Consider the following 55670-nt stretch of genomic DNA (forward strand, 5'->3'; position numbering starts at 1 on the left):
CCAAGGACATCAACATGCGCCTGAAGGCGCGCGCCTGCGGCATCGATTCGGAGGACTATCACACCGACCAGCTGGTCGACGACGTGTCTCTGCTGTCCCAGGGCTACCACAGCATGGACGGCTCTTTCTGGGACCGCGTGAGCACCGTGGAGACCCGCCAGGACCATGGTCGCACCTGGCACCGCGTGCAGCTCACCGACAACCTGCCGGCGGTGCACGTCAACGAGTTCATCGTCGACGAACAGGGCTTCGTCGGCTGGATCAAGGGCATCGAGGGCAGCGAGCTGGTGATCCTCGACCTGCACCAGGAGCCCTTGATGCACCAGGAGGCCTGGGGCCTGCGCCCGCGGGACATCTACCAGGCCCTGGCGTTGTACGCCCTGCTGGACCCGGACATCCACCTAGTCAACCTGTCCGGCGCGGCCGGTTCGGGCAAGACCATCCTGGCCCTGGCCGCGGCCATCGAGCAGACCATGGTCAGCAAGCGCTACCGGCGCATCATCGCCACCCGCAGCGTGCAGGGGCTCGACCAGGAGATCGGCTTCCTGCCCGGCACCGAGGCGGAGAAGATGGAGCCCTGGCTCGGCGCCATCACCGACAACCTGGAAGCGCTGCATATGGAGGATGAAAACACCCACGGCAGCGTCGACTACATCCTGCAGAAGGTGCCGCTGCAGTTCAAATCGCTCAACTACATCCGCGGTCGCAGCTTCCAGCAGAGCCTGATCCTCATCGACGAGTGCCAGAACCTCACCCCGCACCAGATGAAGACCATCATCACCCGCGCCGGCAGCGGCTCCAAGGTGGTCTGCCTGGGTAACCTAGCGCAGATCGACACCCCCTACCTGTCGGCGCCCAGCTCGGGCCTGACCTACCTCACCGAACGCTTCAAGGACTTCGAGCACGGCGTGCACATCACCCTGCAAGGGGTGCCGCGCTCGATCCTCGCCGAGTTCGCCGAAAGCCATATGTGACGCCCGTTCCCACCCATCCGCCGCGCCGGGGCTTTCCCGGCGCGGCGGCGCTCGCTCCAGACCCTGCATTCCTTTCCCGACCCTTGGCATTCGCAGGTGCCGAAAGCTGACTCGCGGGTTTACAATCGCCGGATACCCGTCTGGAGCAAGCCTGTGTTGACCCATCTCGATTCCCAAGGTCGCGCCAATATGGTCGATGTCAGCGATAAATCCCTGACCGTCCGTGAAGCCGTGGCTGAAGCCCGGGTGCGCATGCGCCCGCAGACCCTGCAGATGATCGTCGACGGCGATCACCCCAAGGGCGACGTGTTCGCCGTGGCGCGCATCGCCGGCATCCAGGCGGCGAAGAAGACCGCCGACCTGATCCCCCTGTGCCATCCGCTGATGCTCACCAGCGTCAAGGTCGAACTGGCTGCCGAGGGCGGCGACGCGGTGCGCATAACCGCGCGCTGCAAGCTGACCGGGCAGACCGGCGTGGAGATGGAGGCGCTGACCGCCGCCAGCGTCGCCGCGCTGACCATCTACGACATGTGCAAGGCGGTGGACCGCGGCATGCTCATCGAGAGCGTGCGCCTGCTGGAGAAGCTCGGCGGCAAGAGCGGCCACTACAAGGCCGAGGACGAACAATGATCCGCGTGCAGTATTTCGCCCGCTACCGCGAAACCCTGGGCCTGGACGGCGAGCAGCTGCGCGACAGCCAGGACTTCGCCACCCTCGACGACCTGCGCAGGCACCTGCTGGCCCGCGGCGGGGTGTGGCAGGTGCTCGCCGAGCGGAACCTGATGTGCGCCCGCAACCAGGAGCTGTGCAGCCTCGACGAACCCCTGGAGGAGGGCGACGAGGTGGCCTTCTTCCCCACCGTGACCGGAGGCTGAGCATGGCCATTCGAGTGCAGGTCGAGGCGTTCGATCCGGGTGTCGAAACCAATGCGCTGCATGCGGCCAACGTCGGCGTCGGCGCGGTGGTCAGCTTCGTCGGCTACGTGCGCGACTTCAACGAGGGCCGCGAGGTCGGCGGCATGTTCCTCGAGCACTTCCCCGGCATGACCGAGAAGGCCCTGGGCAAGATCGCCGAGGAGGCCGGGCAGCGCTGGCCGCTGCTGAATATCCAGATCATCCACCGTATCGGTCGCCTGGAGCCGGGCGAGCCGATCGTCTTCGTCGGCACCAGCAGCGCCCACCGCCAGGCGGCGTTCGATGCCTGCGCCTTCGTCATGGACTACCTGAAGACCCGCGCGCCGTTCTGGAAGAAGGAGGACACCAGCGAAGGCCCGCGCTGGGTCGAGGGCCGCGTCAGCGACCAGGATGCCGCCGAGCGCTGGCGCAACGCCTAGCGCTCAGGCGCGCAGCCGTGACGGCGACAGCCGTTCGGCGCTGACGCCGAAGCCGGTCAGCTGCGCCGGCAAGTGCTCGTCGCGCACCAGGGCGGCGCAGGCCTGGCCCATCGCCGCCGAAGTCTGGATACCATAGCCGCCCTGGGCGGCGACCCAGAAGAACCCCTGTCCCTCGGACTCGTAGCCGCCGACCAGATCGCCGTCGGCGACGAAGGAGCGCAACCCGGCCCAGCTGTGTTGCGGGCGGTGGATGTGCAGCTGGGTGGCCTGTTCGATGTGGTAGATCCCAGTGGCGATGTCCAGCTCCTCTGGCTGCACGTCATGGGGCTCGACCGGGTCGGCATTGGCCGGCGAGCCGAGCAGCATGCCGGCATCGGGCTTGAGGTAGAAGCTGTCATCGAGGGCCAGCAGCATCGGCCAGCTGTGCACATCCAGCTGCGGCGGCGGGGCGAAGGTGAAGGCCGAGCGGCGCTTGGGCACCAGCCCCAGAGGCCTGACCCCGGCCAGCTCGGCGATCCGGTCGCACCAGGCGCCAGCGGCATTCACCAGGACCCGGGCGTGGTAGTGCTGCTCGCCGCACTGCACGTGCCAGGTTTCGCCGCGCCGCTCGATGGCGGTCACCTCGCGGTTGCAACTGATCTGCCCGCCATGCTGGCGGATGCCGCGCAGGTAGCCCTGATGCAGGGCGTGGGTATCGATGTCGGCGGCAGTGGGGTCGTAGAAGGCGCCAAAGACTCGCTCCCGGCGCAATGCCGGCAGCAGGGCACAGGCCTGTTCGGGCGTCAGCCGCCGGGTCTCGGCCACGCAGGCCCGGGCGGCCTGGTACTGGCGCTCGAGCTCCTCCGGATCGCCGTTGAAATCCACCGTCAGCTCGCCGCGCGGGCTGAGCAGCGGCTGCTCGGCGAAGCCGGGCGGCGGGGCGTCGTAGAAGGCCCGGCTGGCGGCGGTCAGCGCGCGCACATGGGGCGGGCCGTAGGCCACGGTATAGAGCGCGGCCGAGCGCCCGGTGGCGTGATAGCCGGGCTGCGCCTCGCGCTCGAGCACCTGCACCCGGCCGTGGGGCGCCAGCCAGTAGCCGGTGGAGGCGCCGGCGATGCCGGCACCGATGATCAGGTAGTCCGCTTCATGCATGGCGATGGCTCCTTGCGTGGGGTCCGGCGCTGTCTAGTGATTGCGCAACGCCGGCAGAAAGGCCAGCAGGCCTTTGGGCAGGTGGGTGCGCAGGCCGCTGCTCAGCCGCTGGCGATGGCGCTGGTAGAGCAGGCCGAGGCCGATCACCGCCAGGCCGATCAGGCTGAGCACGATGGGAAACAGCAGCGAATCGGCGAACACCTCGTAGGCCAGATGGCCCAGATAGCCGGCCACGCCGAGCGCGCCGAACACCATGAACTGCACCCGACGCAGCAGCACGGCCAGGGCCATCAGCACCAGGTTGATCAGGCAGTAGAGGGCCTTGCCCAGTTCGCTGTCGCTGTCCATCAGGCTCAGGCCGCCCCAGAACGCGGCGAGTCCGGCGAGGTAGCCCCAGAAGGCATAGTCCTGGCGCGTGCGGCCATCCAGGCCGAGGCTGGCCAGCAGCAGCCCCAGGCCGAACCAGAGTGACACCCAGCGGCGCTGCTCCCAGTCGAACGGGCTGCCATAGAAGAGCTCGGTGAGGTCCATGGACATGAACCAGAGCGCCACGGCCATCGGCATGACGATGAAGGGAAACGGCAGCAGGCGCAGCATCAGCGCGCCGACCAGCAGCGTCGCGGCCTCCATGGCCAGCCAACCGCCCTGTACGTAGCGGTAGTAATGCTGGTAATCGTGCTGCTCGTCCTCCAGTGGCCACAGGCCGCTCAGGCGTTGCACGGCGAACACCGCCAGCGGTGTGAGGCTGACCGCCACGGCACCGAGCAGGCCGCCGGGAATCTGCTGACCGTGGCGCCACAGGCCGAGCCCGCACGCGCTGAACAGTCCCATGTAGCCGAGGGCGAGCAACAGCAGTGCGCCATCGCCCACCTGCATCCAGGCCTCGGTCAGCAGCCAGCCGAGGGCGCCGATGATCAGCACGGCGCCGCAGTAGTAGCTGACGTGGGCGAGCTGGAAACTGGCGTGCGGCGGCGCGCTGTGCTCGAGGAACTGCAGCAGGGCCCGGGCCTGGCCGGGCTGCAGGATGCCGGCGGCGGTCGCCCGGTCGAGGTCGGCGGCAGTGAGCTTGACGGACATGCTGTGGGTCCTCCCTTTCCCTGATGGACGCCGGTTGCGCCGCTGCGGGGCACAAAAAAGGCGAAGCATCCGCTTCGCCTTGTCACGCGCCGTCAGTGCTTGCGCGGCACCGGCTTGAGCAACTCGTCCGGCGGCATCTCGCAGTTGATCTTGCGCCCGAGCAGCTCTTCGATCGGCGGCAGGGCGAAGGCGTCGTCCTCGCCGGCGAAGCTGATCGAGGTGCCGCTGCTGCCGGCGCGGCCGGTGCGGCCAATGCGGTGCACGTAGTCGTCCGGGTCTTCCGGCAGGGTGAAGTTGATCACGTGGCTGATGCCTTCGACGTGGATGCCGCGGCCAGCCACGTCGGTGGCCACCATCACCTTGATCTTGCCTTCGCGGAAGCCTTCCAGGGCGCGGATGCGCTTGTGCTGCGGCACGTCGCCGGACATCTGCACGGCGCTGATGCCGTCGCGGGTCAGGCGTTCCTCGATGCGCCGCACCTCGTCCTTGCGGTTGGCGAAGACCATCACCCGGCTCCAGTCGTTCTGGGTGATCAGGTTGTACAGCAGCTTGTACTTGTCGGCGCCGGCGACGGCGTAGACATGCTGCTCGACCGTGTCGCTGGCGACGTTTTCCGGCTCGATCTCGACGATGGCCGGATCAATCGTCCATTGCTTGGCCAGGTTCATCACGTCTTCGGTGAAGGTGGCGGAGAACAGCAGGGTCTGGCGTTCGCCCTTCATCGGGGTCTGGCGGATGATCTGCCGTACCTGGGGGATGAAGCCCATGTCGAGCATGCGGTCGGCCTCGTCGAGCACCATCACCTCGACCATGTCCAGGTGCACCTCGCCGCGCTGGTTGAAGTCCAGCAGGCGACCCGGGGTGGCGACCAGGATGTCGCAGAAGCGCGATTCCAGTTGTTTGAGCTGCTTGTCGAAGTCCATGCCGCCGACGAACTGCATGACGTTGAGCCCGGTGTACTTGTTCAGTTCGGTGGCGTCCTTGGCGATCTGCACCACCAGTTCGCGGGTCGGCGCGATGATCAGTGCCCGCGGCTCGCCCATGTAGCGCTCTTTCGGCGGCGGGGTCTGCAGCAGCTGGGTGATGATCGAGATGAGGAACGCCGCGGTCTTGCCGGTGCCGGTCTGGGCGCGGCCGATGGCGTCCTGGCCCTTGAGGGTATAGCCCAGCACGCCGGCCTGGATCGGCGTGCAATAGGGGAAGCCGAGGTCGTGGATGGCGTGCATCAGCTCCGGGGCGAGCTTGAAGTCATGGAAGCGGGTCTTGCCTTCGGCCGGCTCGACCTTGAAGTCTTCCAGCTTCCAGGTGTCGACGGGCTTGGCCGCGCGCGCGCGTCGGGGCTTGGCGGCGTTGTCCTTGCCATCGCGCGCCGGCTTGGCCGGCTTGCTCGCAGGTTCTGCGCCGGCCGTGTTGGCGGGCGCCGCGTCGTCGCTGCGCTTGGGCTTGGCGGGGCGGCTGGTCGTTTCGGGCGAGGCGTCATTGCCGCGCGGCGTTGCGGGTGTGGCGGGCGTGCTGGGCTGCTCGCCTTCGGCTTTGCCGAACATCTTCTTGAGTGCTTTGAGCACGGTCATCTCATCAATTGGTTAAGGAGTGAACGGCGGCCAGTGTAAAGCAAGAACCCGGCGCGGCGAAGTACCGTGCTCGGGGGCTTGTCAATGCCTGGCGCGCGATATGCCTGAATCCTCTCGCCAGTCGGCTCGATCAGTCCGCCGGCAGGCTGGCGAGCAGCAGCCGTTGCACGTTGCCGCCCATGATCGCGGCGACCTCACTCTGGTTGAAGCCGGCCGCCAGCAGCCCTTCGGTCAGCTGGGCCAGGCCTGTGACGTCGAAGGGCGTATGCACGGTGCCATTGAAGTCCGAGCCGAGGGCGACATGCTCGACGCCGATCAGCTCGGCACTGTAGCGGATGGCCCGGACTATGGCCTCGATCGAGGTGGCGCACACGGCCGTGTCCCAGTAGCCGATGCCGACCACCCCGCCGCTGGCGGCAATGGCCTTGAGGTGGCGGTCGCTGAGGTTGCGCGTGCCGGGGCAGGTGCCTTCCACTCCGGTATGGGAGACCAGCAGTGGTCGTGTGCTCATGGCCAGCACGTCGTCGATCAGGGCGCGGGAGGCGTGGGCCAGGTCGATCAGCATGGCCTTCTCCTCCAGGCGCGTGATCACCTGGCGCCCAAGGGGGGTCAGGCCGCCCTTGTCCAGGCCATGGGCCGAACCGCCGACTTCGTTATCGAAGAAGTGGGTCAGGCCGGCAATGCGGAAGCCGGCATCGTAGAGCCGGTCGAGGTTCTCCAGGCGCTCCTCGAGCGGATGCAGGCCCTCGGTGGCGAGCAGGGCGCCGACCCGTTGCGGATCCTGGCGCCAGGCCTCGACGAAGCGCGCCAGGTCGCCGCGGGTGCGGATCAGCACCAGGCGCCCGGCGCTGTTCGCGGCAGCCGCCTCGAGTTTGCCGGCCTGGTACAGGGCGCGCTGCAGCAGGCTGTTCCAGGTAGCGCGCGGCCAGCGCTGGGCCATGGCCAGCAGGGTGATGTTGTCGCTGTCGGCGCCATTGCGTTCGTAGTTGAGTCCGCGTGGGGTCTTGGTCACGGTGGAGAACACCTGCAGCGCCACCCGCCCTTCGAGCTGGCGCGGCAGGTCGGAATGGCCGTAGCTGTGGCGCTGCAGCGGGTCGCGTTGCCAGAGCAGTGCGTCATCGTGCAGGTCGGCGACAAACAGCCGGTCATGCAAGTGCCGGGCAGCATCACCGGTCGGGTAGGGCGGTGGGCTGGCGACGCTGTTCAGCGTGCGGTCGAGGATGTGCGGCAGGGAGAAGAACACCAGGGTCGAAATGAGCAGCAGGAGCAGGGCGATCAGCAGTTTGCGCATGTTCGGGCCATCCAGGCTTGTCGTTTTGCCGGTCACTCTACAAGAGCGGGTGTGACGATAGCAGCGCGTTGGCCGCTAATCGGCGGCGATGTGCGGCACGTTCGGTTCGCCCAGGTGAGGTGCGGCACTGGCCGGGTGTCGGCGGTGCGTCAGTCCTCTATCCACACAGGCAGTTGCGGCCCTGCTGCTTGGCCCGGTACAGCGCGCTGTCGGCCCGGGCGACCAGACTCGGCAGGCTGTCCTGGTGGCGCATCTGCGCCAGGCCGATGGACAGGGTTACCCCCGGCAGCACGCCGATCGGCGCATAGAAGGAGGGGATGTGCTGCAGGGCCAGACGCAACCGCTCGCCGATGCCCCGCGCTTCCTGCTCGCCGATCTCCGGCAGCAGGATGACGAACTCCTCGCCGCCATAGCGGATCAGGCTGTCCTTGGGGCGCAGCTGGCCGCGCAGGGTCTGGGCGACCAGGCTCAGCGCATAGTCGCCGGCCAGGTGGCCGTGCTGGTCGTTGTAGGCTTTGAAGTGATCGACATCCAGCATCAGCATGCTCAGGGGCTGCCGGTTGAACGCGCAGCGGGTGCTTTCCCGGTCGAACACATGCTCCAGCCAGCGGCGGTTGTATGCGCCGGTGAGGCTGTCGACATTGGCGTTTTGCTCACTGTCCAGCAGGCTGCGGTTGCCTGTGCGCACGCGCTCGCAGAGCAGGCTCAACAGGTTGTGCATCAGGTCCGGCGATTGCTCGAACAAGCCGATCAGTGCGCTGCGGTGCAGGCGCAGCACGCGGCTCGGCTCGCTGGCCACCACATAGGCCGAGGGCGGCTGGTTGTCGATGAGGCTGATTTCTCCGGCGCAGTCGCCCACCTTCAGCGTGCCCACCGGCTGGTTGTCCGGCGAGCCCAGGTAGACCCTGAGCCGGCCCTTGACCAGCAGGTAGAGGTGTTCGTTGCGGTTGAACGGCGAGAGCAGTATCTCGCCGGCTTCCAGCTCGCGGGCGTGAAACGCCTCGAGTACTTGGTTCACGCTGCCGGCGGCGACGTTATTGAACAGTCGCTGCTGGCGAGCGTGCTGCAGGTCGGCCTGCCACTGCGCCTCGTTCATCGCAGGCGCGAGTGACGCGGGCCATGGGGGATGGTGGGCATCGCGAACACTCCCTGTCGTATGGCGATTTCCAATCCCGACAGTATGCCGGCCGGGCGGGGCTGGCAATCCTCAGGCCGCGACTCAACGAGCGGAGGCCGAGATTCTGACTACCCCGTCACGTTTCGGCGCTCGGCGCGCCCGTTGGGGCGTCATGGCGCGGTGCTGGACCCCGGGGTGCGGCGGCTGAGGCGTTCTTCCAGCCAGGCGGCTATGTCGCGTATCTGTTCCGGCAGGACCTCGTGGGCCATCGGGTACTCGCGCCACTTCGCGTCAACGCCCTGGGCCGTCAGATAGTCATGGGCGGCGCGGCCCAGTGTGGGCTGCACCACGTCATCGAAGGTGCCGTGCAGGCACAGCACCGGCACCTGCGTTTTGTCCTCTGTCAATTGGATGTCGTCGTTGAACGTCGGGGCGTAGGTGGACAGCGCCAGTACCCCGCCCAGCGGCCCCTGCCAGCGCAGGAACGCTGCATGCAGGACCACCGCGCCCCCCTGGGAGAACCCGGCCAGGAAGATCCGCGTCGGGTCTATGCCGCTGTCGCGCTGCGCTTCGATCAGGGCGATCACCTGCTGCGCCGAGGCTTCCAGTTGTTCCTGGTTGATTGCCCGGGCCGGACTCATGGCGAGGATGTCGTACCAGCTGGGCATGGCCCAGCCGCCGTTGATGGTCACCGCCTGGGTAGGCGCCTGGGGCAGCACGAAACGGGTGCTGGGCAGGCGCTCCTGCAACGCTTCGGCCACCGGCAGGAAGTCATAGCGGTCCGCGCCCAGGCCGTGCAACCAAATGACGCACGCGTCGGCGCTGGGTGTGGGGTGAAGAATCAGGGGTTCGCTCATGTGTGGCTCCAGTCTGGTGCGGCCGCGCTCATATTGGGCGGCTGGCTTTTCGGCCAGTGACTAATATCGGAAGAAGATGTCGCAAGGTTACAAGTTTTGCGCTTGACCTGTCCGTATGGTGGTAATGGCAAGGTGCTGGTACGGGCTTTGCTACAGCCAAGTGGACTGATGACGTTGCCCGGTGCGGTAACACATTGTGCCAGGCCGGGCGCGGAACAGATGGGAAGCCAATTTGATGGGGTTTCCAAAGGTTCGCCTAGCATTGCATGTGTGGCGATGAGCAAATGGCTATCCGTCTCTGACCCATTCGACCAATGGGTGAGCGAGAGTTTTATGGCCGAAGGAAGATTCGCCAACTAGACTCTCGCACAGGTCTAACCCGCCAGTTGGAGGCGTTGCTGCAGACGCGTTCGACGTGCCCCAAAAGGGTATGGTGGTAAGGCCGAGACTCCTACACAAAAAAAGCAACTGGAGGTTTTAATGAAGATGGTGAAATCCACCCTGGCGGTACTGACTACCGCAGCCGTACTCGGGGTTAGCAGCTTCGCCCAGGCGGGCGCTACTCTGGATGCAGTGCAGAAGAAAGGTTTCGTGCAGTGCGGTATCAGCGATGGTCTGCCGGGCTTCTCCTATGCGGATGAGAAGGGCAACTACCTGGGCCTCGACGTTGACGTGTGCCGTGCCGTGGCAGCCGCCATTTTCGGTGACGCGACCAAGGTCAAGTACAGCCCGCTGACCGCCAAGGAGCGCTTCACCGCGCTGCAGTCCGGCGAAGTCGACATCCTCTCGCGTAACACCACCTGGACCAGCTCGCGTGACGCAGGCCTGGGCCTGAACTTCGCCGGCGTCAACTACTACGACGGTCAGGGCTTCCTGGTGAACAAGAAGCTTGGCGTTTCCAGCGCCAAGGAACTCGATGGCGCCACCGTCTGCATCCAGGCCGGTACCACCACCGAGCTGAACCTCTCCGACTACTTCCGTGCCAATGGCATGAAGTACACCCCGATCACCTACGATACCTCCGACGAGAGCGCCAAGTCGGTTGAGGCCGGTCGTTGCGACGTGCTGACCTCCGACCAGTCGCAGCTGTACGCGCAGCGTATCAAGCTGGCCAACCCGGAGCAGTACGTGGTGCTGCCGGAAGTGATCTCCAAGGAGCCGCTGGGCCCGGTGGTCCGCCAGGGTGATGACGAGTGGTTCAACGTCGTACGCTGGTCGCTGTTCGCCATGGTCAATGCCGAGGAACTGGGTGTGACTTCGTCCAACGTCGTGGAAATGGCCTCATCCACCAAGAACCCGGATATCGCTCGCCTGCTGGGCGCCGAGGGTGAGTTCGGCAAGGACCTGAAGCTGCCGAAAGACTGGGCAGTACAGATCGTCAAGCAAGTGGGTAACTACGGTGAAAGCTTCGAGCGCAATGTCGGTGCCGGCAGCGAGCTGAAGATCGAGCGTGGCCTCAACGCCCTGTGGAACAAAGGTGGTCTGCAGTACGCACCGCCGGTGCGCTGACCGTCTTTGCTGGCGTCCCATTCTGGGCCGCCAGCATCGTTCTGATTACGTGAACCCCTGGCCCGCGGACGCGGGCAAGGGTGTTCCATGAGGGCTCCTATGCAAAACACCGCAGATACCCCGCACCCCAAAGGCTCGGTCTGGACCGATCCCAAGGTCCGCGCATGGATATTCCAGATTCTTGCCGTTATCGCCGTCGTGGCGATCGGTTGGTACTTGTTCGACAACACCCAGTCCAACCTGGAGAAACGCGGGATCACCTCCGGCTTCTCCTTCCTTAGCAACAGCGCCGGTTTCGGTATCGCTCAGCACCTGATCGAGTACACCGAAAGCGATACCTACGGACGAGTCTTCGTTATCGGCCTGCTCAACACCCTGCTGGTGTCGGTCATCGGCATCGTGCTGGCGACCATCCTGGGTTTTATCCTCGGCGTCGCGAGGCTGTCTCACAACTGGCTGATCAGCCGGCTGGCCACCATCTACATCGAGACGTTTCGTAATATCCCGCCACTGCTGCAGATTTTCTTCTGGTACTTCGCGGTCATGCTGTCCCTGCCGGGACCGCGGGGCAGTCTCGAGATCGGCCAGACCTTCTTCCTCAACAGTCGCGGTCTGTACATGCCGGCCCCGGGCGCGTCGGAGGCCTTTGGCACCTTCATCGGCGCGGTGTTGATCGCCATCGTCAGCACCGTGCTGATCGGTCGCTGGGCCAAGGCACGTCGGGAAGCGACGGGCAAGATCTTCCATGTATCCATCGCCGCGCTGGCGCTGATCATCGGGTTGCCGGGGCTGGCGATCATGGTGGCGGGTAATCCGCTGGTATGGAGCACGCCCGAACTGACCGGTTTCAACTTCACCGGCGGCTGGGTGATGATCCCCGAGCTGATCGCTCTGACCCTGGCACTGACCATCTACACCGCCGCGTTTATCGCCGAGAACGTGCGTTCCGGGATCATGGCGGTCAGCCATGGCCAGACCGAGGCGGCCCACTCCCTGGGCCTGAGCCGTGGCCTTACGCTGCGCTTCGTGGTGATTCCCCAGGCGCTGCGGGTGATCATTCCGCCGCTGACCAGCCAGTACCTGAACCTGGCGAAGAACTCCTCCCTGGCGGCCGGTATCGGTTACCCGGACATGGTCTCGCTGTTCGCCGGTACCGTGCTCAATCAGACCGGCCAGGCGATCGAGGTCATTGCCATCACCATGAGCGTGTACCTGGCGATCAGCATCAGCATTTCCATGCTGATGAACTGGTACAACAAGCGCATTGCGCTGATCGAGCGGTAAGGAGCAGCCCATGCAGACTCATACATTCAAACCCGACATGCAGCCTCCGGTGCTGAGCGTCGGTGTGCTCGGTTGGTTGCGCGCCAACCTGTTTTCCAACTGGTTCAACACCCTGCTGACCTTTCTCGCCATCTATCTGGTCTGGCTGATTGTTCCACCGATCATTCAGTGGGCCTTGATCGACGCCAACTGGGTCGGGACCACCCGCGCGGATTGCACCAAGGAAGGCGCGTGCTGGGTCTTCGTGCAGCAGCGTTTCGGCCAGTTCATGTACGGCTTCTACCCGACCGAGCTGCGCTGGCGTGTCGACCTGACGCTGTGGATGGCGGTGATCGGGGCAGCCCCGCTGTTCATCCCGCAGATGCCGCGCAAGGCCATATACGGCCTGAGCTTTCTGGTGGTGTATCCGCTGCTGGCCTTCTGGCTGCTGCATGGCGGCTTCTTAGGCCTGAGCGAGGTGGAAACCAGCCAGTGGGGCGGCCTGATGCTGACCCTGGTGATCGCCGCGGTCGGTATTGTCGGTGCCTTGCCGCTGGGCATCGTGCTGGCCCTCGGCCGGCGCTCGGACATGCCGGCGATCCGGGTGATCTGCGTGACCTTCATCGAGTTCTGGCGCGGCGTACCGCTGATCACCGTGCTGTTCATGTCCTCGGTGATGCTGCCGCTGTTCCTGCCGGAGGGCCTCTCCTTCGACAAGCTGATGCGTGCGTTGATCGGGGTGATCCTGTTCCAGTCGGCCTATATCGCCGAGGTGGTGCGCGGCGGTCTGCAGGCCATTCCCAAGGGCCAGTACGAAGCGGCCGCCGCCATGGGCCTGGGCTACTGGCGGATGATGGGCCTGGTGATCCTGCCGCAGGCGCTGAAGCTGGTGATCCCGGGTATCGTCAACACCTTTATCGCGCTGTTCAAGGACACCAGCCTGGTGATCATCATCGGCCTGTTCGACCTGCTCAACAGCATCAAGCAGGCGACCACCGACCCGGCCTGGCTGGGCATGGCCACCGAAGGCTATGTGTTCGCCGCCCTGGTTTTCTGGATTTTCTGTTTTGGTATGTCCCGCTACTCCATGCATCTGGAGCGCAAGCTGGACACCGGCCATAAGCGTTAGGAGTTTTGTCATGAGTGAAGCTATCAAGCAGTCGATCAGCGCCGCGCCGGGAATCATCCAGATGGACGGCGTGCATAAGTGGTACGGCCAGTTCCATGTGCTCAAGGACATCAACCTGAACGTGCAACAGGGAGAGCGCATCGTATTGTGCGGCCCTTCCGGCTCGGGCAAGTCCACCGCCATTCGTTGCCTCAATCGCCTGGAGGAACACCAGCAGGGGCGCATCGTCATCGACGGTACCGAACTGACCCACGACCTCAAGCACATCGAGGCGGTACGCCGCGAGGTTGGCATGGTGTTCCAGCACTTCAACCTGTTCCCGCACCTCACCGTGCTGCAGAACTGCACCCTGGCGCCGATGTGGGTGCGCAAGCTGCCCAAGCGCGAAGCCGAGGAAGTGGCGATGCATTACCTCGAGCGGGTGCGCATTCCTGAGCAGGCCAACAAGTACCCGGGACAGCTGTCCGGCGGCCAGCAGCAGCGTGTGGCCATTGCCCGTGCGCTGTGCATGAAACCGAAGATCATGCTGTTCGACGAGCCGACCTCGGCTCTCGATCCGGAGATGGTCAAGGAAGTACTGGACACCATGGTCGGCCTGGCCGAGGACGGCATGACCATGCTCTGCGTGACCCACGAGATGGGCTTTGCCCGTACCGTGGCCAATCGGGTGTTGTTCCTCGACAAGGGCGAGATCGTCGAGGAGGCCGACCCGGACACCTTCTTCACCAACCCGAAGAACGAGCGCACCCAGCTGTTCCTCAGCCAGATCCTGCACTGACCAATCGGTAACGTGCCGCATAAAAAAGGGAGCCAGGAGGCTCCCTTTTTTATGCGGCCGTATCTGAGCTTGCGGACCGCAAACGCGGTTCAGGCCGTCTGGCGCAGGCGCTGGCGAAAGGCGCCCGGAGACTCTCCGCACAGCTGCTTGAAGCGTTTGGCGAAGGTCGCGCGGTCGCCGTAGCCGACCTGCTCGGCAATCTGCTCCAGTGATCGCGCCGGATCGCTCAAGGTGCGCTGGGCGGCCTCAATGCGCAGTCAGGTTGTTGTCGATCGCGCTACCGGTCGCCGGCACTATCAGCAGCTCGGCGCTGGCTGCCAGCTCCAGGCCGCCGTCGACCCGGATGCAGGCGAACTCCAGTTCGACCGGTCGGGCATCGGCGCTGAAGCGCTGCAGATTGAACAATGGCCGTCCGGCCAGGCGGTTGCCCAGGGCGAAGGCATCGTGGGCCGTGCTCAGGCTGGAGCACGAGGTTTGCGGGCAGACATGCAGCGCGATCTGGAGCATGGGCTGGGCCGTCGACAGGGGTTTGGCGATTATTGACAAAAGATTGTCGATTGCGCCAATCGCGTCGCGGCGTAGCTGCCCCCATACTCATGGGCCCCATATCTTTGGAGCCGGACCTATGCGTAATCCCAATGCCGAACTGATCAGCCGGTTCTACCGGGCCTTCCAGCAACTGGATGCCGAGACGATGGCCGCCTGCTACGCCGAGGACGTGCGCTTCGGCGATCCGGTATTTCAGGACCTGCGCGGCGAAGAGGCGGCGGACATGTGGCGCATGCTGACGGCGCGGGCGCAGGACTTTTCCCTCACGTTCGACGCCGTGCAGGCCGATGATCACCAGGGCAGCGCGCGCTGGACGGCCCGATACCTGTTCAGTCAGACCGGCAACCACGTGGTCAACCATATCGAGGCGCATTTTCGCTTTGCCGACGGCAAGATCATCGAGCATCGCGATCAGTTCGACCTGTGGAGTTGGGCGCGCCAGGCGCTGGGTCGCAAGGGGCTTCTGCTGGGCTGGGCGCCGCCGGTGCAACGTGCCATTCGGCGCCAGGCAGCCAGGGGCCTGGAGCAGTTCCGGGCGGCGCGTCAGGCGCAGGGCTAACGCCGCGGCGGCGACGGCGATGGCGCAGTGTTAGTCTTGTGCTCTGCCCTTATCGTCGACAGGCAGTGGCATGTCTGCCGAATTGCGCGATGAGTCCATCCCCCGGTCAGGAAGCCGTCCGTGAGTGAATTGTTGCAGTCGATAAGCAAAGCCAAGGCCTGGAGCGTGCACGCGGTGACCGCCAGCGGGGTGATCCTGGCGCTGCTGGCGTTGCTCGCGGTGCTCGATGGGCGGCCCCAGGTGTGCCTGCTGTGGCTGGGTCTCGCGCTGCTGGTCGATGGCCTCGACGGCACGTTGGCCCGCCACTTTCACGTCAAGTCCGTGCTGCCGCATTTCGATGGGGTGACCCTGGACCTGGTGATCGACTACCTGACCTATGTGTTCATCCCGGCGATCTTCGTCTACCGCTTCATCCCCCTGCCCGAATACACCCCGTTGCCCGCGGTCGGGCTGATCCTGCTGTCCTCGCTGTTCTGTTTCTGCAACGTCAACATGAAGAGCCAGGACAACTACTTCGTCGGCTTTCCGGCCGCCTGGAACGTGGTGGTGGTGTACCTGTACCTGCTGGACTTCACGCCCTGGCTGAGCTTCGCCACCATCCTGCTGCTGTCCGGCCTGACCCTGTCGCGGATGAAGTTCCTGCACCCCTTCCGGGTCAGGCAGTTCATGGCGGTCAATATCGCGGTGACCCTGGTGTGGATGCTCGCCTGCGGCGTGCTGATTCTGCTGTACCCGGCCAACCCGACCTGGCTGCTGGTGATCTGGCTGCTGGCATCGACCTACTTCGTCGGCATCTGTCTGTGGCGCACGGCCCGGGAATGGTTCGCCAGCGATGCCTGAAACCCCCGACAAGGCCTGGTTCGTCTATCTGGTACGTGCCGGCAATGGTGCCCTGTACTGCGGCATCAGCGACGATCCGCGGCGACGCTTCGCCCAGCACCAGCGCGGCAGGGGCGCGCGCTTCTTTCATTCCAGTCCGGCGGTGGCGCTGGTCTACACCGAGGCCTGCGCCGGCAAGGGTGACGCGCTGCGCCGCGAGCGGGCGATCAAGCGCCTGGGCAAGGCCGCCAAGGAAAACCTGGTGGCCAGCGGCGGCCTTATCGGCCTTACTGATGACGGGCTATCAGGGTAGCCGGGTAGGCCGACGCGGCGCAGCCGAGTAAGCTTTGACTTTATCCCATACGTTGCGGAGCCATTCATGCACGAGCTGATCCTGCACCATTACCCGACCTCGCCGTTTGCCGAGAAGACCCGCCTGATGCTGGGCTTCAAGCAGCTGTCCTGGCGTTCGGTGATGATCCCGCCGCTCATGCCCAAGCCGGATCTGACCGCGCTGACCGGCGGCTATCGCAAGACCCCGGTGCTGCAAGTAGGGGCCGACATCTACTGCGACACGGCCGCGATCGCCCGCCGCCTGGAGGCGGAGAAAGCCACCCCGGCGCTGTTCCCCGAGGGCCAGGAGTTCAATGTCGCCAGCTTCGCCCAGTGGGCCGACTCGCTGGTGTTCCAGCATGCGGTGAGCCTGGTGTTTCAGCCCGAGTCCGTGGCGGTGCGTTTCGCCTCCCTGCCGCCGGAGTTCCTCAAGGCCTTCGTCGCCGACCGCAGCGCCCTGTTCAGCGGCGGCCAGGCCACCCGTCTGCCCCTCGAGCAGGCCAGGCACCAGTGGCCGACCCTGATGGCGCGCCTGCAACAGCAGTTGAGCCGGGAGCAGGGCGATTTCCTGTTCGGCGAGCCGTCCCTGGCCGACTTCGCCATGGCCCATCCGCTGTGGTTCCTGCGCGGCACCCCGGTGACCGCACCGCTGGTCGATGACTACCCGCTGGTCGCCGCCTGGCTGGCGCGGGTGCTGGGCTTCGGCCACGGTTCGCTCAGCGAGATGAGCGCCGAAGAGGCCATCGCCGTGGCGCGCGAGGCCACCCCTGCGGCCTTGCCGGATGAGCCTTTCGACGATGCCAATGGCTTCCAGCCTAGTCAGCGGGTGGCGATCGCCGCCACCGACTACGGCGTCGACCCGGTCGAGGGCGAGTTGCTGTTCTCCGGTACCGAGGAGCTGATCCTGCGCCGCGAGGATTCGCGCGCCGGCTGCGTGCATGTGCACTTCCCGCGCTTCGGCTTTCGCATCGAGGCGCGCTAGGTAGAGGCAGGTGCGTTGACGGCTGCGGTGAGCCCTGTGCTCGAGGTGTGCCAGTCGGGCGGCCGCTAGGGGCTGCGGCAGAGGGGGCATTGCCCGGGCACCTGGGCCTGGCGCAGGTCGGGCAGTTGCGCGGCGAGCGTCTGGAAGTGCTCCAGGCGCTCGTAGCAGAGCACCAGCTCGGCGCCGGTGCGGTTATACCAGGCGTCCGGTGCGCCGCAGTTGCTCAGGCGCAGCACCAGTTCGCGGGGTAGCCGGTAGGTCTCGCTGGCCCGGCGGGCGATGGCTTCCACCTCGCCGGAGCGGCGCAGCTGTTCGAGCAGGTAACGGCCATTGCCCAGGCGCAGGCTCGGTGGCTCGTAGATCACCCGAATAGTGTGGCGGATCTCCTCGTCGGGACGACGGCCATGTTGCCGCTCGACCCAGGCCAGGGCCGTGCGTACCTGGGCGTATTCCTGGTCGCAATACAGGGCGCGTTCTACCGGCAGGCCGGTGACCTTGGGGATCCACTCCAGGCGGTCCGGATCGCTGCCATAGATCAGGCAAGCGAGGTTGTAGAAGCGCTGGGCGTCCAGGCCGTGGGCGGCCCAGGCGAAGACCTCCTCGGACTCCGGCTTCGCGCGCTGCCATTCCAGGCGCCAGTAGTCGGCGACATCCAGCAGCCTGGCGTAGAAGTCGGCGTCGCGGTGGCGCCCCGAGGAGAGGAACAGGCTGATGAAACCGAGCTGGTCGGCGGCGTCCTCTTCGCGACCGAGCACCGGCAGGCCCAGCTCGGCGATCAGCAGGTGACCCATCTCGTGCAGCAGGGTGAATTCGACATTGACCGCGACGAAGCGCGCGGTGTCGCTGCGCAGCGCCGCCGGCGGCGGCTCCTCGCTGCTCATCACCGTGGCCGGGGCTGCCCAGGCCAGCAGGCCCAGCAGGCCCCGCAGCAGCCATTGGCGGCCTTGTGTGCACATGCTTGCCCGGTGGCCGGGGGATTTCATCTGCGGTTCCTGGCGACTGAGGCTGGACCCCGATCCTCTGACTCTAGTTCAGCATCGCGCGCCGTGGATCAGTCCTTGCGTCGCTTCAGCTGATCGGTCAGCTGGGTCGGCAGGTTGCGGATGATCAGGGTGTCCTGGGCCTCGTCGTACTCGATCTTCGAACCCAGCAGGTGGGACTCGAAGCTGATCGACAGGCCTTCGGCGCGACCGGTGAAGCGGCGGAACTGGTTGAGGGTGCGCTTGTCCGGCGGAATCTCCGGCGACAGGCCGTAGTCCTTGTTGCGGATGTGTTCGTAGAACGCCTGCGGGCGCTCCTCGTCGATCAGTCCGGAAAGCTCCTGCAGGGTCATCGGCTCGCCCTGCTTGGCCTGGCTGCTGGCGTAGTCGACCAGGGTCTTGGTCTTCTCCCGGGCCGACTCTTCCGGCAGGTCTTCGCTCTCCACGAAGTCGCTGAACGCCTTGAGCAGGGTGCGGGTCTCGCCTGGGCCATCGACGCCCTCCTGGCAGCCGATGAAGTCGCGGAAGTATTCCGAGACCTTCTTGCCGTTCTTGCCCTTGATAAAGGAGATGTACTGCTTGGAATTGGCGTTGTTGCGCCATTCCGAGAGGTTGATCCGCGCCGCCAGGTGCAGCTGACCGAGGTCCAGGTGCTTGGCCGGGGTGACATCCAGGGCCTCGGTCACCGCCACCCCTTCGCTGTGGTGCAGCAGGGCGATGGCCAGGTACTCGGTCATGCCCTGCTGGTAATGGGCGAACAGCACGTGGCCGCCGACCGAGAGGTTGGATTCTTCCATCAGCTTCTGCAGATGCTCGACCGCCTGGCGGCTGAAGGCGGTGAAGTCCTGGCCGTCCTCGAGATAGGCCTTCAGCCAGCCGCTGAAGGGGTAGGCGCCGGACTCCTCGTGGAAAAAGCCCCAGGCCTTGCCCTGCTTGGCGTTATAGCTCTCGTTGAGGTCGGCGAGCATGTTCTCGATAGCCTGGGAGCTGCCCAGTTCGCTGTCGCGGGCGTGCAGCACGGCGGGGCTGCCATCGGGCTTCTTGTCGATCAGGTGAACGATGCAGTGGCGGATCGGCATGGGTGACTCTCTCGGCATTCTTCAGCGGTAAGCGCGGTCGTGGCGGCGTGCGGGCGCTGTTCCACGACCTTGGGGCGCGCAGTTTACCCGACGGACTCGCCCTGGGTCGCCCGTCGTCGCTGCAAGGCCTGCAAGCGTTCGATGACGTAGCGCAGGTGCATGTGCAACTGGTACAGCTCGTTGGAGTAGGACAGCGGCACCTCGACCTTGGACAGGCTGTCCTCGAGGCGCTCCAGGCGCTGGATCTCGCTGCCCAGGCGCTCCGGCAGGGTGCCGGCGTCCAGCTGCCGGTCGATCTCGCGCAGGTATTTGTACCAGCGGTAGATGCGTGCGCGGATGCGCCAGCGGTAGAGCGGGCCGACCGCCTTGAACAGGGGGATCAGCACCATCAGCAGGGGATCAGCAGGATGATGTAGCGGTCGGCCAGGGAGGCGATGCGAAACGGCAGGTAGCGCTGCAGAAGCGGCAGGCCGTTGTTGTAGTAGTGCGCGGCATCGCCGGCCAGGGCAAAGGTGCGTGGTTCGGCGCTGGGGAGGCTGCCGGCCGGGTCCAGCAGGCTGCCGTCCTTCATCACCTGGCGCGCCGCCTCGAGGAACAGCGGCGCCAGCCCCGGGTGGAAGTCCTGATTGACCACCAGGGTGGCGACCGGCGAGAGAATGTCGGTGTCCCGGGTCGGCGCGTTCAGGCGCAGGTTGAGCAGGCCTTCATGGACCGTGACGCGTTTGAGGAAGGGCAGGTGCGCCTGGTAGGCCGCGGCGCGGCCGAAGTGCGCCAGCGTCAGCGTGGGCGTGGCGGCCAGGCGCTGTATCCGGGCATTCTCCGCCGGGCTGACGAAGAAGGCGGCGTCCAGCTCGCCGGCGATCAAGGCATCGGCGGCCGGGTTGCCGCCCAGGGCCTGCCAGCTGCCCGGATACTGCTCGGCGGTGATGCCGTTGGCCGCGAGCAGCGCCTCGCTGGCGGCGCGGGTGCCGCTGCCGGCACCGCCCAGGGCCACCCGCAGGGGCCGCAGGTCGGCGAGCGAGCGGAAGTCGAGGTCCGCTCGGAGGAACAGCCACAAGGGTTCCTGATACACCGCGCCCAGGCTCTCCAGGCGCTCCCGCTCGGCGCTGCCGAGCGGGCGCTCCAGGCCACTCTGCACCAGGGCGATCTGCACCTGTGGCTCATCCGCCAGCAGCCGTTGCAGGTTGTCCCGCGAGCCGGCGCTGGGCTGCAGGGTCAGCTCGAAGCCCTGCTTGGCCAGTTCACCCTTGAGTTTCTCGGCGAAGGCCCGGTAGCCGCCGCCCTCCGAGCCGGTGGCCATGCTGGCGCTCATCGGCGGCGGCGGCGCGACGAAGTAGAACAGGGCGCCCACCAGGCCGGCCACCACCGGCACTATCCACAGATTGGCCAGCAGGATGATCTTCAGGTCTTTGAGCACACGGCGCATGGGGCATCCTTTCGGCGGGTTCGCCCCAAGCATAGAACCAGCTGCTGTCCGCGGTCATCCCGCAGCCCGTCAGGCTGTAGCTAGAGGGTGGTGCGCGTGGCGCCCGGCAATTTGCGCGGCCGCAGGTTGCGAGCGCCGTCGAGCAGCGCCAGCAGGCCCAGCAGTCCCAGGGCATACCAGGCGTCCACGCCGAGCATCGCCAGCACCAGGGTGCAGAGCAGGGTGCTGAGCCCCGCCAGCCAGCGCCACAGGCCTTTGAGCAGATACCAGCCGGCGGCCATGCTCAGCAGGTAGATCAGCACGAAGTTGCCGTTGGCGTAGCGGATCAGCTGATCGACCGACAGCGACAGGCTCCAGGCCAGGGTCGCGCACAGGGCGCAGCTCAACACCACCAGCAGCTGGGCGCGGCCGGGCACGCCATGGCGATTGCGCCGGGCCATGGCGGCGGGCAGCTTGCCTTCGTCGGCCAGGCTCCAGATCAGCCGGGCGAAACCCTGGATATACACGTTCATCGAGGCGAAGCAGGCCAGGTAGCCGACCAGCGCGCTGAGCCAGCGGGCCTTCTCGCCCAGCAGCAGGTCGAGCATGCGTGGCAGCGAGGCGGCGTCCGAGTGCACGTCGCCATAGGCCTGGAAGCTCAGCACGGCGACCGAACAGGCCCAGTACACCAGACCGGCCAGCAGCACGCCGAGCAGCAGGGCGAGGGGGAAGTCACGCTCGGGGCGCTTGAACTCCTCGCCCAGGTGGGTGAAGGCCTCGATGCCGACGAAGCACCAGAACATCACCCCCAGCGCCGCCGGCAGCAGCTGCCAGGAGCCCTCGATGGGCGGCAGCAGCTCCTGGCGCGCCAGTGGCAGTTCGCCGACCCACCAGATCAGCGCGATGGTGGCGATGATCGCCACGGCGATGGCGCCCTGCACGGCCCCGGAGGCCTTGGCCGGGCGCTGCCCGAGCAGCAGGATGGCGCCCAGGGTGGCGAGCTGAATGGCCAGGATCTGGCCGTGGCCGAGGTCGAACAGCGCCAGCCAGAATCCGCTGGCGATGCTCAGCGCCGCCGGCAGGCCGACCGGCAGCACTGCCAGGAACAGCCAGGCACTGATGCGTTCCAGGCGTGGGCCGAAGGCGCGGCCGATCAGGTGCGGCGCGCCACCGGCATGGGGAAAGTGGCGACCCAGTTGGGCGAAGGTGAAGGCCACCGGCAGCACCAGGGCGATGAGGATCAGCCAGGCCCACAGCGAGGCCTCCCCTGCGGCCGTGGCGGCCAGGGCCGGGACGACGAAAATTCCGGTGCCCAGCAGCGAAGTGCTCAGCAGGCCGATCCCTTGCAGCAGGCCCAGTTCTTGGTTGAGGCGGCTCATGATGTATGCTCGTGCGTCCTTTTTGGCCCTGCCATGTTACGCCGCCCAGCGACCTTCGATGGCTGGCGAAGCGCCGGCTTTGACCGGCAAAATGGCGGTATTGCCCGTCAATCTGTTCTTTGCGTGAGACCCCCGAGTGGACAAGTTCGATCAGCAGATACTCGCCCTGTTGCGCGCCGACGCCCGTCTGGCCGTGAGCCAGATCGCCCGCGACATCAACCTGTCGCGCTCCGCGGTCGCCGAGCGCATTCGCCACCTGGAGCAGGCCGGGGTGATCAAGGGCTACCACGCCAGGGTCGCCGAGCCCGCCGGCGCGGCGGTCAAGGCCTACCTGGAGCTGTTCTACCAGGGCGGGCGCTGCGAGAACTACGTGCAGCGCATGCGCAGCTTCAGCGAAGTGCGCCGCTGTAGCGGCATCAGCGGCGAGACCGACATGCTGGTGTACATCGAGGCGCCGTCCATGGAGCGGCTCAGCGAGATCCGCGGACAGATCGAAAACTACCCCGGCATGCACAAGGTCAAGACCCATATGGTGGTCACGGATTGGCCGATGTGAGTGGCTCCATGCGCATCCTCCACACCTCCGACTGGCACCTCGGCCAGCACTTCATGGGCAAGACCCGCCAGGCCGAGCATCGGGCCTTCTGCGCCTGGCTGATCGAGCGGGTTCGCGAGCACGGCGTCGATGCGCTGCTGATCGCCGGCGATGTGTTCGACACCGGCGCGCCGCCCAGTTATGCCCGCGAGCAGTACAACCGCTTGATCGTCGAGCTGCGCGACAGCGGCTGCGCGCTGGTGGTGCTCGGCGGCAACCATGATTCGGTGGCCATGCTCGGCGAGAGCAAGACCCTGCTGGAGCAGCTGGGAACCCGGGTGATTCCCGGGGTGAGCGGGGACCTAGCCGAGCAGTTGCTGGTGCTCACGCGCCGCGATGGCCAGCCCGGTGCCATTCTCTGCGGCATCCCCTTCATTCGCCCGCGCGATGTGCTGCAGAGCCAGGCCGGGCAGAGCGCCGCGGACAAGCAGCAGTCCCTGCAGCAAGCGATCCAGGCGCATTACCGCGACCTGTATGCCCTGGCCGAGGCCAGGCGCGCCGAGTTGGGCGGCGACTTGCCGATCATCGCCACGGGGCACCTGACCACGGTGGGCGCCAGCGCCAGCGAGTCGGTGCGCGAGATCTACGTCGGCAGCCTGGAGGCCTTTCCCACCAGCGCCTTCCCGCCGGCCGCCTATATCGCCCTGGGGCACATCCACCGGCCGCAGAAGGTCGGCGGCCTGGAGCACATCCGCTATTGCGGCTCGCCTATCGCGCTGAGCTTCGACGAGGCGCGGCAGCAGAAGGAGGTGCTGCTGGTCGAGCTGGATGGCGGCGGCCTGCGCGAGGTCAGGGCGCTGCCGGTGCCGCGTTTCCAGCCAATGCTGTCGCTGGGCGGGACGCTGGCCGAGCTGGCGCCGGCGATCGCCGAGGCGGCGGCCCAGGGCAGCGCCGAGCGGCCGGTGTGGCTGGAGGTGCGGGTCAGTGGCGACGACTACCTGAGCGACCTGCAGCAGCGCATCGCGGCCCTGTGCGAGGGGCTGCCGGTGGAGGTGCTGCGCATTCGTCGTGAACGCGGCAATGCCGTAGCGAGCCTGTACAGCCAGGCCCGCGAGACCCTGGATGAACTGAGCGTGGACGAAGTGTTCGCCCAGCGCCTGGCCGGCGAAAGCCTGGACGAGGCCGAGCAGGCGCGCTTGCAGGCGCTGTATCGCCAGGTGGTCGGCGAATTGCGCGAGGACCAGGCATGAAGATCCTCAGCCTGCGTCTGAAGAACCTCAACTCGCTCAAGGGCGAGTGGAAGGTCGACTTCGCCGCCGAGCCGTTCGCCGGCAATGGCCTGTTCGCCATTACCGGGCCGACCGGCGCCGGCAAGACCACCCTGCTCGATGCCATCTGCCTGGCCCTGTATCACCGCACGCCGCGCATGAGCACGCTGTCGGCCAGCGGCAACGAGCTGATGACCCGGCATACCGCCGACTGCCTGGCCGAGGTCGAGTTCGAGGTCAAGGGTACCGCCTACCGCGCGTTCTGGAGCCAGCGCCGGGCACGCGACAAGCTCGACGGCGCGTTGCAGGCGCCCAAGGTGGAGCTGGCGACGGCGGACGGGCAGATCCTCAGCGACAAGATCAGCGAGAAGCTGCGCGAGACCGAGCGCCTCACCGGCCTGGATTTCGAGCGTTTCACCAAATCCATGCTGCTGGCCCAGGGGGGCTTCGCCGCGTTCCTCGAGGCGGGTGCCAACCAGCGCGCGGAACTGCTGGAGGAGCTGACCGGCACCGACATCTATGGCCAGATCTCCCAGCGCGTGTTCGAGCAGACCCGCGAGGCGAAGGCCGCCCTCGAACAATTGCGCGCCAGGGCCGAGGGCGTCGAGCTGCTGAGCGAGGAGCAGCGTGGCGAACTGCAGGCGGAGGCCGAGCGCCTTGGTGCCGAGGAAGGCGCCTTGAGCCGGCAGCAGGCCGAGTTGCAGCGCCAGCGGCAATGGCACGAGGACCTGGCCAAGGCGCAGAGCCAGGAGCAGGCCGCGGCCCTCGCCGAACAGCAGGCCCAGGCCGAATGGCAGGCGGTCCAGGCGCAGCTGGCGCGCCTGGCGGCGAGCGAACCGGCGGCCGAGTTGCAGCCGACGCATCGTGAATGGCAGCGCGCCCGGCGACAGCTGCAGGACAGTCAGGCCGAGCTGCGCCAGATCGAGAATGAACAGCGGGACATGGCCGAGGCCCTGTGCCGCTCGGCCTGGCAGGGCGAGCAGTTGAGCCGGCAGGCGCTGCAGGCGCAGCAGCAGCGCCTGGACACGCTGGGCGAGCGCTGCGCCGAGCTGTCGCAGCGCCTGGCGGTGCAGCCGCAGCGCAGCCGCCTGGGCGAGTTCCTCGGCCTCTGGGGCAGTCAGTTCGAAGCCTTGGACAAGGGGCGAGTAGAACGGCTCGAGCTGGAGTCCCGCCAGCAGCGCGTGCAGGTTCAGCTCGGCGAGGTGGCCGAGCGCCTGCAGCAACAGCAGGCGGCGCTGGACCAGGCGCAGGCGGCGCGCGCCGCGGCGCAGCAGCTGCAGGCCAGCCAGCAGGCGCAGTTGCACGAGCTGCTGGACGGCCAGGATGACGCCGCGCTGCGTGCGCAATGGCAGCAACTGCTCGAGCAGCAGCGCCAGCTGGAGCGCCTGGCGCAGTTGGCCGGCCAGCGCCGGCAGCTGGCCACGCAGCTCGCCCAGCTGCAGCCGCAACTGACCGAGCAGCAGGCCGAGCGGGCCAGGCTGAGCGCCGCGCGCGACGAATTGCGCCGGCGCTTCGGCGAACTGCGCCAGCGGCTCGCGGAGCAGAACAAGCTGCTCGAACAGGAGCGGCGCATCCAGCAACTCGAGCAGTACCGCGCCGCCCTGCAGCCTGGCGAGGCCTGCCCGCTGTGTGGCTCCTGCGAGCACCCGGCGATTGCCGAGTACCAGGCGCTGAACCTGTCGGCCACCCAGCAGGCGCTGCAGGAGACGCAGCAGGCGCTCGACGCGGTGCATGGCCAGGGCGATCGACTGAACCAGCAACTGGCCCGGGTCGAGGCGCAGATCGAGCAGCTTCAGCAGGGCCTCGAGCGTTGCCGGCAGGAGGCGCAGCAGACCGATGAGGCCTGGGCGCAGGCATGCCGACAGGCGGGCCTGGCGCTGGACGATGAGCCGGCGCTGGTGCTCGAGCAGCAGCGTGCGGACGAGCGCCAGGCCGCCCTGCAGCAGCGCCTCGGCCAGCTCGACCGGCTCAAGTCGGCGCTGCAGCAGGCCAGCGAGGCGCTGCTGCAGCGCGACGGCGAGCTGAATGCCAGCCGCAATCAGCTGGCCATGCTGGAAAAGGACCGGCTTAACCTGGAGCAGGCGTTGCGCGACGCCGGCCAGCGCCTGGAGCAGCTGGCCGTGGCCCAGGCCGCGGAGCGCCAGCGTCTGGCTGACAGCCTGGCCGAGCTGGACTATCGGCTGCCGGAGGATGGCGCCGCCTGGTTGGCCGAGCGCGGCCGCGAGTGGCAGGCCTGGCAGCAGGACCGCCAGCAGCTGCAGGAGCTGACGCAGCAGCAAGGCGAACTGCGGCACCTGCTCAGCCGTGACGACGAGCAGGCCCGGCTCTGGCAGCAGCGCTGGCGCGACCAGCAGCGGGACGACCTCGCCGCGCTGCCGGCGGTGGCCGAGCCGCACGCCGCCTTGCAGCAGCTGGAGCGCGATTGGGCGCAGGCGCAGCAGCGCCATCTGCACTTGCAAGGCGGCGCGCAGTCGCTGCAGCGGCGCATCGAGAGCGAACGCCAGGGCCTCGAGGCGGCCTCCGGCGCCTGGCAAGCCGCGCTGGCGCTCAGCCCCTTCGCCGATGAGGCGGCCTTTCTCGCGGCCGTGCTGGACGATCGGCAGCGCCGCGAGCTGCGCGAACTGCAGGCGCGCCTGCAGCGCGCCCTGAACGAGGCCCAGGCCCTGGCCCAGGCGGCCAGGCAGCAGGTGGCCGAGCTACAGGCCGGTGGCCAGGCCGAGTCGGACCGTGAACAGCTGGAGGCGCGCCTGCTGGAGGTCGGCGGGCAGCTGAAGGGCCTGAGTCAGCGCCAGGGCGAAATCCGCGCGCAGCTGCAGGGCGACGCCGCGCGTCGGCTGAACCAGCAGGCGCTGTTCGCGGCGATCGACGCCCGCCAGGCCGACTACGACCTGTGGCAGCAGCTCAACAGCCTGATCGGCTCGGCCGATGGCGCCAAGTACCGCAAGTTCGCCCAGGGCCTGACCCTCGATCACCTGGTCTACCTGGCCAATCGTCAGCTCGAGCGCCTGCACGGCCGCTACCAGCTGGCGCGCAAGGCCGGTGGCGAGCTGGAGCTCGAGGTGATCGACACCTGGCAGGCCGACGTGGCCCGCGACACCCGGACCCTGTCCGGCGGCGAAAGCTTCCTGGTCAGCCTGGCCCTGGCGCTGGCGCTGTCCGATCTGGTCAGCCACAAAACCAGCATCGACTCGCTGTTCCTCGACGAAGGCTTCGGCACTCTCGACGGCGAGACCCTGGAGGTAGCCCTGGATGCCCTCGACAGCCTCAATGCCAGCGGCAAGATGATCGGCGTGATCAGCCATGTCGAGGCGCTCAAGGAACGTATCCCGGTGCAGCTGAAGGTGCACAAGGGCATCGGCCTGGGCTACAGCGGCCTGGACAAGCGCTTCGCCCTGTAGCGGCCGGCGGCGCTAGGTGGGCTGCGAGGCGTGGCCTTGGCTTGGCGTCCAGTCGGGGCAGGGCTGATGCAGCTCATGCGCGGCCTCGAAAGCCGTCCAGTCGAAGCCCCGGGCGAACGGCTCGACCTGCTCCGGCGGCAACGGCCGGGCGATCAGGTAGCCCTGCATCCAGTTGCTGCCGACCGCGCTCAGCCTGGCGAACTGCTCGGCGGTTTCGATGCCCTCGGCGATGACCTTGAGCCCGAGGCGCTGGGCCAGCGCCGCGAGCGTTTCGCAGATGGCCAGGCCCTGCTCGGTGTGGGTGTCGGTGACGAAGCTGCGGTCGATCTTCAGCACGTCCAGCGGCAGCTGGCGCAGGTAGCTGAACGACGAGTAGCCGGTGCCGAAATCGTCCAGGGCCACCTTGACGCCGAGCGCGCGCAGCTCGTGCAGCAGGCAGATATTGGCTTGCGGATTCTGCATCAGCATCGATTCGGTCAGCTCCAGGCTCAGGGCCTCGGCCTGGATGCCGGTGCTCTGGATGGTGTCCCGCAGACGTTCGGCGAAGCCTGGTTGGTTCAGTTGCCTGATCGAGACGTTGACGCACATCTGCTTGATCGGCGACGCCTGGTCCTGCCAGGTCTTGAGCTGGCGGCAGGCGGTTTCCAGGGTCCACTGGCCGACGTCGAGAATCAGCGCCGACTGCTCGAGCATGGTGATGAAGTCCGCTGGGTAGATCAGCCCGAGGGTCGGGTGTTGCCAGCGGATCAGCGCCTCGACGCAATCGATCTGGCCGCTGGCCAGGTTCAGTTCCGGTTGGTAGTGCAGGGTGAATTGCCCCTGGGCCAGGGCCGAGTGCAGGTCGCTGAGCAGCTGCAGGCGCTGCCGCGATTTCTCGTCGAGGTCCTGCTGGAACACCACGGTCTGCCCACGGCCCTGGCGTTTGGCCAGGTACATGGCGGTATCGGCGCTGCGCAACAGTACCGTACCGTCGTTGCCATGCTCCGGATACAGGGCGATGCCGATGCTCGCGTGCACGTAGATCTGCTCGCGGCCCAGGCTGATGGGCTCGCTCAGGCTCTGCTGCAGGCGTTCGGCGATGCCCAGGATCTGCTCCAGGCTGGACTGGTCCGGCAACAGCACGAGGAACTCGTCACCACCGAGGCGGCCGACCATCGAGGCGTGCTCATCCTGTGTGTCCTCGTCCATGGGCAGCTGAAACACCTCGTCCGAGGCCCGCAGGCTCTGCACGAAGCGCTGCGCGACCTCGATCAGCAGGCGATCGCCCACTTCGTGGCCGAGGGTGTCGTTGACCTCCTTGAAATCGTCCAGGTCGATCATCAGCACGGCATAGCGCTCGCGTCTGGGCGGCCTGCGGCTCAGCGCGCTGGACAGCAGCTCGGCGACCAGGCGCCGGTTGGGCAGGCCGGTCAGGGCGTCGTAGTTGGCCATCCGGGTCAGGGTCCGGGTGGAGCGCCGCTGCACCGCGAAGACCCGCGCCACGGCCAGCCCCAGGCCGGCCAGGAGCAGGCTGAGCAGTCCCAGGCGCAGCCACATCTCACGCTGGATGGGGGCGATCGCCGCGGCCAGGTCGGCCGCCGACTTGAAGCGCTGCAGCTGCCAGGCCGAGGTGTAGGGCAACTCGACCGGCTGTTCGAGGTGGATGGCCGGCTGCTCCAGGCCCGCGAGGAAACGCGGCAGCAGGTGACTGCGTCTGTCCATGATGCGGTCGCCGGTCTCGCGATTCTCCAGCACGTATTCGCCCGGCGCAGCGTCGAGGTCGATCCGCTGCTGGGCCAGGATCTCGAGGTCCAGTTCGGTGATCGGCAGCCGCGGCCAGCCGAGCAGCGTGGCTTCCAGCACGTTGGCGCGCAGCACGGCGGTCACCAGTCCCTTGAACCGCTTGCTGGTCAGGTCATAGATCGGGGTGGACAGCAGCAGGCCGTGGCTGTCGCGCTCGTCGCCGTTGGCCAGCGAGGTGTACTGGGAGTTGTCGCAGGTGCGCAGCAACTCCGAGGTGACGGCGGCGATCCCCTGCGGGGCTTCGGCCGGCAGCATCGGCGCGAAGCGGCGCAAATGATCGAGCTGGCGCACGTATTCGTCGTATTCGGCCGCCTCGTACTCTTCGGGTTCGTCGGCGTCGTGGGTGGGCTCGGCCTGCTTGGCCCGGCTGATGCGCTCGAGCAGCACCTGGTCGAACATCAGGAAGGGCACCTGGCCGCGCGTAGGGTCGAAGCCGTCGTAGACCAGATAGATTTCCGATAGGTCGATATCGGCGGCGATGTGGTTGTACAGCTGCTGGATGATGGTGGCGTCGCTGTCGCGAAAGTGGCCCTGCTCGACGACATCCTCGTCGTCGCTTTGACGATTGAGCGGTGTCGCGGCGCGAACCGCCGGTAGCAGCGAGATGGTCCTGATGGTGAGGTAGGTGCGCTCGAGCATCCCCGCCAGGGTTTGCGCCATGGCGCGGGTTTCGATGGCCATCTCGGTGCGGATCTTGGCTTGCGTATCGACCGCCAGGTGCCGGGCGTCACGGTAGATGGCCAGCGCGCCGATCAGCCACAGGAACACGAAGCCGAGGGCAATGGAATACCGCGCCCATCCTCGAAGGCGGCGCTTCGACCTGGCTGTCGGCTTGGGGCGAGCGGACTGATTGCTCATGGTTCCAGCCATTCCTTGCACCTGAGTTCTGGGCATAGGGTGGCGACGTTCGCCGCCGCCCGAGCCACCCGCTTGCGTCCAACCGACGAAAGTCGCCGGTCGCTAGGCTTCGCTGGCATATGGGCTTATAGCCTAGTCGTGGGGCATCTGGCGAGCCATGGGGCGCGGGCGGTACGTGGCATGTCGCTGGCTGGCCTTTGCGGCGGAGCGCGCGTGCCGGCCCTCTGCGGTCGAGCCGGTGGCCTGGCGCGCGGCCCGACGCCATACTGGTGGCCAAAGCGTGGCCGGCAAGCTGCGCCCTTCCTGCAAACCCTCCGCACCAGGGGCTTCCGTGCTCAGCGTATTTTTCGTCAACAGCCTGGTGGTGATCGCCGCGGTGATCATCCACTACGAGTTCCTCTATCGCCTCACCCAGTTGCTGCCGAAACTCAGGGTTCGCCATCGTTTTCGCCTGGTGCTGGGCGTCGGCGGGGCGCTGCTGGCCCATGCGGTCGAGGTGTGGCTATTCGCTTTCGCCTATTTCCTCATGCACAGCGCCGACGGCTGGGGCCGGCTGGAGGGCAACTTCGACGGCAGCTTCATGGCCTGTGTGTACTTCTCCTTCACCACCTTCACCACCCTGGGCTTCGGCGACATCGAGCCACTGGGCGAGCTGCGCTATTTGACCGGGATCGAAGCGCTGACCGGGCTGGTGCTGATCACCTGGACGGCCTCGTTCCTCTTCGTGGAAATGCAGCGCTACTGGCGCTCAAGCTAGCGCCTGGCGTCGCGCAGAGGGCCTACTGCCAGCGCGCCTGGCGCCAGCGCTGGTGCTGTTCGGCGCCCTGGAAGGTCCAGGCGACGAAACGGCTCTGCTTCTGTCCCTGGGCCATTTCCACGGTACGCACCTCGCGGGCGCCGGCTTTCTGCAGGGCGGCATGCACGCCGGGCAGGTTGCTGGCCTTGGACACCAGGGTGCTGAACCACAGCACCTGCTCCGGGCACTGCGCGCTTTCGCGGATCAGCCGGCCGATAAAGGCCGCCTCGCCGCCCTGGCACCAGAGTTCGGCGGCCTGGCCGCCGAAGTTCAGCAGCGGCAGCTTGCGCTTGGGGTCGAGCTTGCCCAGGTTGCGCCACTTGCGCTTGCTGCCGCTGGCCGCTTCGGCGGCCGAGGCATGGAAGGGCGGGTTGCACAGGCTCAGGTCGAAGCGCTCGTCGGCCTGCAGCAGGCCCTGGAAGATGTGCTCGGCGTCGCCCTGCTGGCGCAGTTCGATGGCCTCGCTCAGGCCCGGGTTGCTCTGCACGATGGCCCTGGCCGAGGCGATGGCGCTGGCGGCGATGTCGGCACCGAGGAAACGCCAGCCGTACTCGCGGTTCCCCAGCAAGGGATAGATGCAGTTGGCGCCGACGCCGATGTCCAGGGCGCGCACCCGGACGCCGCGCGGGATCTCGCCGCCGTTGCCGGCGGCCAGCAGGTCGGCCAGGTAGTGCAGGTAGTCGGCGCGACCGGGGATCGGCGGGCACAGGTAGTCCGCCGGAATGTCCCAGTGATCGATGCCGTAGAACTGCTTGAGCAGGGCGCGGTTGAACACCTTGACCGCCGCCGGGTTGGCGAAGTCGATGCTCTGCTTGCCGTAGGGGTTGAGGATGACGAACTCAGCCAGTTCCGGGCTGGCCGCGATCAGCGCGGGGAAGTCGTAGCGGCCCTGGTGGCGGTTGCGCGGGTGCAGCTGGCCCTTGTCTGCCTGGACGGCGGGTTTTGGCGGGCTGGGGCGTTGGCGGCGAGACATGGTAATCCGTGGGGACGAGAACTGGCCGGGGCATTATTCACAATGCGGCGGCCGTGGCTAGCCGCTGGCGATATTCAGCCACATGGCCAGGTAGTCGAAGAACAGGCAATACAGGGCGATCGGCAGCGGCAGGCCGAGCAGGGTGCCGAGCAGGTAATGGCGAAAGGGCACCCCGGCCAGGGCCAGGCTGTAGTTCAGCGCCGGAACGGTCTGGAACAGCATGCGCAGGGCGACGATGCTGGCCAGCGGATGCCGGTCCAGGCCCGCCAGCAGGCGCTGGGCCAGGGGGCTGTCGAGTGTGCGCAAGGCATTGCCGCCGAGCAGGCGGATGATGAAGAAGGTGAACACGCAGGAGAAACTGGCGGCCAGGTAGGTGGCCAGGCCGCCCTGGACCCGGCCCAGGGCCAGCACGGCGGCGGCGAGGAACAGCCAGCCGGGGATCTGGATCAGGTTGCCGAGGGCGAACAGCAGGGTGAACAGCAGCAGGCCGAGCACCGGGTGCATCAGGATCAGTTGCTGCAACGCTTGCAGGTTGAACTGGGCGCGCAGGCCCAGGACCTCGAACAGCAGGAACAGGCCGAGGAGGAACAGGACCACCAGCAGCAGGCGGAGGGAGCTGCGCATGCCAGGCTCCGGATCAGGGATACCCGAGTATGGCCTTGATCTGCGCCAGGTGGCTGGCGATCCACTGCGGGTCGATGGCGCCCCAGTCGCGGATCGCATAGTGGCCGGCGTTGTTGCGTTCACCTTCCTGCTGGACGAATTCGCAGTGGATATCCAGGTCGGCGAGGGCGCTCAGGGTGTCCTGGGCGGTGCGTCGCGGCATGCCGGTGACGGCCATCAGCTCCGGCACGCTGCGCGCGTTGCCACTGTCGATCAGCCAGGCGACGTACAGGCGCCGGTAGAAACTGCTGCGGGTTTTGCTGATTTCCATGGCATGCACCTTGAGAAAGGCAACGGGCGCCTGGCGAAGCACCCGTGCTATTCCATGAGCTAGAGGGCGAAGATGGCCATATAGGTCATCGCACCGGCGATATAGCCGGCGAAGGCCAGGCCGGTAATGTACTTGAGGTACCAGAGAAAGTTGATTTTCTCCATGCCCATGGCGGCCACGCCGGCCGCCGAGCCGATGATCAGGCAGCTGCCGCCGGTGCCGGCGCAGTAGGCGAGCATCTCCCAGAAGTTGCCGTTGACCACGAAATTGCTCAGCCACGGCACCTCAGCGGCGGCGGCCTCTGCCAGGGCTTGCGGGCTGACCAGCGGGTACATCTTCATGGCGCCAGCGACCATCGGCACGTTGTCCACGAGGGCCGAGAGCAGGCCGATGGAAATGGCGATGCTGTAGATGTTGCCCAGGCTGTCCTTGAGGTAGGTCGCCACCTCGAGCAGGTGGCCGGCGGTCGACAGGCTGGAGACCGCCAGCAGGATGCCGAGGAAGAACAGAACGCTGGGTACGTCTACGCGGCGCAGTACGCCGACCACCGAGAGCGGGTCTTTATCTTCGCTGTTCTTGCTGCGGTGGATGATTTCGGTGGTGATCCAGAGGATGCCCAGGCCGAAGAGGATGCCCATGTAAGGCGGCAGCCCGGTGACGGTCTTGAATACCGGGACGAACACCAGCGCAGCCAGGCCTAGGCAGAACACCAGATTGCGTTCGAAGGGGGTCGTGGGGTCCCGGCGGCTCTCCAGGGTTTCCTTGGGCTTTGGCGCCTTGATGTCACCCTTGAGCACGAAACTCATGATGATCAACGGGACCAGCAGGCACACCAGGCTTGGCACGATCAGCTTGACCACGATACCGCTGGCGGTGATCTGGTGGCCGATCCACAGCATGGTGGTGGTGACGTCGCCGATCGGCGACCAGGCGCCGCCGGAGTTGGCGGCGATGACCACGATGCCGGCGTAGAACCAGCGTTCGTGCTGGTCGGCGATCAGCTTGCGCAGCAGGGAGATCATGACGATGGTGGTGGCCAGGTTGTCCAGCGCGGCGGACAGGAAGAAGGTGATCAGCCCGACCAGCCAGAGCAGGTGTACGCGCTTGGTGGTGCGGATGCGGTCGGTGATGACCTTGAAGCCTTCGTGGGCGTCGATCAGCTCGACGATGGTCATGGCGCCCATCAGGAAGAACAGGATTTCCGAGATCTCGCCGAGGTGATGACGCAGTTCGCTCACTGCATAGTGAGCACCGTCGCTACTGCCATGCTCCAGGGCGGCGGCAATCAGCGGGGTGATGCTTTCGGCGCCGAGCACCAGTACGGTCCAGGCCAACACGGCGGTCAGCAGGGCCGAGGCCGCTTTGTCGATCTTCAGCGGGTGCTCGAGGGCGATACACAGGTAGCCGAGTATGAATATCAGGGCCATTAGGGCGTACATAGGCGGGTTCCAGTCAGCAGGTTGTTGTTATTCGGGTCTGAAAGCGGCGGGGAGCATGCCTCAAGCACAGGGTCCGTGGAAAGGCTTGCGCCGCGCCTGGGCGCCTCGCGGCCAAGCGCTAGGCGCTGCCACGGGTGCAAAAAGGCCCGCACGGGGCGGGCCTTTCACTTGGCTTAGAGGCTGGCGATGCGGGCGCGCTGGTCGACCAGCTTGCCCAGGGCCTGTTCCGCCTCGGCGAGCTTGGCGCGCTCCTTGTCGAGCACCTCGGCCGGCGCCTTGGCGACGAAGCCCTCATTGGCGAGCTTGCCGCCGACGCGCTTGACCTCGCCGTCCAGACGGGCGATTTCCTTGTCCAGGCGGGCCAGTTCGGCGTCCTTGTCGATCAGCCCGGCCATCGGCACCAGCACCTGCATCTCGCCGACCAGGGCGGTGGCGGACATCGGCGCTTCTTCGCCGGCCGCCAGCACCCGCACCGACTCCAGCTTGGCCAGCTTGTTCAGCAGCGGCAGGTTGTCGGCCAGGCGGCGTTGGTCTACGTCGCTGGCGTTCTGCAGGATGATGTCGATGCGCTTGGCCATGGAGATCTTCATCTCGCCGCGAATCTGCCGCAGGCCGAGCATCAGCTGCTTGACCCACTCGATGTCGCCTTCGGCGGCGGCGTCGATGCGGCTCTCATTGGCCACCGGCCAGGCCTGCAGCATGATGGTCTCGCCGCTGACGCCAGCTTGCGCCTTGATCCGCTGCCAGATCTCTTCGGTGATGAATGGCATGAACGGGTGGGCCAGGCGCAGGGCCACTTCCAGCACGCGGATCAGCGTGCGGCGGGTGCCACGCTGGCGCTCGATCGGTGCGTTCTCGTCCCACAGCACCGGCTTGACCAGCTCCAGGTACCAGGCGCAGTACTCGTCCCAGATGAATTCGTACAGGGCCTGGGCGGCCAGGTCGAAGCGGAAGGCGTCGAGCTGGCGGGTCACTTCGGCTTCGGTGCGCTGCAGGGCGGAGATGATCCAGCGATCCACCGAGGACAGCTCCACCGGCTCGCCATTCACGCCGGTGTCCTGGCCGTCGGTGTTTTCCAGGACGAAGTTCGCGGCGTTCCAGATCTTGTTGCAGAAGTTGCGGTAACCCTCGACCCGGCCCATGTCGAACTTGATGTCGCGGCCGGTGGAGGCCAGCGCCAGGTTGGTGAAGCGCAGGGCGTCGGTGCCGTAGGCGGCGATGCCTTCGGGGAACTCGGCACGGGTCTGCTTGGCGATCTTCTCCGCCAGCTTGGGCTGCATCATGCCGCTGGTGCGCTTCTCCAGCAGGGCGTCGAGGCTGATGCCGTCGACGATGTCCAGCGGGTCGAGCACGTTGCCCTTGGACTTGGACATCTTCTGCCCCTGGCTGTCGCGGACCAGGCCGTGCACGTACACGGTCTTGAACGGGATCTGCCCGGTCAGGTGGGTCGACAGCATGATCATCCGGGCGACCCAGAAGAAGATGATGTCGAAGCCTGTTACAAGAACATCCGTGGGGTGGAAGGTCTTCAGGTAGTCGGTCTGCTGCGGCCAGCCGAGGGTGGAGAAGGTCCACAGGCCGGAGCTGAACCAGGTGTCCAGCACGTCTTCGTCCTGGCGCAGGTTGGCGTCGCCGAGGTTGTGGGTGGCGCGCACCTCGGCCTCGTCACGACCGACATAGACGTTGCCGGCGTCGTCGTACCAGGCCGGGATGCGGTGGCCCCACCATAGCTGGCGGCTGATGCACCAGTCCTGGATGTCACGCATCCAGCTGAAGTACATGTTCTCGTACTGCTTGGGCACGAACTGGATCTCGCCGCTTTCCACCACGGCGATGGCCTTCTCGGCCAGCGGCTTGGTGCTGACGTACCACTGGTCGGTCAGCCACGGCTCGATGATGGTGCCGGAACGGTCGCCCTTCGGCACCTTCAGCGCATGCTCGTCGATCTTCTCCAGCAGGCCGGCGGCCTCGAAGGCGGCAACGATCTGCTTGCGCGCGACGAAACGGTCCAGGCCGGCGTATTCGCCCGGTAGGCGGCCGTCGACCTGGCTGTTGACGCTGCCGTCGATGTTGAACACCTGGGCCTGCGCCAGCACCGCGGCGTTCTTGTCGAAGATGTTGATCAGCGGCAGGTTGTGGCGCTTGCCCACTTCATAGTCGTTGAAGTCGTGGGCCGGGGTGATCTTCACGCAGCCGGTGCCGAACTCGGGATCGCAATAGTCGTCGGCGATGATCGGAATGCGCCGGCCGACCAGGGGCAGCTCGACGAAGGTGCCGATCAGCGCCTGGTAGCGCTCGTCGTCCGGGTGCACGGCCACGGCGGCGTCGCCGAGCATGGTTTCCGGGCGGGTGGTGGCGACGATCAGGTAGTTCTTGCCGTCGGCGGTCTTGTGGCCGTCGGCCAGCGGGTAGCGCAGGTTCCACAGGCTGCCCTTCTCGTCGTGGTTTTCCACTTCGAGGTCGGAGATGGCGGTGTGGAACTTGGTGTCCCAGTTGACCAGGCGCTTGCCGCGGTAGATCAGGCCGTCCTGGTGCAGGCGCACGAAGGCTTCCTTGACCGCCTCGGACAGGCCCTCGTCCATGGTGAAGCGCTCGCGCGACCAGTCCACCGAGCTGCCCAGGCGACGGATCTGCCGGGTGATGGTGCCGCCGGACTGCTCCTTCCATTCCCAGACCTTCTCCAGGAATTTCTCGCGGCCCAGGTCGTGGCGACCGATGCCGTCGGCGGCTAGCTGGCGCTCGACCACCATCTGGGTGGCGATCCCCGCGTGGTCGGTGCCCGGCTGCCACAGGGTGTTGCGCCCCTGCATGCGGCGGAAGCGGATCAGCGCATCCATGATCGCGTTGTTGAAGCCATGGCCCATGTGCAGGCTGCCGGTGACGTTCGGCGGCGGGATCATGATGGTGTAGGGCTCGCCCGAACCCTGTGGGGCGAAGTAATTGTTCGCCTCCCAGTTCTCGTACAGGGCGGTTTCAATGGCGTGCGGCTGGTAGGTCTTGTCCATGCGCGGCGGGACCCTTTTGACGGCTGATCGGAAAAGCCGGCAAGTATAACGGGGAAGGCGTGGAGGGCGTAAGGCCGCGCGCGGGGAAGCTGACTGGTGGGGCGAGCGTCGTCGGCGGCTGTCAGTTGCGGCGCGGCGGCAGCAGGCGGGTCAGGCGCGCCTCCAGGCGGCGCTTGAGCTCGGCCTCGATCTGCGGCACGAAATCGTCGATGACATCCTGCAGGATCAGCTGGGCGGCGGCACGCAGTTCGCTGTCCAGGCGCTTCATCTCGGCGCCGCTGTCGCGTTGCACCGCCTGCTCCAGGGCGCTGCGCAGGTCTGCCGGGGTGCTGGGCTGGGCCGGCTTGGCCGTTGCCGTGGGGCGGTAGCTGGGCGCCGGAGCCGGGGTGGTTGTCGCGGGTGCGCTGACGATGTCCGAGAGCACGGGGATGCTGTCCGGGTCGAGGGCGTCGACCAGCAGCGGCGGCTCGAGGTCCTGGTCGCCCAGGAGTTCGCGGATCGACTCCAGGTCGTTCAGCAGCTGGGTGGGTTTGTGCGGCGGCTTCGGTTTGTCCATGGCGGGCGGCTAGAGGTCGACTCGTTTGGGATCATAGCCGCGTTGGCGGTAGCTGCGGAAATTCTCCCGGCAGGCGGTCAGCAGGTCCGCTTCCTGGTTGACGATCTCGATGACCCGGCTGAAGCGATCGACGAGCGGCGAGAGGCTCGGATTGAGATTGATCAGCACGCCTTGCTCGGCCGCCGGCGGCTCATCCTGACCGATCACCACCGGGGCGTGCGGATCGTCCTGGTGCAGCTCGTGGGGCACGAAGGCCTCCGCCTTGAAACGCCACAGCAGCTCATCCAGTTCCGCGCACTGCTGGGCATCGGTGCCGCGCAGGAACACCGGCAGGCCGGCGCGCCAGGCCTTCATCGCCAGCTGGCAGGCGGCGCGCAGGCGTTCGGCCGGGGTGGCGGAGGAGAGGACGTAGAACTCGATTCGGGGCATGGCGACTTCGATGATGGACGGCGGAGGCCGGGGCGGACAGGGCCGCCCCGGCGCGGGTCAGGCCTGGCTGCGATCGAGCAGGTACTGGGTCAGCAGCGGCACCGGGCGGCCGGTGGCGCCTTTCTCCTTGCCCCCGCTGATCCAGGCGGTGCCGGCGATATCCAGGTGAGCCCAGGGGTACTGCTTGGCGAAGCGCGAGAGGAAGCAGCCGGCGGTGATGGTACCGGCCTTCGGGCCGCCGATGTTGGCGATGTCGGCGAACGGGCTGTCCAGCTGCTCCTGGTACTCGTCGAACAGCGGCAGCTGCCAGGCACGGTCGTCGGCGTGCTGGCCGGCGGCCAGGAGTTGCTCGACCAGCTCGTCGTTGTTGCCCATCAGGCCCGAGGTGTTGGCGCCCAGGGCGACGATGCAGGCGCCGGTGAGGGTGGCGATGTCGATCACCGCCTGGGGCTTGAAACGCTCGGCGTAGGTCAGGGTGTCGCACAGCACCAGGCGGCCTTCGGCGTCGGTGTTGAGGATCTCCACGGTCTGCCCGCTCATGCTGGTGACGATGTCGCCGGGGCGGGTGGCGCGGCCGCTGGGCATGTTCTCGGCGCAGGCCAGCAGGCACACCAGGTTGATCGGCAGCTGCAGTTCGAGCACGGCTTTCAGGGTGCCGAACACGCTGGCGGCGCCGCACATGTCGTACTTCATCTCGTCCATGCCGGCCGCCGGCTTGATGCTGATGCCGCCGGTGTCGAAGGTGATGCCTTTGCCGACCAGGGCGAAGGGCTTGTCGGTCTTCTTGCCGCCCTGGTAGTGGAGCACGATCATCCGCGGCGGTTGCTCGCTGCCCTGGGCCACGGCGAGGAAGGCGCCGGCGCCGAGCTCCTTGAGCTTCTTCTCGTCGAGGATCTCCACCTTGAGGTTCTTGTGCGCCTTGGCCAGATCTTTGGCTTGGTCGGCCAGGTAGCTGGGGTGGCAGAGGTTCGGCGGCAGGTTGCCCAGGTCGCGGGTGAAGGCCATGCCGGCGGCGATGGCCCGGGCGTGCGTGGTGGCGCGCTCGACCTCCGCCAGGCTGGCCTTGTCGCAGCTCAGGGTCAGCTTCTTCAGGGCGCGCGGCTCGGCTTTCTGGCTCTTGAAGCGATCGAACTGATAGTCACCGTCGGCTAGGCTCTCTACTATCAGGCGCGTTTTGCCGTAGGCGTCGCGGCCCTTGACGCCGAGGTCCTGCAGGGCCAGCACGGCGTCGCTGCCGCCGAGTCCCTTGAGTACCGCGTGGGCGGCGCCGATCAGTTTGCGCAGCTGGCGGTCCGACAGCTCGGCGTCCTTGCCGCTGCCGACCAGCAGCACGCGCTCGGCCTTGAGGCCGGCCAGGTTGTGCACCAGCAAGGTCTGGCCAAGCTTTCCGGCCAGGTCGCCACGCTTGAGCAGGGCGCTGATCGCGCCGGCGCAGGCATTGTCGACAGCGCTCGCCGTTTCACCGAGCTTGCGGCCTTCGCCGACGGCGATGACCAGGGTGGCGGTTTTCAGGGTTTCCGGGCGAGCGCTTTTGGCTAGAAATTCCATGGCGTAGTGTCCCCAAGACAAGAAGTCGGTATTGCAGGATAATGCCGGCTATTTTTTCAGTGGTTCGTCCGTGGGCGAGCCGGCATGCAGTGCGGCTAGTTTGATCGTAGCCGCCTGAGCCTGACAACCCTGGAGTGTCTGGTTTGATCGTCTTCCGTTATCTGTCCCGTGAGGTCTTGATTACCCTGAGTGCGGTGAGCGCCGTGCTGCTGGTGATCATCATGAGTGGCCGCTTCATCAAGTACCTGGCGCAGGCCGCCCAGGGTTTGCTCGATCCCGGGGTGCTGTTTCTGATTATGGGGTATCGCCTGCCCGGCTTTCTCCAGCTGATCCTGCCGCTGGGGCTGTTCCTGGGCATCCTGCTGGCCTACGGGCGGCTCTACCTGGACAGCGAGATGACCGTTCTTTCGGCCACCGGCATGAGTCAGCAACGCCTGATGGTGTACAGCCTGGCGCCGGCGCTGCTGGTGGCGTTGCTGGTGGCCTGGCTGAGCTTGAGTCTGGCACCGCAGGGCGTGGCGGAGCAGATGCGCATCCTCAATGAGCAGGACGCCCTGACCGAGTTCGACACCCTGGTGCCGGGCCGCTTCCAGGCCATGCGGGACGGCTCGCGAGTGACCTACACCCGGGAGCTGTCGAAAGACCGCGGCGAGCTGGCCGGGGTCTTCATCTCCGAGAAGCGCTTCTCCCGTGAGGGTGGCAAGGAGCGCGGCATCACCGTGCTGGTGGCGGAAAGCGGGCGCCAGGAGTTGCAGGCCGACGGCAGTCGCTACCTGATCCTGGAGAACGGCTATCGCTATGACGGCAATCCCGGTCAGGCGGACTACCGGGCGATTCAGTACGACACCTATGGCGTGTTGCTGCCCAAGCCCTCGGTCAGCGGTGAAATCAGCGAGCGCGAGGCGGTGCCGACCCGGGAGCTGATCGGCAGCGACAATCCGCGCCTGCAGTCCGAGTTGCAGTGGCGCCTGTCGATTCCGTTGCTGGTATTCGTCGTCGCCCTGCTGGCCGTGCCCTTGTCGCGGGTCAATCCGCGCCAGGGTCGCTTCCTCAAGCTGCTGCCGGCGATTCTCCTGTACATGGCCTACCTGGCGCTGCTGATCGCCGCGCGTGGCGCCCTGGACAAGGGCAAGATTCCCCAGGAGCTGGGCTTGTGGTGGGTGCATGGGGTGTTCATGTTGATCGGTCTGTTGCTGCTTTACTGGGAGCCGCTGCGCTTGAAGTGGGCCGCTCGTCGTGCTGCGCCGGAGGTGGCTCGTGGTTAGGTTGGATAGGTACATCGGCACCCAGGTGTTCGTCGCGATTCTTTCCGTGCTGGGGATCATCGTCGGGCTGGCCCTGATGTTCGCCTTCATCGATGAGCTGGGGGACGTCGAGGGCGATTACAGCCTGGGCGAGGCCGCCTGGTACGTGTTTCTCACCCTGCCGCGGCGGGTCTACGAGATGTTGCCGATGGCGGCGCTGATCGGTTGCCTGATCGGCCTGGGCAGCCTGGCCAGCAACAGCGAGCTGACCGTCATGCGCGCCGCCGGCGTATCGATCGGGCGCATCGTCTGGGCGGTGATGAAGCCGATGCTGGTGCTCATGCTGGCCGGCATCCTGATCGGCGAGTACCTGGCGCCCTGGAGCGAGAACCAGGCCCAGGCCAATCGCGCCATGGCCCAGGGCGGGGGCGAGGCACAGAGTGCCAAGCGCGGCATGTGGCACCGCCAGGGGCAGGAGTTCGTGCATATCAACGCGGTGCAACCCAATGGCGTGCTGTACGGGGTGACGCGTTACCGTTTCGACGAGCAGCGCCACCTGCTGTCCTCCAGCTTCGCCCGGCGGGCGCAGTACCAGGGCGATCACTGGCGCCTGGAGAACGTCGCCACCACGCATTTCCGTGAGCGCAGCACCGAGGTGGTCAAGTCGCTCAGCGAACGCTGGGACGTCGAGCTCAATCCGCAGTTGCTCGGTACCGTGGTGCTGGAGCCCGATGCGCTGTCGGTGACGGGCTTGTGGCGCTACATCCAGTATCTGGGTGAGCAGGGCCTCAACAATGGCCAGTACTGGCTGGCGTTCTGGACCAAGGTGTTGCAGCCGCTGGTGACCGCGGCCCTGGTGCTGCTGGCGATCTCCTTCATCTTCGGCCCGCTGCGCTCGGTGACCCTGGGGCAGCGGGTATTCACCGGGGTGCTGGTCGGTTTCGTCTTCAGCATCGCCCAGGACCTGCTCGGGCCGTCGAGCCTGGTGTTCGGCTTTTCGCCGCTGCTCGCCGTGCTGATTCCTGCGGTCATCTGTGCGGTAGCGGGCATGGGGCTGCTGCGCAGGGCAGGCTAGTTAATTCGCGCGCAGAAAAAAGCCGGCTCAGCGCCGGCTTTTTTCTGCAGCCTCACTTCTTGTGGATGTTCTTCGGCAGCTGCACGGTCCGGCTGGCGGAATAGATGTCGTGCCAGCTGCGTTTTTCCTTGTCCCAGAGAACCCAGAGAAAGCCCAGGCCGAGGCAGAGCCAGGAGGCGGTGGCGACCAGGAAGCGCAGCAATGCCTGCCACAGGGTGATGGCGCTGCCATCCTGGTTCTGGATGCGCAGGCCCCACACCTGCATGCCCAGGGTCTGGCCGTTGTGCGTCCAGAACTTGGCGAAGAAGCCGAACAGGCTGAACAGCAGAAGGGTCGAGAGCAGCGGGTCGCCGTCCAGGGCGCCGGCGTCGGAGAGTCGCTTGAGCTGCGCCTCGCCATAGAAGCCCATCAGCACCAGCTTGTAGATGAAAGTCACCACTATCAGCAGGGCGATGCACAGCAGGAAGTCGTAGAACATGGCCGCGAGGCGTCGGATCAGGCCGGCAGCGGGAAATTCACCCTGCGGGCGCAACAGGTGTTTCGGCATGGAGGGCTCGTCGGGTAATAGTGCGGTTGGGTCTATATCAGGTTTTTTTGCCTACAAATGGGCATAAAAAAACCCCTGATGATGCCATCAGGGGTTCTTCAAAGCGGCAGGATTAGCTCAGGACTTGAACCTGGTCAGCCTGCATGCCTTTTTGACCTTGCACTGCAACGAAGCTGACTTTCTGGCCTTCTTTCAGGCTCTTGAAGCCGTTGCCTTCGATCGCGCGGAAGTGCACGAACAGATCCGGACCGCTTTCTGGAGTGATAAAACCAAAACCTTTTTCGTCGTTAAACCACTTGACGGTACCGTTCTGACGATTCGACATGTCTTATTTCCTTGAAACTAGAGTTGATGACAGCCCCTAAATAATAGAGGACTGAGACTGGTTGCAAAGAGTAATAGAAGTCGAGCGGGATGTAGCGGATCGAGAGGATCTACTGCATCAGGTCACGATTCACGGCGACCCATGCAAACACAGTTCAATCACTCTACGCTAACTTTTGGGCAAATGCCAACCCCTGCGGAGCCCGAGAATCAAGGCGGATCGAGGTTGTTTGCGGACTATCGAAGAGAGCTGTGCAAGAGGGAGTCTTGGGGCTTTGGAGGGCAGTTCGGTGGGCTGCCGGGTGTCGCTTTGCGCTGGTTGCAGCGACTGGATTATTGGTGCCCCGGGGGAGACTCGAACTCCCACTCCTTTCGGAAACGGATTTTGAATCCGCCGCGTCTACCGGTTCCGCCACCGGGGCACAATGGCGGCGCAGTATAGGGAGGGCGCTGCGCCCGGTCAATCCACTTGCGTGGCCAGTATGCGCGATTTCCGGTAAGCTTTGCCGCCCCGAAATACGACCCCTTTCCGCCATGCGTGTTGCCGACTTTCATTTCGAGCTGCCTGATTCCCTGATCGCCCGTCATCCGCTGGCCGAGCGCCGCGCCAGCCGCCTGCTGGTGCTCGATGGCCCCAGCGGTCAGCTCGCCCATCGCCAGTTCAGCGACCTGCTGGAGTATCTGCGCCCTGGCGATCTGATGGTGTTCAACAATACCCGGGTGATCCCGGCGCGACTGTTCGGCCAAAAGGCGTCGGGCGGCAGGCTCGAAGTGCTGGTCGAGCGCGTGCTGGACGACCATCGGGTGCTGGCCCATGTGCGCTCGAGCAAGTCGCCCAAGCCGGGCTCGACCATTCTGCTCGACGGCGGCGGTGAGGCGCAGATGCTGGCGCGCCATGATGCGCTGTTCGAGTTGCGCTTCAGCGAGGACGTCCTGCCGCTGCTCGAGCGCATCGGTCATATGCCGCTGCCGCCCTATATCGACCGACCAGACGAGGCGGCCGATCGCGAACGCTATCAGACCGTATATGCCGCACGCGCCGGCGCGGTGGCGGCGCCTACGGCCGGGCTGCATTTCGATCAGCCAATGCTCGCGGCGATCGCCGAGATGGGCGTCGAGACCGCCTTCGTCACCTTGCATGTCGGCGCCGGCACCTTCCAGCCGGTGCGGGTCGAGCGCATCGAGGATCACCACATGCACAGCGAATGGCTGGAGGTCAGCCAGGAGGTGGTGGACGCCGTGGCGGCCTGTCGTGCTCGCGGCGGTCGGGTGATCGCGGTCGGCACCACCAGCGTGCGCTCGCTGGAAAGCGCCGCACGGGATGGCGTGCTCAAGGCGTTCAGGGGCGACACCGACATCTTCATCTACCCGGGACGCCCGCTGCATGTGGTCGATGCCCTGATCACCAACTTTCACCTGCCGGAGTCGACCCTGCTGATGCTGGTATCGGCATTCGCCGGCTATCCGGAAACCATGGCGGCCTACCAGAGCGCGGTCGCCGAGGGCTACCGCTTCTTTAGTTACGGTGATGCCATGTTCGTCACCCGCAATCCCGCGCCGCGCGGGCCCGAGGAAACACTATGACGCGCACCTGTCGCATGTCTTTCGAGCTGTTGGCGACCGACGGCAAGGCCCGTCGCGGGCGCCTGAGTTTTCCCCGGGGCGTGGTCGAGACGCCGGCGTTCATGCCGGTCGGCACCTATGGCACGGTGAAGGGCATGTTGCCCCGGGATATCGAGGCGATCGGCGCGCAGATCATTCTCGGCAACACCTTCCACCTGTGGCTGCGCCCGGGTACCGAGGTGATCAAGCGCCATGGCGATCTGCACGACTTCATGCAGTGGCAGGGGCCGATCCTCACCGATTCGGGTGGCTTCCAGGTGTTCAGCCTGGGTGCCATGCGCAAGATCAAGGAGGAGGGCGTGACCTTCGCCTCGCCGGTGGACGGCAGCAAGGTGTTCATGGGGCCGGAGGAGTCGATGCAGGTGCAGCGCGACCTCGGCTCGGACATCGTGATGATCTTCGACGAGTGCACGCCCTATCCGGCCGAGTTCGACGTCGCCAAGCGCTCCATGGAGCTGTCGCTGCGCTGGGCCAGGCGCTCCAAGGAGGCCCATGGCGACAGCAGCGCGGCGCTGTTCGGTATCGTCCAGGGCGGCATGCACGAAGAGCTGCGCATGCGCTCGCTGGAGGGTTTGAGCGAGATCGGTTTCGATGGCCTGGCGATCGGCGGGCTGTCGGTCGGCGAGCCCAAGGAGGAGATGATCCGCGTGCTGGACTATCTGCCGGCGCAGCTGCCGGCGGACAAGCCGCGCTACCTGATGGGCGTCGGCAAGCCGGAAGATTTGGTCGAGGGTGTGCGGCGCGGCGTCGACATGTTCGACTGCGTGATGCCCACGCGCAATGCGCGCAACGGCCATCTGTTCGTCGACACCGGCGTGCTGAAGATTCGCAATTCGGTGCACAAGCATGACGACTCGCCGCTCGATGCAACCTGTGACTGCTACACCTGCCAGCACTTTTCCCGGGCCTACCTGCATCATCTGGATAAGTGCGGCGAAATGCTGGGAAGCATGCTCAATACCATCCATAACTTGCGCCACTATCAGCGCCTTATGGCTGGTTTGCGCGAGGCAATTCAACAGGGTACATTGGCCGCCTTTGTCGATGCCTTCTATGCGCGACGCGGGCTGCCGACACCGCCGCTCGCCTGATCTATCGCTGTTCTAAAGACCTTATCCAACAGGAGTGTTAAATGAGCTTTTTGATCCCCGCTGCTTATGCCGATGCCGCTGCCCCGGCTGCTGGTCCTGCCGGTACCGGTTTCGAGTGGGTGTTTCTGGTCGGTTTCCTGGTCATCTTCTACCTGATGATCTGGCGTCCGCAGGCCAAGCGCGCCAAGGAGCACAAGAACCTGATCGGCAACCTGCAGAAGGGTGACGAAGTGGTGACCAGCGGCGGCATCGCCGGCAAAGTGACCAAGGTCAGCGACGATTTCGTGGTGATCGAGGCGTCGGACACCGTGGAGCTGAAGATCCAGAAGGTGGCCATCGCCGCCACCCTGCCCAAGGGCACGCTGAAAGCCATCTGAGTCACACATCATTACCATTCGACGGGGCGCTTAATGCGCCCCGCGTCATAACGGGCGGCGTCATGCTCAATAAATTTCCTCTGTGGAAGTACCTGCTGATCGCGGCTGTGCTGACGATCGGCTTTATCTATTCGGCACCCAACCTCTATCCAGACGATCCGGCCATCCAGATCAGTGGCAACAGCACGGCGATGCGCGTCGAGCAGGCCGACCTGGAGCGCGCCGGTCGCGCCCTGAGCGATGCCGGCATCGAGGTCAAGGGCGTGAGCCTGGCCGATCAGGGCCGCGCCGGCCTGCTGCGCCTGGTCAGCAAGGAAGATCAGTTGCCGGCCAAGGACGTGGTACGCAAGGCGTTGGGTGGCGATTTCGTGGTCGCCCTGAACCTGGCGCAGACCACCCCGGACTGGCTGCGCAATATCGGCGCCGGGCCGATGAAGCTGGGTCTGGACCTGTCCGGTGGTGTGCACTTCCTGCTCGAAGTGGACATGGACAAGGCGCTGGATGCCCGTCGCAAGGTCTACGAGGGTGAGGTCAAGAGCCTGCTGCGCAAGGAGCGGGTGCGCTATCGCAGCCTGCCGGAAGCCAATGGCGCGATCCAGCTGGGCTTTGCCGATGAGGCGACCCTGGAGCAGGCGCAGCGCCTGATTCGTCGTGATTTCATCGATTTCGAACAGAATGCCGTCGAGCGGGGCGACCAGCAGGTGCTGCGCCTGACCCTGACTCCGGCCAAGCTCGCCGAGATTCGCGAGTATTCGATCAAACAGAACCTGACCACCGTGCGCAACCGGGTCAACGAGCTGGGCGTGGCCGAGCCGCTGGTCCAGCGTCAGGGCGCCAACCGCATCGTCGTCGAGTTGCCGGGTGTGCAGGACACTGCCGAGGCCAAGCGGATTCTCGGCAAGACCGCCAACCTGGAGTTCCGTCTGGCCGCCGAACTGGATGCGCCCAGGGCGGCGACCGAAACCTTCGAGTTCCGCGAAGAAGGGCGCGCGCCGGTGCAACTGGAGCGCGAGCTGATCATCACCGGTGACCAGGTCACCGACGCCCAGGCCAGTTTCGACGAGAACGGTCGTCCGCAGGTGAACATCCGCCTGGATAACCACGGCGGCGACCTGATGAATCGCGCCACGCGCAACAATGTCGGGCGCAGCATGGCGGTGATCTTCATCGAGCAGAAGCCGGTGACCCGTTACGCGCGCCAGGTGGTCGAGGGCGTCGAGCAGGAGGTGGCGATAGCCAGTTTCGTCGAGGAGAAGAAGATCATCAGCCTGGCGACCATCCAGTCGCCGCTCGGCAGCCAGTTCCGTATCACCGGACTGGACGGCCAGGGCGAGTCCTCGGAGCTGGCGCTGCTGCTGCGCGCCGGTGGTCTGGCGGCGCCGATGTACTTCGCCGAAGAGCGCACCATCGGCCCGAGCCTGGGTGCCGACAACATCGCCAAGGGTGTCGATGCGTCGTTGTGGGGCATGCTCTTCGTGTCGCTGTTCATCATGGTGATCTACCGTTTCTTCGGCGTGCTGGCGACCGTCGCGCTGGGCTTCAACATGATCATGCTGCTGGCGCTGATGTCGCTGTTGAGCGCCACCCTGACCCTGCCGGGTATCGCCGGTATCGTGTTGACCATGGGTATGGCGGTGGATGCCAACGTACTGATCTTCTCGCGTATCCGCGAAGAGATCGCCAATGGCATGTCGGTGCAGCGGGCGATTCATGAAGGCTTCGATCGCGCCTTCTCGGCGATCATCGACGCCAACCTGACCACCCTGCTGGTCGGCGGCATCCTCTTCGCCATGGGTACCGGGCCGGTCAAGGGCTTTGCCGTGACCTTGTCGCTGGGCATTCTCACCTCGATGTTCACCGCCGTGCTGGTGACTCGCGCGATGGTCAACCTGATCTTCGGTGGGCGTGACTTCAAGAAGCTTTGGGTTTAAGAGGTCGAGATGAATCGTACGATCAACTTCATGGGCGTGCGCAAACTTGCGTTTGCCCTCACGCTGTTCCTCACCCTGCTGGCGTTGGGCAGTTGGGCGTTCAAGGGCCTGAACCTGGGGCTGGATTTCACTGGCGGCACGCAGATCGAGCTGGGCTACCAGCAGCCGGCCGACTTGAGCGGGATTCGCCAGCAGCTCGCCGCTGCCGGCTTCGCCGATGCCGTGGTGCAGAGCTTCGGCGCCACCACCGATGTGGTGGTACGCATGCAGGGCGATGATCCGGACCTGGGCAACAAGGTGGCCGAGGCGCTGGCGAAATCCGGTGCTGCGCCGGAGGTCAAGAAGGTCGAGTTCGTCGGCCCGCAGGTGGGGGAAGAGCTGCGTGACCAAGGTGGCATCGGCATGCTCCTGGCGCTGGGCGGGGTGCTGCTGTATCTGGCGTTTCGCTTCCAGTGGAAGTTCGCTGTCGGCGCCATCGTCTCGTTGATCCATGACGTGGTGGTGACCCTGGGCATCCTGTCGTTCTTCCAGGTGACTTTCGACCTGACGGTGCTGGCGGCGATCCTGGCGATCATCGGTTACTCGCTGAACGACACCATCGTGGTGTTCGACCGGGTGCGCGAGAACTTCCGCGTGCTGCGCAAGACCAGCCTGATCGACAACATCAATATCTCCACCACCCAGACCCTGTTGCGCACCCTGGCGACCTCGATTTCCACCTTGCTGGCAATCGGTGCGTTGCTGGTGTTCGCCGGCGACAACCTGTTCGGCTTCTCCATCGCGCTGTTCATCGGTGTGCTGGCGGGTACCTACTCGTCGATCTATATCGCCAACGTCGTGCTGCTGTGGCTGGACCTCACGGTCGAGGACCTGATTCCGCCAGTGGTGGCCGAAGAGGTCGACGAGCGTCCCTGAGTCTGTGCGCTCTGTCGCAGTTGGATCGAGCGGCATTGGCGGCGGTGGAACTTGCCGCAGGTCGCCTCGGTCCAACCGTGCGAACAAGGCGAAATTCGCCGGATAGCTAGAGCGTGAGCCAGGAGAAGCCATGAACAAATCGATGCTCGTGGGCGCGGTATTGGGCGCCGTAGGGGTCACTGCCGGGGGTGCTGTCGCGACCTATAAATTGGTCAGCGGTCCGGAGTACGCCGAGGTGCTGGCCGTGCAACCGGTCAAGGAAACCATCCAGACCCCGCGTGAGGAATGTCGCGAAGTCACCGTGACCCGGCAGAAGCCGGTCAAGGACCAGCATCGTATCGCCGGTACGGCGATCGGTGCGGTGGTCGGCGGCTTGCTCGGTAATCAGGTGGGCGGTGGCAATGGCAAGAAGATTGCCACGGTCGCCGGCGCGGTTGGCGGCGGTTACGCCGGCAACAAGGTGCAGGAGAACATGCAGGCCAATGACACCTACACCACCACCGAGACGCGCTGCAATACGGTCACCGATACCAGCGAGAAGCTGGTCGGCTACGACGTGAAATACCAGTTGGACGGCAAGGTGGGCCAGGTGCGCATGGACCATGATCCGGGCCGCCAGATTCCGGTAAAGGACGGTCAGTTGGTATTGGCGGCGTCTACACAGTAAGGCGTTCGGCAGTTGCAACGAAAAAGCGCCCCGCGGGGCGCTTTTTCTATGGGCGATAAAAAACCGGCGCTAGGCCGGTTTTTTCTGAAGCGGGGCGATCAGCGTTTCAGCGCGGTCGACAGGTGCGGCTGGATCGCCGTCAGCACCGCCTTGAAGCACTTGGTGTTGCCGGCGACGATCTGGCCCTTCTCGAGGAAATCGTGGCCGCCGCTGAAGTCGCTGACCAGGCCGCCTGCTTCCTGAATCAGCAGGGCACCGGCGGCCATGTCCCACTCGGACAGGCCGAACTCCCAGAAGGCGTCGAAGCGGCCAGCCGCCACATAGGCCAGGTCCAGGCTGGCGGCGCCGGCGCGGCGTACGCCGGCGGTCTGGCCGACCAGGCTGCGGAACATGCCCAGGTAGTTCTCCAGGTTGTCCAGCTGGCTGTCGCGGAACGGGAAGCCGGTGCCGAGCAGGGCGCCTTCCAGGCTCTTGCGGGTGCTGACGCGCAGGCGGCGGCCATTGAGGGCGGCGCCGCGACCGCGGCTGGCGGTGAACTCTTCCTGGCGAACCGGATCGATGATCACCGCGTGCTCGAGGCGGCCGCGGTATTTGCAGGCGACGCTGACCGCGAAGTGCGGCACGCCGCGGATGAAGTTGGTGGTGCCGTCCAGTGGGTCGATGATCCACTGGTAGTCCGCGCCCTCGCCGCTGCCTTCGATCAGGCCGCCCTCTTCGCCGAGGAAGCCGTGATTCGGGTAGGCCTTGCGCAGGGCCTGGATGATCAGCTGCTCGGCGGAGCGGTCGATTTCGGTCACGTAATCTTTGGCATCTTTCTCGTCGACCGAGATGACGTCCAAGCGTTCGATCGAGCGGAAAATCATTTCACCGGCGCTACGGGCTGCGCGCAGCGCGATATTCAGCATGGGCTGCATGGATGTTCACCTGGGTCGTTAAAGAAAGCCGGCCATTCTAGCAGAAAAGCCACGCGGTTGAAGTGCCGCCTGTGCCGTGCATGGCATTAATCAGGGGGGTTCTGTAAGATTTGCTCCCCTTCTTTTTTCATGTGAGCGTCTACGTTGCTGCAGAACATTCGCGTGGTTTTGGTCAATACCAGTCATCCGGGCAATATCGGCGGTGCTGCGCGAGCCATGAAGAACATGGGGTTGTCGCGCCTGGTGCTGGTCGATCCGATCGACTTTCCCAGTGGCGATGCGGTCGCGCGCGCCTCCGGGGCGACCGATATCCTCGATTCCGCCCAGGTGGTCGGTACGCTCGAGGAGGCGCTGGTCGGTTGCAGTCTGGTGATGGGCACCAGTGCCCGTGATCGGCGCATTCCCTGGCCCCTGCTGGATCCGCGCGAATGCGGTGTGACGGCCTGCGAACAGGCGGCGCAAGGGGGCGAGGTGGCGCTGGTGTTCGGTCGCGAATACGCCGGCCTTACCAACGAGGAACTGCAGCGCTGTCAATTCCATGTGCATATTCCGTCCGACCCGCAGTTCAGCTCGCTGAACCTGGCGGCCGCCGTGCAGGTGTTGGCGTATGAAGTGCGCATGGCCTGGCTGGCTGCGCAGAATCAGCCGACCAAGGTCGCCAAAGTGGAGGCCACGGCGATGCTCGACATGCAGCCGGTGACTGCAGACGAACTGGAGTCCTTCTATGCACACCTGGAGTTGGCGCTGGTGGAGATCGGCTTTCTCGAGCCGGCCAAGCCGCGGCACCTGATGAGTCGTCTGCGTCGGCTGTACGGGCGCAGCGGCGTCAGCAAGCTGGAAATGAATATCTTGCGCGGCATTCTGACGGAGACCGTCAAGGCCGCGCGTGGTCAGCACCATAGGCAGGGGAAATCTGATGTTTGAGCGCATGCGAGAAGATATCCAGAGCGTGTTCCATCGCGATCCGGCGGCGCGCAATACGCTGGAGGTGGTGACCTGCTACCCGGGCTTGCATGCGGTGTGGCTGCATCGCGTGGCGCACGCCTTGTGGGCGGCGGGCTGGAAGTGGCTGGCGCGGGTGGTGTCGAATTTCGGTCGCTGGTTGACCGGGATCGAGATTCATCCCGGGGCGAAAATCGGTCGGCGTTTCTTCATTGATCATGGCATGGGTATCGTCATTGGCGAGACGGCCGAGATCGGCAACGACGTCACGCTTTACCAGGGGGTGACCCTGGGTGGCACCAGCTGGAACAAGGGCAAGCGTCATCCGACTCTGGAAGATGGCGTGGTGGTCGGTGCCGGCGCCAAGGTGCTGGGACCCTTCACGGTCGGTGCGGGCGCGAAGATCGGCTCCAATGCCGTGGTGACCAAGGCGGTGCCGGCCGGGGCCACGGCAGTGGGCATTCCCGGGCGGATCATCGTCAAGGTCGATGGCGAGCAGGAGGCCAAGCGTCAGGCCATGGCCGAAAAGCTTGGCTTCGATGCCTATGGTGTCGGCCAGGACATGCCGGACCCGGTTGCGCGCGCGATCGGCCAGCTGCTCGATCACCTGCAGGCCGTCGACGGGCGCCTGGAGGGCATGTGCAGCGCGCTGACGGCTCTGGGTAGCGACTACTGCGCGAAGGAGCTGCCGGCGCTGCGGGACGAGGACTTCGCTGGCGTCTGCAAGGATCAGGACGACAAGCCGGCTGCGTGATGCGCGGCGCGCGGCATTTTGTTATGCTGCGCGCCCTTCGCGTCGCCTAATCCCGAGTAAAACCATAGGTCTTATAGTTGACTTAAATACTCGGGAATTGCATACTCGCGGCACACAGTGATCCCGTGGTAACCCTCCATGCGTCTGACCACCAAAGGCCGCTACGCCGTCACGGCAATGCTCGACCTCGCGCTTCACGCGCAGCATGGTCCGGTGTCCCTCGCCGACATATCCGAACGTCAGGGCATCTCCCTGTCCTATCTGGAGCAGCTGTTCGCCAAGCTGCGTCGTGGCAACCTGGTTTCCAGTGTGCGCGGCCCGGGCGGCGGCTATCAGCTGGCGCGTGACATGTGCGGCATTCAGGTGGCTCAGGTGATCGATGCGGTCAACGAGTCGGTCGATGCCACCCGTTGCCAGGGGCAGGGTGATTGCCATGCCGGCGACACCTGTCTGACCCACCATTTGTGGTGCGACCTCAGTCAGCAGATTCACGAATTCCTCAGTGGCATCAGCCTCGCCGACCTGGTGACGCGCCGTGAGGTGCAGGAGGTTGCTCAGCGCCAGGATCAGCGTCGCTGCAGCAGTGGCTTGATGCCGCATTTGGACAAGATTGAAGCGTCCACCGTCGATTGAATGCAAGGGCGCCGGGCTGCGAGGTCCGAGACCTGATAGGAGAGAGTCAATGAAATTTCCGATTTACCTCGATTATTCCGCCACCACGCCGGTCGACCCGCGTGTCGCCCAGAAGATGAGTGAGTGCCTGCTGGTCGATGGCAACTTCGGTAACCCGGCCTCGCGCTCCCACGTGTTCGGCTGGAAGGCCGAAGAAGCGGTGGAGAATGCTCGCCGTCAGGTCGCCGAGCTGGTCAATGCCGATCCGCGCGAGATCGTCTGGACCTCCGGTGCCACCGAGTCCGACAACCTTGCGATCAAGGGTGTGGCCAATTTCTACAGCAGCAAGGGCAAGCACCTGGTCACCTCGAAGATCGAGCACAAGGCGGTCCTCGACACCATGCGCCAACTGGAGCGCGAAGGATTCGAGGTCACCTACATCGAGCCCGGCGAAGATGGTCTGATCACCCCGGCCATGGTCGAGGCGGCGCTGCGCGATGACACCGTGCTGGTGTCGATCATGCACGTGAACAACGAGATCGGCACGATCAACGACATCGCCGCCATCGGCGAGCTGACCCGCTCGCGCGGCGTGCTGTTCCATGTGGATGCCGCGCAATCCACCGGCAAGGTGGAAATCGACCTGGAGAAGCTCAAGGTCGACCTGATGTCCTTCTCGGCGCACAAGACCTACGGCCCCAAGGGCGTCGGTGCGCTGTACGTGCGCCGCAAGCCGCGCGTGCGCCTGGAGGCCCAGACCCACGGTGGCGGCCATGAGCGTGGCATGCGCTCCGGCACCCTGGCCACGCACCAGTGCGTCGGCATGGGTGAGGCGTTCCGTATCGCCAAGGAAGAAATGGCCCAGGAAAACCAGCGTGTGCTGGCCCTGCGTGACCGCTTCTTCGCCCAGGTCGATGGCCTGGAAGAGCTGTACGTCAACGGCAGCCTGACGGCCCGCGTGCCGCACAATCTCAATCTCAGCTTCAACTATGTCGAAGGCGAGTCGCTGATCATGGCGCTCAAGGACCTGGCGGTTTCCTCCGGCTCGGCGTGCACCTCGGCCTCCCTGGAACCGTCCTACGTATTGCGCGCCCTGGGCCGCAACGACGAATTGGCGCACAGCTCCATCCGTTTCACCTTCGGTCGCTTCACCACCGAGGAAGAAGTCGACTACGCCGCGCAGAAGGTACGCGAGGCGGTCACCAAGCTGCGCGAGTTGTCGCCGCTGTGGGACATGTACAAGGACGGTGTCGATCTGTCGAAGATCGAGTGGGCAGCACACTAACTAGCGAGCTGCCGAAGAGCGGCACCTGATGAGAGAGGAATAGCAGCATGGCATACAGTGAAAAGGTCATCGACCATTACGAAAACCCGCGCAACGTCGGCAAGATGGACGCGGAAGACCCCAGCGTCGGTACCGGCATGGTCGGTGCGCCGGCCTGCGGTGACGTGATGCGTCTGCAGATCAAGGTCAACGAGCAGGGCGTCATCGAAGATGCCAAGTTCAAGACCTATGGCTGCGGTTCGGCCATCGCCTCCAGCTCCCTCGCTACCGAGTGGATGAAGGGCAAGACCCTGGATGAGGCCGAGACCATCAAGAACACCCAGCTGGCCGAAGAGCTGGCCCTGCCGCCGGTGAAGATTCACTGCTCGGTGCTCGCCGAGGACGCCATCAAGGCGGCCGTGCGCGACTACAAGCAGAAGAAAGGTTTGCTCTAAGGAGGTATGTCGATGGCTATCAGCATGACCGAAGCTGCCGCGCAGCACGTGCGCCGCTCCCTCGAGGGGCGCGGCAAGGGCGAGGGTATTCGCCTGGGTGTGCGTACGACCGGCTGTTCCGGCCTGGCTTATGTGCTGGAGTTCGTCGATGAGCCGGCCAGCGAAGACCAGGTGTTCGAGAGTCACGGCGTCAAGGTGATCATCGATCCGAAGAGCCTGGTCTATCTCGATGGCACCGAGCTGGACTTCGTCAAGGAAGGGTTGAACGAGGGTTTCAAGTTCAACAACCCCAACGTGCGCGGCGAATGTGGCTGCGGCGAGAGCTTCAACATCTGAGGCGCTTGTGGGAAGTCCTTGTCATTTTGCCCTGTTCGACCTGAAGCCGAGTTTCCGTCTGGACCTCGACGAGTTGGGTGCGCGTTATCGCGAGTTGGCGCGCACCGTCCATCCGGATCGATTCGCCGACGCCTCCGAGCGCGAGCAGCGGTTGGCCTTGGAGCGCTCCGCGAGTCTCAATGAGGCCTACCAGACGCTCAGGCATGCCCCGCAGCGAGCGCGCTACCTGCTGACCCTGAGCGGCCCCGAGCTGCCGCTGGAGGTCACGGTGCAGGATCCGGGTTTCCTGATGCAGCAGATGCACTGGCGCGAAGAGCTCGAGGATCTGCAGGACAGCGCCGATCTGGCGGGGGTGGCAGCGTTCAAGCGGCGCCTCAAGGTCGCTCAGGACGAGCTGAACGAAAGCTTTGCCGGCTGCTGGGACGATCCGGTGCGGCGCGAGGAAGCCGAGCGCCTGATGCGCCGGATGCAGTTTCTCGACAAGCTCGCCCATGAGGTGCGCCAGTTGGAAGAGCGCCTCGACGACTAACGCTTGCGCAGCTCGGCTGTGCACCTGAAATCCAGATAAGCATTTATTAATCATGGCCTTACTGCAGATCGCTGAGCCCGGACAGAGCCCCCAGCCACACCAGCGTCGATTGGCTGTGGGGATCGATCTGGGTACCACCAATTCCCTGGTCGCTGCCCTGCGCAGTGGCCTCTCCGAACCCCTGCCGGACGCCGATGGCCAGGTCATCCTGCCGTCCGCGGTGCGCTATCACCCCGATCGAATCGAAGTGGGCGAGGCCGCCAAGGCGGCCGCCTCCAGCGATCCGCTGAACACCGTGCTGTCGGTCAAGCGCCTGATGGGGCGCGGCCTGGAAGACGTCAAGCAGCTGGGCGAACAGTTGCCCTATCGCTTCGTCGACGGCCAGTCGCACATGCCCTTCATCGAGACGGTGCAGGGGCCGAAGAGTCCGGTCG

General features: G+C 65.7%; 55 protein-coding genes, 1 tRNA gene and 1 pseudogene (2 of these 57 running past the window's edge). 32 read left to right on the forward strand and 25 right to left on the reverse strand.

The window, feature by feature from the left end; all coding sequences use genetic code 11:
• The 4 genes from LPB260_RS25085 to moaE all read left to right on the forward strand — a co-directional run.
• Window positions 1–974, forward strand: the 3' portion of a protein-coding gene (locus LPB260_RS25085) for a PhoH family protein (RefSeq protein WP_208708599.1). The gene continues 418 nt to the left of window position 1, outside the view; the window shows 974 of its 1392 coding nt (coding positions 419–1392); its start codon lies beyond the left edge, outside the window; the stop codon is at window positions 972–974.
• A 153-nt stretch (window positions 975–1127) separates the two neighbouring features.
• Window positions 1128–1604, forward strand: a complete 477-nt coding sequence (moaC, locus tag LPB260_RS25090) for a cyclic pyranopterin monophosphate synthase MoaC (RefSeq protein ID WP_208708600.1) — start codon at window positions 1128–1130, stop codon at window positions 1602–1604.
• Window positions 1601–1849 carry a MoaD/ThiS family protein gene (locus LPB260_RS25095; RefSeq protein ID WP_208708601.1) on the forward strand — a complete coding sequence of 83 codons (249 nt, stop codon included), beginning with the start codon at window positions 1601–1603 and terminating at the stop codon, window positions 1847–1849. Before moaC ends, LPB260_RS25095 begins: the two co-directional genes overlap by 4 nt.
• A 2-nt stretch (window positions 1850–1851) precedes the next feature.
• Entirely contained in the window at window positions 1852–2307 is a 456-nt protein-coding gene (moaE, locus tag LPB260_RS25100) for a molybdopterin synthase catalytic subunit MoaE (protein WP_208708602.1), read from the forward strand.
• 3 nt (window positions 2308–2310) lie between these two features.
• Here the strand turns inward: moaE and LPB260_RS25105 are convergent, their stop codons facing one another.
• The 6 genes from LPB260_RS25105 to LPB260_RS25130 all read right to left on the reverse strand — a co-directional run bounded on the left by LPB260_RS25105 (window position 2311) and on the right by LPB260_RS25130 (window position 9351).
• On the reverse strand, window positions 2311–3438 hold the full coding sequence (locus tag LPB260_RS25105) for an FAD-binding oxidoreductase (RefSeq protein WP_208708603.1): 1128 nt from the start codon (window positions 3436–3438) through the stop codon (window positions 2311–2313).
• A gap of 33 nt (window positions 3439–3471) precedes the next feature.
• Complete coding sequence (locus LPB260_RS25110; RefSeq protein ID WP_208708604.1) at window positions 3472–4515, reverse strand: DUF2157 domain-containing protein; 1044 nt, start codon at window positions 4513–4515, stop codon at window positions 3472–3474.
• A 92-nt stretch (window positions 4516–4607) separates the two neighbouring features.
• The gene (gene rhlB, locus LPB260_RS25115; RefSeq protein WP_218281514.1) at window positions 4608–6080 is read right to left on the reverse strand and encodes an ATP-dependent RNA helicase RhlB; all 1473 of its coding nucleotides are present in this window, start codon (window positions 6078–6080) and stop codon (window positions 4608–4610) included.
• Window positions 6081–6216: 136 nt separating this feature from the next.
• A complete protein-coding gene (locus LPB260_RS25120; protein WP_208708606.1) occupies window positions 6217–7377 on the reverse strand; it encodes a dipeptidase in 1161 nt (386 codons plus the stop codon).
• Between the two features lie 157 nt (window positions 7378–7534).
• The gene (locus LPB260_RS25125) at window positions 7535–8473 is read right to left on the reverse strand and encodes a GGDEF domain-containing protein (protein ID WP_208708607.1); all 939 of its coding nucleotides are present in this window, start codon (window positions 8471–8473) and stop codon (window positions 7535–7537) included.
• A 191-nt stretch (window positions 8474–8664) separates the two neighbouring features.
• Window positions 8665–9351: an alpha/beta hydrolase gene (locus tag LPB260_RS25130; protein WP_208708608.1), complete on the reverse strand. Its 687-nt coding sequence runs from the start codon at window positions 9349–9351 to the stop codon at window positions 8665–8667.
• A 480-nt stretch (window positions 9352–9831) separates the two neighbouring features.
• Between LPB260_RS25130 and LPB260_RS25135 the strand changes: the two genes are divergently transcribed.
• From LPB260_RS25135 to LPB260_RS25150, 4 genes are all read left to right on the forward strand, one after another.
• Window positions 9832–10860: an amino acid ABC transporter substrate-binding protein gene (locus LPB260_RS25135; RefSeq protein ID WP_208708609.1), complete on the forward strand. Its 1029-nt coding sequence runs from the start codon at window positions 9832–9834 to the stop codon at window positions 10858–10860.
• Between the two features lie 99 nt (window positions 10861–10959).
• Entirely contained in the window at window positions 10960–12144 is a 1185-nt protein-coding gene (locus LPB260_RS25140) for an amino acid ABC transporter permease (RefSeq protein ID WP_208708610.1), read from the forward strand.
• Between the two features lie 10 nt (window positions 12145–12154).
• A complete protein-coding gene (locus LPB260_RS25145; RefSeq protein ID WP_208708611.1) occupies window positions 12155–13252 on the forward strand; it encodes an amino acid ABC transporter permease in 1098 nt (365 codons plus the stop codon).
• 10 nt (window positions 13253–13262) lie between these two features.
• The gene (locus LPB260_RS25150) at window positions 13263–14030 is read left to right on the forward strand and encodes an amino acid ABC transporter ATP-binding protein (protein ID WP_208708612.1); all 768 of its coding nucleotides are present in this window, start codon (window positions 13263–13265) and stop codon (window positions 14028–14030) included.
• 89 nt (window positions 14031–14119) lie between these two features.
• Here the strand turns inward: LPB260_RS25150 and LPB260_RS29130 are convergent, their stop codons facing one another.
• Both LPB260_RS29130 and LPB260_RS29135 read right to left on the reverse strand, forming a co-directional pair.
• The gene (locus tag LPB260_RS29130) at window positions 14120–14260 is read right to left on the reverse strand and encodes an AraC family transcriptional regulator (protein ID WP_256625594.1); all 141 of its coding nucleotides are present in this window, start codon (window positions 14258–14260) and stop codon (window positions 14120–14122) included.
• A 16-nt stretch (window positions 14261–14276) separates the two neighbouring features.
• Window positions 14277–14537, reverse strand: a complete 261-nt coding sequence (locus tag LPB260_RS29135; protein WP_256625595.1) for a hypothetical protein — start codon at window positions 14535–14537, stop codon at window positions 14277–14279.
• A 118-nt stretch (window positions 14538–14655) separates the two neighbouring features.
• On the opposite strand from LPB260_RS29135, the gene LPB260_RS25160 reads away from it, so the two are divergent.
• From LPB260_RS25160 to LPB260_RS25175, 4 genes are all read left to right on the forward strand, one after another.
• On the forward strand, window positions 14656–15138 hold the full coding sequence (locus tag LPB260_RS25160; protein WP_208708613.1) for a nuclear transport factor 2 family protein: 483 nt from the start codon (window positions 14656–14658) through the stop codon (window positions 15136–15138).
• Between the two features lie 120 nt (window positions 15139–15258).
• Window positions 15259–15978: a phosphatidylcholine synthase gene (pcsA, locus tag LPB260_RS25165; protein ID WP_208708614.1), complete on the forward strand. Its 720-nt coding sequence runs from the start codon at window positions 15259–15261 to the stop codon at window positions 15976–15978.
• The gene (locus LPB260_RS25170; protein WP_208708615.1) at window positions 15971–16270 is read left to right on the forward strand and encodes a GIY-YIG nuclease family protein; all 300 of its coding nucleotides are present in this window, start codon (window positions 15971–15973) and stop codon (window positions 16268–16270) included. Before pcsA ends, LPB260_RS25170 begins: the two co-directional genes overlap by 8 nt.
• Window positions 16271–16336: 66 nt before the next feature.
• The gene (locus LPB260_RS25175) at window positions 16337–17272 is read left to right on the forward strand and encodes a glutathione S-transferase family protein (protein ID WP_208708616.1); all 936 of its coding nucleotides are present in this window, start codon (window positions 16337–16339) and stop codon (window positions 17270–17272) included.
• Between the two features lie 65 nt (window positions 17273–17337).
• Here the strand turns inward: LPB260_RS25175 and LPB260_RS25180 are convergent, their stop codons facing one another.
• The 4 genes and pseudogenes from LPB260_RS25180 to yjeH all read right to left on the reverse strand — a co-directional run bounded on the left by LPB260_RS25180 (window position 17338) and on the right by yjeH (window position 22115).
• Window positions 17338–18255, reverse strand: a complete 918-nt coding sequence (locus LPB260_RS25180; protein WP_256625596.1) for a DUF4344 domain-containing metallopeptidase — start codon at window positions 18253–18255, stop codon at window positions 17338–17340.
• A gap of 68 nt (window positions 18256–18323) precedes the next feature.
• Window positions 18324–19331 carry a nucleoid-associated protein YejK gene (gene yejK / locus LPB260_RS25185; protein WP_208708617.1) on the reverse strand — a complete coding sequence of 336 codons (1008 nt, stop codon included), beginning with the start codon at window positions 19329–19331 and terminating at the stop codon, window positions 18324–18326.
• 83 nt (window positions 19332–19414) lie between these two features.
• A pseudogene (locus LPB260_RS25190) lies at window positions 19415–20757 on the reverse strand (TAXI family TRAP transporter solute-binding subunit).
• Between the two features lie 80 nt (window positions 20758–20837).
• Complete coding sequence (gene yjeH, locus LPB260_RS25195) at window positions 20838–22115, reverse strand: L-methionine/branched-chain amino acid transporter (protein ID WP_208708619.1); 1278 nt, start codon at window positions 22113–22115, stop codon at window positions 20838–20840.
• Between the two features lie 136 nt (window positions 22116–22251).
• Here yjeH and LPB260_RS25200 point away from each other — a divergent pair, with 136 nt between their 5' ends.
• The 3 genes from LPB260_RS25200 to LPB260_RS25210 are packed head-to-tail and all read left to right on the forward strand — an operon-like array spanning window position 22252 to window position 27316.
• Window positions 22252–22671 carry an Lrp/AsnC family transcriptional regulator gene (locus LPB260_RS25200; protein ID WP_208708620.1) on the forward strand — a complete coding sequence of 140 codons (420 nt, stop codon included), beginning with the start codon at window positions 22252–22254 and terminating at the stop codon, window positions 22669–22671.
• Window positions 22672–22679: 8 nt separating this feature from the next.
• On the forward strand, window positions 22680–23900 hold the full coding sequence (sbcD, locus tag LPB260_RS25205) for an exonuclease subunit SbcD (protein ID WP_208710157.1): 1221 nt from the start codon (window positions 22680–22682) through the stop codon (window positions 23898–23900).
• On the forward strand, window positions 23897–27316 hold the full coding sequence (locus LPB260_RS25210) for an AAA family ATPase (RefSeq protein ID WP_208708621.1): 3420 nt from the start codon (window positions 23897–23899) through the stop codon (window positions 27314–27316). The genes sbcD and LPB260_RS25210 overlap by 4 nt, the downstream gene beginning before the upstream one ends.
• A 12-nt stretch (window positions 27317–27328) precedes the next feature.
• On the opposite strand, the gene LPB260_RS25215 is transcribed toward LPB260_RS25210, so the two are convergent.
• On the reverse strand, window positions 27329–29956 hold the full coding sequence (locus tag LPB260_RS25215; RefSeq protein ID WP_208708622.1) for a bifunctional diguanylate cyclase/phosphodiesterase: 2628 nt from the start codon (window positions 29954–29956) through the stop codon (window positions 27329–27331).
• Window positions 29957–30287: 331 nt separating this feature from the next.
• Here LPB260_RS25215 and LPB260_RS25220 point away from each other — a divergent pair, with 331 nt between their 5' ends.
• Window positions 30288–30713, forward strand: coding sequence for a potassium channel family protein (locus tag LPB260_RS25220; protein ID WP_208708623.1), 426 nt, complete (start codon window positions 30288–30290; stop codon window positions 30711–30713).
• A 22-nt stretch (window positions 30714–30735) separates the two neighbouring features.
• Here the strand turns inward: LPB260_RS25220 and rlmF are convergent, their stop codons facing one another.
• The 8 genes from rlmF to LPB260_RS25260 all read right to left on the reverse strand — a co-directional run bounded on the left by rlmF (window position 30736) and on the right by LPB260_RS25260 (window position 39636).
• Window positions 30736–31725: a 23S rRNA (adenine(1618)-N(6))-methyltransferase RlmF gene (rlmF, locus tag LPB260_RS25225; RefSeq protein WP_208708624.1), complete on the reverse strand. Its 990-nt coding sequence runs from the start codon at window positions 31723–31725 to the stop codon at window positions 30736–30738.
• Between the two features lie 57 nt (window positions 31726–31782).
• Window positions 31783–32349 carry a VTT domain-containing protein gene (locus LPB260_RS25230; RefSeq protein WP_208708625.1) on the reverse strand — a complete coding sequence of 189 codons (567 nt, stop codon included), beginning with the start codon at window positions 32347–32349 and terminating at the stop codon, window positions 31783–31785.
• 13 nt (window positions 32350–32362) lie between these two features.
• Window positions 32363–32659, reverse strand: coding sequence for a helix-turn-helix domain-containing protein (locus tag LPB260_RS25235; protein WP_208708626.1), 297 nt, complete (start codon window positions 32657–32659; stop codon window positions 32363–32365).
• A gap of 59 nt (window positions 32660–32718) precedes the next feature.
• Window positions 32719–34098 (reverse strand): sodium:proton antiporter NhaD, encoded by a 1380-nt coding sequence (gene nhaD, locus LPB260_RS25240; RefSeq protein ID WP_208708627.1) that lies wholly within the window; start codon window positions 34096–34098, stop codon window positions 32719–32721.
• A 173-nt stretch (window positions 34099–34271) separates the two neighbouring features.
• Window positions 34272–37103, reverse strand: coding sequence for a valine--tRNA ligase (locus LPB260_RS25245; RefSeq protein ID WP_208708628.1), 2832 nt, complete (start codon window positions 37101–37103; stop codon window positions 34272–34274).
• A 121-nt stretch (window positions 37104–37224) separates the two neighbouring features.
• Window positions 37225–37659 carry a DNA polymerase III subunit chi gene (locus LPB260_RS25250; protein WP_208708629.1) on the reverse strand — a complete coding sequence of 145 codons (435 nt, stop codon included), beginning with the start codon at window positions 37657–37659 and terminating at the stop codon, window positions 37225–37227.
• Window positions 37660–37668: 9 nt separating this feature from the next.
• Window positions 37669–38088, reverse strand: a complete 420-nt coding sequence (locus LPB260_RS25255) for a DNA polymerase III subunit chi (RefSeq protein WP_208708630.1) — start codon at window positions 38086–38088, stop codon at window positions 37669–37671.
• Between the two features lie 57 nt (window positions 38089–38145).
• Window positions 38146–39636 (reverse strand): leucyl aminopeptidase, encoded by a 1491-nt coding sequence (locus LPB260_RS25260; RefSeq protein ID WP_208708631.1) that lies wholly within the window; start codon window positions 39634–39636, stop codon window positions 38146–38148.
• Between the two features lie 143 nt (window positions 39637–39779).
• Between LPB260_RS25260 and lptF the strand changes: the two genes are divergently transcribed.
• Complete coding sequence (lptF, locus tag LPB260_RS25265) at window positions 39780–40901, forward strand: LPS export ABC transporter permease LptF (protein ID WP_208708632.1); 1122 nt, start codon at window positions 39780–39782, stop codon at window positions 40899–40901.
• Window positions 40894–41955, forward strand: coding sequence for an LPS export ABC transporter permease LptG (lptG, locus tag LPB260_RS25270; RefSeq protein WP_208708633.1), 1062 nt, complete (start codon window positions 40894–40896; stop codon window positions 41953–41955). The genes lptF and lptG overlap by 8 nt, the downstream gene beginning before the upstream one ends.
• Window positions 41956–42007: 52 nt before the next feature.
• On the opposite strand, the gene LPB260_RS25275 is transcribed toward lptG, so the two are convergent.
• The 3 genes from LPB260_RS25275 to LPB260_RS25285 form a co-directional block, all read right to left on the reverse strand.
• The gene (locus tag LPB260_RS25275; RefSeq protein WP_208708634.1) at window positions 42008–42502 is read right to left on the reverse strand and encodes an RDD family protein; all 495 of its coding nucleotides are present in this window, start codon (window positions 42500–42502) and stop codon (window positions 42008–42010) included.
• Window positions 42503–42614: 112 nt separating this feature from the next.
• Window positions 42615–42827 carry a cold-shock protein gene (locus LPB260_RS25280; RefSeq protein ID WP_208708635.1) on the reverse strand — a complete coding sequence of 71 codons (213 nt, stop codon included), beginning with the start codon at window positions 42825–42827 and terminating at the stop codon, window positions 42615–42617.
• A 336-nt stretch (window positions 42828–43163) separates the two neighbouring features.
• Window positions 43164–43248 (reverse strand) — tRNA-Leu (locus tag LPB260_RS25285).
• Window positions 43249–43360: 112 nt separating this feature from the next.
• Between LPB260_RS25285 and queA the strand changes: the two genes are divergently transcribed.
• From queA to LPB260_RS25315, 6 genes are all read left to right on the forward strand, one after another.
• A complete protein-coding gene (gene queA, locus LPB260_RS25290; protein WP_208708636.1) occupies window positions 43361–44410 on the forward strand; it encodes a tRNA preQ1(34) S-adenosylmethionine ribosyltransferase-isomerase QueA in 1050 nt (349 codons plus the stop codon).
• Between the two features lie 14 nt (window positions 44411–44424).
• The gene (gene tgt, locus LPB260_RS25295) at window positions 44425–45540 is read left to right on the forward strand and encodes a tRNA guanosine(34) transglycosylase Tgt (RefSeq protein WP_208710159.1); all 1116 of its coding nucleotides are present in this window, start codon (window positions 44425–44427) and stop codon (window positions 45538–45540) included.
• A 41-nt stretch (window positions 45541–45581) separates the two neighbouring features.
• Entirely contained in the window at window positions 45582–45917 is a 336-nt protein-coding gene (gene yajC, locus LPB260_RS25300) for a preprotein translocase subunit YajC (protein WP_208708637.1), read from the forward strand.
• 62 nt (window positions 45918–45979) lie between these two features.
• Window positions 45980–47848 (forward strand): protein translocase subunit SecD, encoded by a 1869-nt coding sequence (secD, locus tag LPB260_RS25305; protein WP_208708638.1) that lies wholly within the window; start codon window positions 45980–45982, stop codon window positions 47846–47848.
• Between the two features lie 9 nt (window positions 47849–47857).
• Window positions 47858–48763: a protein translocase subunit SecF gene (secF, locus tag LPB260_RS25310; protein WP_208708639.1), complete on the forward strand. Its 906-nt coding sequence runs from the start codon at window positions 47858–47860 to the stop codon at window positions 48761–48763.
• 130 nt (window positions 48764–48893) lie between these two features.
• The gene (locus LPB260_RS25315) at window positions 48894–49430 is read left to right on the forward strand and encodes a glycine zipper 2TM domain-containing protein (protein ID WP_208708640.1); all 537 of its coding nucleotides are present in this window, start codon (window positions 48894–48896) and stop codon (window positions 49428–49430) included.
• 98 nt (window positions 49431–49528) lie between these two features.
• Here the strand turns inward: LPB260_RS25315 and suhB are convergent, their stop codons facing one another.
• On the reverse strand, window positions 49529–50344 hold the full coding sequence (suhB, locus tag LPB260_RS25320; RefSeq protein ID WP_208708641.1) for an inositol-phosphate phosphatase: 816 nt from the start codon (window positions 50342–50344) through the stop codon (window positions 49529–49531).
• Window positions 50345–50488: 144 nt separating this feature from the next.
• Here suhB and trmJ point away from each other — a divergent pair, with 144 nt between their 5' ends.
• From trmJ to hscA, 8 genes are all read left to right on the forward strand, one after another.
• A complete protein-coding gene (gene trmJ / locus LPB260_RS25325) occupies window positions 50489–51268 on the forward strand; it encodes a tRNA (cytosine(32)/uridine(32)-2'-O)-methyltransferase TrmJ (protein WP_208708642.1) in 780 nt (259 codons plus the stop codon).
• Window positions 51261–52040: a serine O-acetyltransferase gene (gene cysE / locus LPB260_RS25330; protein WP_208708643.1), complete on the forward strand. Its 780-nt coding sequence runs from the start codon at window positions 51261–51263 to the stop codon at window positions 52038–52040. The genes trmJ and cysE overlap by 8 nt, the downstream gene beginning before the upstream one ends.
• A gap of 138 nt (window positions 52041–52178) precedes the next feature.
• A complete protein-coding gene (gene iscR / locus LPB260_RS25335; RefSeq protein ID WP_208708644.1) occupies window positions 52179–52673 on the forward strand; it encodes a Fe-S cluster assembly transcriptional regulator IscR in 495 nt (164 codons plus the stop codon).
• Between the two features lie 49 nt (window positions 52674–52722).
• Window positions 52723–53937, forward strand: a complete 1215-nt coding sequence (locus tag LPB260_RS25340) for an IscS subfamily cysteine desulfurase (protein ID WP_208708645.1) — start codon at window positions 52723–52725, stop codon at window positions 53935–53937.
• 47 nt (window positions 53938–53984) lie between these two features.
• A complete protein-coding gene (iscU, locus tag LPB260_RS25345) occupies window positions 53985–54371 on the forward strand; it encodes a Fe-S cluster assembly scaffold IscU (RefSeq protein ID WP_090239371.1) in 387 nt (128 codons plus the stop codon).
• Window positions 54372–54383: 12 nt separating this feature from the next.
• Entirely contained in the window at window positions 54384–54707 is a 324-nt protein-coding gene (gene iscA, locus LPB260_RS25350; RefSeq protein ID WP_208708646.1) for an iron-sulfur cluster assembly protein IscA, read from the forward strand.
• A gap of 7 nt (window positions 54708–54714) precedes the next feature.
• Complete coding sequence (gene hscB / locus LPB260_RS25355) at window positions 54715–55236, forward strand: co-chaperone HscB (RefSeq protein ID WP_208708647.1); 522 nt, start codon at window positions 54715–54717, stop codon at window positions 55234–55236.
• Window positions 55237–55288: 52 nt separating this feature from the next.
• A protein-coding gene (gene hscA / locus LPB260_RS25360; protein WP_208708648.1) for a Fe-S protein assembly chaperone HscA crosses the window boundary here: on the forward strand, window positions 55289–55670 show its 5' portion. The gene runs 1484 nt beyond the window's last position; 382 of the gene's 1866 nt are visible here — the first part of the coding sequence; the start codon lies at window positions 55289–55291; the stop codon falls past the right edge of the window.

The sequence above is a fragment of the Pseudomonas sp. LPB0260 genome, from assembly GCF_013388395.1.

Coding starts and splice junctions, on each gene's coding strand:
- LPB260_RS25095 (WP_208708601.1), top strand. CDS start 1,601: ATGATCCGCGTGCAGTATTTCGCCCGCTACCGCGAAACCCTGGGCCTG.
- moaE (WP_208708602.1), top strand. CDS start 1,852: ATGGCCATTCGAGTGCAGGTCGAGGCGTTCGATCCGGGTGTCGAAACC.
- LPB260_RS25105 (WP_208708603.1), bottom strand. CDS start 3,438: ATGCATGAAGCGGACTACCTGATCATCGGTGCCGGCATCGCCGGCGCC.
- LPB260_RS25110 (WP_208708604.1), bottom strand. CDS start 4,515: ATGTCCGTCAAGCTCACTGCCGCCGACCTCGACCGGGCGACCGCCGCC.
- LPB260_RS25120 (WP_208708606.1), bottom strand. CDS start 7,377: ATGCGCAAACTGCTGATCGCCCTGCTCCTGCTGCTCATTTCGACCCTG.
- LPB260_RS25125 (WP_208708607.1), bottom strand. CDS start 8,473: ATGAACGAGGCGCAGTGGCAGGCCGACCTGCAGCACGCTCGCCAGCAG.
- LPB260_RS25130 (WP_208708608.1), bottom strand. CDS start 9,351: ATGAGCGAACCCCTGATTCTTCACCCCACACCCAGCGCCGACGCGTGC.
- LPB260_RS25135 (WP_208708609.1), top strand. CDS start 9,832: ATGAAGATGGTGAAATCCACCCTGGCGGTACTGACTACCGCAGCCGTA.
- LPB260_RS25140 (WP_208708610.1), top strand. CDS start 10,960: ATGCAAAACACCGCAGATACCCCGCACCCCAAAGGCTCGGTCTGGACC.
- LPB260_RS25145 (WP_208708611.1), top strand. CDS start 12,155: ATGCAGACTCATACATTCAAACCCGACATGCAGCCTCCGGTGCTGAGC.
- LPB260_RS25150 (WP_208708612.1), top strand. CDS start 13,263: ATGAGTGAAGCTATCAAGCAGTCGATCAGCGCCGCGCCGGGAATCATC.
- LPB260_RS29135 (WP_256625595.1), bottom strand. CDS start 14,537: ATGCTCCAGATCGCGCTGCATGTCTGCCCGCAAACCTCGTGCTCCAGC.
- LPB260_RS25160 (WP_208708613.1), top strand. CDS start 14,656: ATGCGTAATCCCAATGCCGAACTGATCAGCCGGTTCTACCGGGCCTTC.
- LPB260_RS25170 (WP_208708615.1), top strand. CDS start 15,971: ATGCCTGAAACCCCCGACAAGGCCTGGTTCGTCTATCTGGTACGTGCC.
- LPB260_RS25175 (WP_208708616.1), top strand. CDS start 16,337: ATGCACGAGCTGATCCTGCACCATTACCCGACCTCGCCGTTTGCCGAG.
- LPB260_RS25180 (WP_256625596.1), bottom strand. CDS start 18,255: ATGAAATCCCCCGGCCACCGGGCAAGCATGTGCACACAAGGCCGCCAA.
- yejK (WP_208708617.1), bottom strand. CDS start 19,331: ATGCCGATCCGCCACTGCATCGTTCACCTGATCGACAAGAAGCCCGAT.
- yjeH (WP_208708619.1), bottom strand. CDS start 22,115: ATGAGCCGCCTCAACCAAGAACTGGGCCTGCTGCAAGGGATCGGCCTG.
- sbcD (WP_208710157.1), top strand. CDS start 22,680: ATGCGCATCCTCCACACCTCCGACTGGCACCTCGGCCAGCACTTCATG.
- LPB260_RS25210 (WP_208708621.1), top strand. CDS start 23,897: ATGAAGATCCTCAGCCTGCGTCTGAAGAACCTCAACTCGCTCAAGGGC.
- LPB260_RS25215 (WP_208708622.1), bottom strand. CDS start 29,956: ATGAGCAATCAGTCCGCTCGCCCCAAGCCGACAGCCAGGTCGAAGCGC.
- rlmF (WP_208708624.1), bottom strand. CDS start 31,725: ATGTCTCGCCGCCAACGCCCCAGCCCGCCAAAACCCGCCGTCCAGGCA.
- LPB260_RS25230 (WP_208708625.1), bottom strand. CDS start 32,349: ATGCGCAGCTCCCTCCGCCTGCTGCTGGTGGTCCTGTTCCTCCTCGGC.
- LPB260_RS25235 (WP_208708626.1), bottom strand. CDS start 32,659: ATGGAAATCAGCAAAACCCGCAGCAGTTTCTACCGGCGCCTGTACGTC.
- nhaD (WP_208708627.1), bottom strand. CDS start 34,098: ATGTACGCCCTAATGGCCCTGATATTCATACTCGGCTACCTGTGTATC.
- LPB260_RS25245 (WP_208708628.1), bottom strand. CDS start 37,103: ATGGACAAGACCTACCAGCCGCACGCCATTGAAACCGCCCTGTACGAG.
- LPB260_RS25250 (WP_208708629.1), bottom strand. CDS start 37,659: ATGGACAAACCGAAGCCGCCGCACAAACCCACCCAGCTGCTGAACGAC.
- LPB260_RS25255 (WP_208708630.1), bottom strand. CDS start 38,088: ATGCCCCGAATCGAGTTCTACGTCCTCTCCTCCGCCACCCCGGCCGAA.
- LPB260_RS25260 (WP_208708631.1), bottom strand. CDS start 39,636: ATGGAATTTCTAGCCAAAAGCGCTCGCCCGGAAACCCTGAAAACCGCC.
- LPB260_RS25275 (WP_208708634.1), bottom strand. CDS start 42,502: ATGCCGAAACACCTGTTGCGCCCGCAGGGTGAATTTCCCGCTGCCGGC.
- LPB260_RS25280 (WP_208708635.1), bottom strand. CDS start 42,827: ATGTCGAATCGTCAGAACGGTACCGTCAAGTGGTTTAACGACGAAAAA.
- queA (WP_208708636.1), top strand. CDS start 43,361: ATGCGTGTTGCCGACTTTCATTTCGAGCTGCCTGATTCCCTGATCGCC.
- tgt (WP_208710159.1), top strand. CDS start 44,425: ATGTCTTTCGAGCTGTTGGCGACCGACGGCAAGGCCCGTCGCGGGCGC.
- yajC (WP_208708637.1), top strand. CDS start 45,582: ATGAGCTTTTTGATCCCCGCTGCTTATGCCGATGCCGCTGCCCCGGCT.
- secD (WP_208708638.1), top strand. CDS start 45,980: ATGCTCAATAAATTTCCTCTGTGGAAGTACCTGCTGATCGCGGCTGTG.
- secF (WP_208708639.1), top strand. CDS start 47,858: ATGAATCGTACGATCAACTTCATGGGCGTGCGCAAACTTGCGTTTGCC.
- LPB260_RS25315 (WP_208708640.1), top strand. CDS start 48,894: ATGAACAAATCGATGCTCGTGGGCGCGGTATTGGGCGCCGTAGGGGTC.
- suhB (WP_208708641.1), bottom strand. CDS start 50,344: ATGCAGCCCATGCTGAATATCGCGCTGCGCGCAGCCCGTAGCGCCGGT.
- cysE (WP_208708643.1), top strand. CDS start 51,261: ATGTTTGAGCGCATGCGAGAAGATATCCAGAGCGTGTTCCATCGCGAT.
- iscR (WP_208708644.1), top strand. CDS start 52,179: ATGCGTCTGACCACCAAAGGCCGCTACGCCGTCACGGCAATGCTCGAC.
- LPB260_RS25340 (WP_208708645.1), top strand. CDS start 52,723: ATGAAATTTCCGATTTACCTCGATTATTCCGCCACCACGCCGGTCGAC.
- iscU (WP_090239371.1), top strand. CDS start 53,985: ATGGCATACAGTGAAAAGGTCATCGACCATTACGAAAACCCGCGCAAC.
- iscA (WP_208708646.1), top strand. CDS start 54,384: ATGGCTATCAGCATGACCGAAGCTGCCGCGCAGCACGTGCGCCGCTCC.